We start from the raw sequence: 56,438 nt of genomic DNA on the forward strand, positions 1-56,438 counted from the left end.
GCGTCGCGACGGAAGCCGTTGAAGAATGTCTTGAGCTGCTCGTGGACCATCGTGTGGTTCTTGACCACGGCTACGAACTGGGCCTTCTGTTCGGCGGTGGGCAGTTCGCCATTGAGCAACAGGAAGCAGGTTTCCAGGTAGTCGGACTGCTCGGCCAATTGCTCGATCGGATAGCCGCGGTGCAACAGGATTCCATTGTCACCATCAATGTAGGTGATCTTCGACTCGCAAGAGGCGGTCGACATGAAGCCTGGGTCGAATGTGAAGCGGCCGGTGGCAGTGAGACCGCGTACGTCGATCACATCTGGACCCACGGTACCGGTCAGAATTGGCAGCTCGACGGGGGCTGCGCCCTCGATGATCAACTGCGCTTTTTTGTCAGCCATGTGGCCTCCTATTTATGCTTCAAATCATCAGACAGGCCCCCCACGCAGGGCCCGCATCACTATAGTGAGATAAATTCTAAAGTCAATTTGCCTAAAGTCGTGTTCCAGAAGGCTTGCAGGAGGGGGTGGAAGCACGCTGTTTCCCGCCGTTTACGCCTTTTGTTCGTTCAGCGCAATGCGCTATTGGCGGTAAGTCTGCGCGTTGTCATTAGTAACCTAACTGTCTATACTCGGCGTCCGACCGCCAGGGGCTTTTGTGCCTGTTCCAAGGGGGTCGTCACTTCCTGGGTGGTGGGTACCTGACCAGTACACTTCCCAACAACTTGCCCTGATTTTTAGGGGCTCTTCAGTGTGAAAAAAAGCCGTGAATAGCCAACGACCTGTAAATCTAGACCTAAGGACCATCAAACTCCCAGTCACTGCTTACACGTCCATCCTTCACCGCATCTCCGGTGTCATCCTCTTTGTCGGCATTGCACTCGCGCTTTACGCAATGGACAAGTCGCTGGCTTCCGAAGAAGGCTTCGGTGAGGTTAAGGCGTGGCTGACCAGTCCGCTGGCCAAGCTTGTCATCTGGGGGCTGCTGTCCGCCCTGCTGTATCACCTGGTGGCCGGTATTCGCCACCTGATCATGGACACGGGCATTGGCGAGACGCTGGAAGGCGGCAAGCTGGGCTCCAAAATCGTTATCGCAGTTTCCGTGGTGATGATCATTCTGGCAGGAGTATGGATATGGTAACCAACGTCACTAACCTGTCACGTTCGGGCCTCTATGACTGGATGGCGCAGCGTGTATCGGCGGTCGTGCTCGCGGCTTATTTCATTTTCCTGATCGGCTACCTGGTCGCCAACCCCGGCCTGACCTATGCCCAGTGGCATGAACTGTTTGCCCATAACGGGATGCGTATCTTCAGTCTGCTGTCCCTCGTTGCCCTCGGCGCTCACGCCTGGGTCGGCATGTGGACCATCGCGACCGACTACCTGACGCCAATGGCGCTGGGCAAGTCCGCGACAGCGGTACGTTTCCTGTTTCAGGCGGTATGCGGCATTGCGATGTTCGCTTACTTCGTCTGGGGTGTGCAGATTCTTTGGGGTATCTGATTCATGGCTAACATTAATACACTTTCGTTCGACGCCATCATCATCGGTGGCGGCGGTGCGGGCATGCGCGCAGCCTTGCAACTGGCTCAGGGCGGCCACAAGACCGCTGTAGTCACCAAGGTTTTCCCGACGCGCTCGCACACCGTTTCCGCCCAGGGCGGCATCACCTGCGCCATTGCTTCGGCCGACCCGAACGACGACTGGCGCTGGCACATGTACGATACCGTCAAGGGTTCCGACTACATCGGTGACCAGGACGCTATCGAATACATGTGTTCCGTAGGTCCGGAAGCCGTGTTCGAACTGGAACACATGGGCCTGCCGTTCTCCCGTACCGAACAGGGCCGCATCTACCAGCGTCCGTTCGGCGGTCAGTCCAAGGACTTCGGCAAGGGCGGTCAGGCTGCCCGTACATGCGCCGCCGCCGACCGTACCGGTCACGCGCTGCTGCACACCCTGTACCAGGCCAACCTGAAAGCCGGCACCGTATTCCTCAACGAATACTACGCAGTGGATCTGGTGAAGAACCAGGACGGCGCGTTCGTCGGCATCATCGCCATCTGCATCGAAACCGGTGAAACCTCCTACATCCGCGCCAACGCCACCGTACTGGCGACCGGCGGTGCAGGTCGTATCTACTCGTCGACCACCAACGCCCTGATAAACACCGGCGACGGCGTGGGCATGGCGCTGCGTGCAGGTGTTCCGGTTCAGGACATCGAGATGTGGCAGTTCCACCCGACCGGTATCGCCGGCGCCGGTGTACTGGTAACCGAAGGTTGCCGTGGCGAAGGTGGTTACCTGATCAACAAGCACGGCGAGCGTTTCATGGAGCGCTATGCGCCTAACGCCAAGGACCTCGCGGGCCGTGACGTTGTGGCTCGTTCCATGGTCAAGGAAATCATCGCGGGTAACGGTTGCGGTCCTGACGGCGACCACGTGATGCTCAAGCTCGATCACCTGGGCGAGGAAGTGCTGCACAGCCGCCTGCCGGGCATCATGGAGCTGTCCAAGACGTTCGCTCACGTCGACCCGGCCGTCGCGCCGATCCCTGTCGTTCCTACCTGCCACTACATGATGGGCGGCGTTGCCACCAACATCCATGGCCAGGCGATCACTCAGGACGCAACCGGCGCGGACCAGATCATCCCAGGTCTGTTTGCCGTGGGTGAAGTGGCTTGCGTATCGGTTCACGGTGCCAACCGTCTGGGCGGCAACTCGCTGCTCGACCTCGTCGTGTTCGGTCGTGCCGCAGGTCTGCACCTTGAGCAGGCGCTCAACGAAGGCATCGATTACCGTCGTGCGTCGGAAACCGACGTGGACGCTGCTCTGGCCCGCCTCAGCGGTCTGAATCAGCGTACCGAAGGCGAAGACGTCGCAACGCTGCGCAAAGAGCTGCAAAGCTGCATGCAGAACTACTTCGGTGTGTTCCGTACCGGTGAATACATGCAGAAGGGCATCGCACAACTGGCGACCCTGCGCGAGCGTATCGCCAACGTCAAGATCAACGACAAGAGCCAGGCGTTCAACACTGCCCGTATTGAAGCGCTCGAGCTGCAAAACCTGCTGGAAGTCGCCGAAGCAACTGCTATCGCTGCAGAACATCGCAAGGAATCCCGTGGCGCGCACGCCCGCGAAGATTTCGAAGACCGCGACGACGAAAACTGGCTGTGCCACACCCTGTACTTCCCGGGTGACAAGCGCGTAGCCAAGCGTGCCGTGAACTTCTCGCCGAAGACTGTTCCGACTTTTGAGCCCAAGGTTCGGACTTATTAAGGGTGACCGCCATGTTGCAAGTCAGTGTTTATCGCTACAACCCTGATCAGGACGCCGCGCCGTTCATGCAGGAATTCCAGGTCGATACCGGTGGCAAAGACCTGATGGTGCTGGATGTATTGGCACTGATCAAAGAACAGGACGAAGGTTTCTCGTATCGTCGCTCGTGCCGCGAAGGTGTCTGCGGCTCTGACGGCATGAACATCAACGGCAAGAACGGCCTGGCGTGCATCACGCCGCTGTCTGCCGTAGTCAGCAAAGGCAAGCTGGTCGTACGTCCACTGCCTGGTCTGCCGGTGATTCGTGACCTCGTGGTCGATATGAGCATCTTCTACAAGCAATACGAGAAGGTGAAGCCATTCCTGCAGAACGATACTCCGGCTCCGGCCATCGAGCGTCTGCAGTCTCCGGAAGAGCGCGAAAAGCTCGATGGTCTGTACGAGTGCATCCTGTGCGCTTGCTGCTCGACTTCCTGCCCGTCCTTCTGGTGGAACCCGGACAAGTTTCTGGGTCCGGCTGCACTGCTGCAGGCCTATCGTTTCCTGGCCGACAGCCGCGACAACAAGACCGCCGAGCGTCTGGCTGCAATGGACGATCCGTTCAGTGTCTTCCGCTGCCGCGGGATCATGAACTGCGTCAACGTTTGCCCTAAAGGCCTTAACCCAACCAAGGCTATCGGTCACGTTCGCAACATGCTTCTGCAAAGCGGCGTCTGATTCATCGCTTTACCGCTAAACCGCTGTACCTGAAAGGGCCGCGGCGCAGGCTTCAACCGGCGCCGTGGTTTTAACCTGAGCAGTGGCCCGCAAGGCTACGGCTCTTATTTTGAAGAAAAAGACCAGCAGGGGCATCCGGGCTGGTACCCGGACTATCTGCGTGATCCCTGGTGACTTGATATGGTCGCTGCACACGACTGTTTCAGCGTTGCTCTGGTGTCTTCGCCGGTGGTGTCCCCTTACCGAGGGTGACCAAGCATGCAAGAAAGCGTGATGCAGCGCATGTGGAACAGTGCCCACCTGTCAGGTGGTAACGCTGCCTATGTGGAAGAGCTCTATGAGCTCTACCTGCACGACCCTAACGCTGTGCCAGAAGAGTGGCGCACCTACTTTCAGAAGTTGCCAGCAGACGGCAGCTCTGCCACCGATGTATCGCATTCGACGATTCGCGATCATTTCGTGTTGCTGGCGAAAAACCAGCGCCGTGCTCAGCCGGTGTCCGCCGGCAGTGTGAGCAGCGAACACGAGAAGAAGCAGGTTGAAGTTCTGCGACTGATCCAGGCTTATCGGATGCGGGGCCATCAGGCTGCCCAGCTCGATCCGCTGGGTCTGTGGCAACGGCCCGCTCCCGCTGACCTGTCGATCAATCACTACGGCATGACCAATGCCGATCTGGATACGACCTTCCGTGCCGGCGACCTGTTCATCGGCAAAGAGGAAGCGAGCCTACGCGAAATCCAGGAAGCGTTGCAGCAGACATATTGTCGCACCATCGGCGCCGAGTTCACGCACATCGTGGATTCCGAACAGCGCAACTGGTTCATGCAGCGTCTGGAAAGCGTCCGTGGCCGTCCTGCGTTTTCCCCCGAAATCCAGAGCCATCTGCTTGAGCGCGTCACTGCCGCCGAGGGCCTGGAAAAGTACCTGGGCACCAAATATCCCGGCACCAAGCGCTTCGGTCTGGAAGGCGGCGAGAGCCTGATTCCGATGCTGGACGAGCTGATCCAGCGTTCGGGCTCCTACGGCACCAAGGAAATCGTTATCGGCATGGCCCACCGTGGCCGTCTGAACGTTCTGGTAAACACCTTCGGCAAGAACCCGCGCGAGCTGTTCGACGAGTTCGAAGGCAAGAAAAAAGTAGAGCTGGGCTCCGGTGACGTGAAGTATCACCAGGGTTTCTCCTCGAACGTCATGACCGCTGGTGGCGAAGTTCACCTGGCGATGGCGTTCAACCCGTCTCACCTGGAAATCGTTTCTCCGGTGGTTGAGGGTTCCGTGCGCGCGCGTCAGGATCGTCGCAACGATCCGAACGGCGACAAGGTCCTGCCGATCTCGCTGCACGGCGACGCCGCCTTCGCAGGCCAGGGCGTGGTCATGGAAACCTTCCAGATGTCGCAGACCCGTGGCTTCAAGACGGGCGGCACGATCCACATCGTGATCAACAACCAGGTAGGTTTCACCATCAGCAACCCGCGTGACTCGCGTTCCACCGAGTACGCCACCGACGTTGCCAAGATGATCCAGGCGCCGATCCTCCATGTAAATGGTGATGATCCGGAAGCCGTGGTGTTCGTCACCCAGCTGGCCATTGACTACCGCATGCAGTTCAAGCGTGACGTGGTCATCGACCTGGTCTGCTACCGCCGTCGCGGTCACAACGAAGCGGACGAGCCGAGCGGCACCCAGCCGCTGATGTATCAGCAGATCACCAAGCAGCGCACCACTCGCGAGCTGTATGCCGATCAGTTGATCAAATCCGGCGTGCTGGATGAAGCGCTCGTTCAGGCCAAGGTCGACGACTACCGCAATGCGCTGGACAACGGCCTGCATGTGGTCAAGAGCCTGGTCAAGGAGCCTAACAAGGAACTGTTCGTCGACTGGCGTCCATACCTGGGCCATGCCTGGACCGCGCGTCACGATACCCGTTTCGACCTCAAGACCCTGCAGGAGCTGTCGGCCAAGCTGATGGAGCTGCCGGAAGGCTTCGTGGTGCAGCGTCAGGTTCAGAAGATCTACGAAGACCGCCAGAAGATGCAGGCCGGTGGCTTGCCGATCAACTGGGGCTACGCCGAAACCATGGCCTACGCCACGCTGGCGTTCGAAGGTCACCCGGTTCGCATCACCGGGCAGGACGTGGGCCGCGGGACGTTCTCGCACCGTCATGCCGTGCTGCACAACCAGAAAGACGCAAGCACCTACATTCCTCTGCAGAACCTGTACGCCGGTCAGCCACGCTTCGACCTGTACGACTCGTTCCTGTCGGAAGAAGCGGTACTGGCGTTCGAATACGGTTACTCGACTACCGAGCCTAACGCTCTGGTTATCTGGGAAGCCCAGTTCGGCGACTTCGCCAACGGTGCCCAGGTCGTCGTCGACCAGTTCATCACCAGTGGCGAGCACAAGTGGGGCCGTCTGTGCGGTCTGACCATGCTGCTGCCGCACGGTTACGAAGGGCAGGGGCCGGAGCACTCGTCCGCGCGTCTGGAGCGTTACCTGCAACTGTGTGCCGAGCACAACATTCAGGTATGCGTGCCGACCACGCCTGCGCAGATCTACCACTTGCTGCGTCGTCAGGTCATTCGCCCGCTTCGCAAGCCACTGGTCGTCCTGACGCCCAAGTCGCTGCTGCGTCACAAGCTGGCCATTTCGACCCTCGAAGAACTGGCCGAAGGCTCGTTCCAGACTGTCATTCCTGAAATCGATGCACTCGATCCGGTCAAGGTAACGCGTCTGGTCCTGTGTAGCGGCAAGGTCTACTACGACCTGCTGGAAAAACGTCGTGCCGAAGGTCGTGACGACATCGCCATCGTCCGTATCGAGCAGCTGTACCCGTTCCCTGAAGATGACCTGATGGAAACGATCGCGCCTTACACCAACCTCGAACACGTGGTCTGGTGCCAGGAAGAACCGATGAACCAGGGCGCCTGGTACAGCAGTCAGCACCACCTGCGTCGCAGCATGGGCAATCACAAACGCAGCCTCGTTCTCGAGTACGCGGGTCGTGAAGCTTCTGCCGCGCCTGCCTGTGGTTACGCTTCGATGCACGCCGAGCAGCAGGAACAACTGCTGCGCGATGCCTTCACTGTTTAACGCCTTCGAGCATTAGAAACCGAATTAAGGAAATTACAGATAATGGCTATCGAGATCAAAGCCCCCTCTTTCCCGGAATCCGTTGCCGACGGCACCATTTCCAAATGGCACAAGCAACCGGGCGAGGCGGTAAAACGTGACGAGCTGCTGGTCGATATCGAAACGGACAAGGTTGTCCTGGAAGTTCTGGCCGAAGCCGATGGCGTGCTGGCATCAATCGTGAAGGGCGAGGGCGATACCGTCCTGTCCAACGAATTGATTGCAACTCTGGATGCCGGCGCCACCGCGTCGGCGGCGCCTGCTCCAGCTGCCGCCGCTGCTGCTCCGGCTGCCGCACCTGCACAAGCTGCCGCTGCTGCTGGCGACGAAGATTCGATCGCAGCTCCTGCCGCGCGCAAGCTGGCCGAAGAAAACGGCATCAACCTGGCCAGCCTCAAAGGCACCGGCAAAGACGGTCGTGTTACCAAGGAAGACGTGGTTGCCGCTGTTGAAGCCAAGAAGTCCGCGCCTGCCGCCGCTCCGGCTGCCAAGCCTGCCGCTGCTGCTTCTGCGCCTGTGTTCGCCGCTGGCGACCGCACCGAGAAGCGCGTGCCGATGACTCGCGTTCGCGCCACCGTTGCCAAGCGTCTGGTCGAAGCCCAGTCGAACATGGCAATGCTGACCACGTTCAACGAAGTCGATATGACCGAAGTCATGGCGCTGCGTTCGAAGTACAAGGACCTGTTCGAGAAGTCCCACAACGGCGTGCGCCTGGGCTTCATGTCGTTCTTCGTCAAGGCCGCCACTGAAGCGCTGAAGCGTTTCCCGGCAGTCAACGCCTCGATCGACGGCTCGGACATCGTTTACCACGGCTATGCGGATATCGGTGTTGCCGTTTCCAGCGACCGTGGTCTGGTGGTGCCGGTTCTGCGTAATGCCGAACACATGAGCCTGGCTGAAATCGAAGGCGGCATCGCCACCTTCGGCAAGAAGGCCCGTGACGGCAAGCTGTCGATCGACGAAATGACCGGCGGTACGTTCACTATCACTAACGGTGGTACTTTCGGTTCGATGATGTCGACCCCGATCGTCAACCCGCCGCAGGCAGCGATTCTGGGCATGCACAACATTCTGCAGCGTCCAATGGCGGTCAATGGCCAGGTAGTCATCCGTCCGATGATGTATCTTGCGCTGTCCTACGACCACCGCTTGATTGATGGTAAGGAAGCAGTGACTTTCCTCGTTACCATCAAGAACCTGCTGGAAGATCCGGCTCGTCTGCTGCTGGATATCTGATGGGTCAGCCACAGGCTGCAAGCCGCAACCTCCTACATAAAGCGGGGCGGCGTGCAGCTTGGGTCTGTAGGTAGCATCTAATGAAAGGGTTGCAGGTCGATTGTGTGGAAAACCGCCAATCGGCTTGCAGCTTGCAGCTTGAAGCTCGCAGCTAAAAGGAATCTTTTTTATGTCCCAGAAATTCGACGTGGTAGTGATTGGCGCAGGCCCTGGCGGTTATGTGGCCGCTATCAAGGCTGCGCAACTTGGTCTCAAGACTGCCTGCATCGAGAAATATCAGGACAAGGAGGGCAAGCTGGCCCTGGGCGGTACCTGCCTGAACGTCGGTTGCATTCCTTCCAAGGCTTTGCTTGACAGCTCCTGGAAATTCTACGAAGCCAAGAACGGCTTCGGCGTCCACGGCATCTCGACTTCCGAAGTGTCCATCGACGTACCGGCCATGGTCGGTCGCAAGTCCACCATCGTCAAAGGCCTGACCGGCGGCGTTGCCAGCCTGTTCAAGGCTAACGGCGTGACCACTCTGCAAGGCCACGGCAAGCTGCTGGCCGGCAAAAAGGTCGAGCTGACCGCCGTCGACGGCACCGTTGAAATCATCGAAGCCGACCACGTGATCCTGGCCTCCGGTTCGCGTCCGATCGACATTCCACCGGCTCCGGTCGATCAGAACGTCATCGTCGACTCCACCGGCGCGCTGGAATTCCAGAAGGTTCCACAGCGTCTGGGCGTCATCGGCGCGGGCGTTATCGGTCTGGAACTGGGTTCGGTATGGGCTCGTCTGGGTGCACAGGTCACCGTTCTGGAAGCACTGGAAAAGTTCCTGCCAGCCGCCGACGAAGCGGTTTCCAAGGAAGCCCTGAAAACCTTCACCAAGCAAGGCCTGGACATCAAGCTGGGCGCGCGCGTGACCGGCTCCAAGGTGAATGGTGAAGAAGTCGTGGTGACCTACACCGACTCCGCCGGCGAGCAGACCATCACCTTCGATCGCCTGATCGTGGCCGTGGGCCGTCGTCCGGTAACCACCGACCTGCTGGCAGCTGACAGCGGCGTGGATCTGGATGAGCGCGGCTTCATCTACGTCGACGACTACTGCACCACCAGCGTTCCGGGCGTTTACGCGATCGGCGACGTGGTTCGTGGCCTGATGCTGGCGCACAAGGCCTCGGAAGAGGGCATCATGGTCGTCGAGCGCATCAAGGGCCACAAAGCCCAGATGAACTACAACCTGATTCCTTCGGTTATCTACACCCACCCGGAAATCGCATGGGTTGGCAAAACCGAGCAGACGCTCAAGAGCGAAGGTGTTGAAGTCAATGTCGGTACCTTCCCGTTCGCAGCCAGTGGCCGTGCCATGGCAGCCAACGACACCGGTGGTTTCGTCAAGGTCATCGCCGATGCCAAGACCGACCGCGTACTGGGTGTTCACGTTATTGGTCCAAGCGCTGCCGAACTTGTTCAGCAGGGCGCGATCGCAATGGAGTTCGGTACGAGTGCGGAAGACATCGGCATGATGGTCTTCTCTCACCCGACGCTGTCCGAAGCGCTGCACGAAGCGGCACTGGCAGTGAATGGCGGCGCCATCCACATCCAGAACCGCAAGAAACGCTAAGTCGATAAGAAAAACCACGGCGGGGTGCCCGTCGTGAGCCTTGCGAGCAAGACTCACCGCGGAAAGTCCGCCGGACTCGAGCTCTCGCAAGACCCCTGCAAAGGCTTCGGCCTGCCCGGGGGTCCGGCGAGGGTAGCGGTCACAGGTGGTGCGGCACGCTCGACGTGCAGCACCGAATGCGCAGCACCTAAACGAAGACGGTAATAAGCATGAATCTTCACGAGTATCAGGGTAAGCAGCTGTTCGCTGAGTACGGCCTGCCAGTATCCAAAGGCTACGCTGTAGACACTCCGGAAGCGGCAGCAGAAGCTTGCGACAAGATTGGCGGAACCGAGTGGGTTGTAAAAGCCCAGGTTCACGCAGGTGGTCGTGGCAAAGCGGGCGGCGTGAAGCTGGTTCGCAACAAGGAAGACGCAGCGGCTTTCGCTCAGCAGTGGTTGGGCAAGCGTCTGGTGACTTACCAGACTGATGCCAATGGTCAGCCGGTCACCAAGATCCTGGTCGAGTCGTGCACCGACATCGCCAAAGAGCTGTACCTGGGCGCAGTAGTCGACCGCTCCAGCCGTCGTATCGTGTTCATGGCTTCCACCGAAGGTGGCGTGGACATCGAGAAAATCGCTCACGACACTCCTGAGAAGATTCTCAAGGCTACTATCGATCCACTGGTTGGCGCGCAGCCGTTCCAGGGTCGCGAGCTGGCTTTCCAGCTGGGCCTCAAAGGCGACCAGATCAAGCAGTTCACCAACATCTTCGTTGGCCTGGCCAAGCTGTTCCAGGACTACGACCTGGCTCTGCTGGAAGTGAACCCGCTGGTCATCAAGGCCGACGGCAACCTGCACTGCCTGGACGCCAAGATCAACATCGACAGCAACGCTGTCTACCGTCAGCCAAAGCTGAAGGCATTCCACGATCCTTCGCAGGACGATCCGCGCGAAGCTCACGCTGCCAAGTTCGAACTGAACTATGTAGCGCTGGAAGGCAACATCGGCTGCATGGTCAACGGTGCTGGCCTGGCCATGGGTACCATGGACATCGTCAACCTGCACGGCGGCAAGCCAGCCAACTTCCTTGACGTTGGCGGCGGTGCTACCAAAGAACGCGTGACCGAAGCGTTCAAGATCATTCTGTCCGACAGCAACGTCGCAGCAGTTCTGGTCAACATCTTCGGCGGCATCGTTCGTTGCGACATGATTGCCGAAGGCATCATCGGCGCCGTGAAGGAAGTAGGCGTCAAAATCCCGGTGGTTGTTCGTCTCGAAGGCAACAACGCTGAACTGGGCGCTAAAGTACTGGCAGAAAGCGGTTTGAACATCATCGCGGCTACCAGCCTGACCGACGCTGCTCAACAAGTTGTCAAAGCTGCGGAGGGCAAGTAATGAGCGTTCTGATCAATAAAGACACCAAGGTTATCTGCCAGGGTTTCACAGGTTCCCAGGGTACTTTCCACTCCGAACAAGCCATCGCCTACGGCACCAAGATGGTTGGCGGCGTAACTCCGGGCAAAGGTGGCACCACTCACCTGAACCTGCCAGTGTTCAACACTGTGAAGGAAGCTGTGGAAGCCACCGGCGCCGACGCTTCGGTCATCTACGTACCGGCTCCGTTCTGCAAGGACTCCATCCTTGAAGCGGCACTGGGCGGCATCAAGCTGATCGTCTGCATCACCGAAGGCATCCCGACCATCGACATGCTGGAAGCCAAGGTCAAGTGCGACGAGCTGGGTGTTACCCTGATCGGCCCTAACTGCCCAGGCGTGATCACTCCGGGCGAGTGCAAGATCGGCATCATGCCAGGTCACATCCACTTGCCAGGCAAGGTCGGTATCGTGTCGCGTTCCGGCACCCTGACCTACGAAGCGGTCAAGCAGACCACTGACGCCGGTTTCGGTCAGTCCACCTGCGTCGGTATCGGCGGTGACCCGATCCCGGGCTCCAACTTCATCGACATCCTGAAGCTGTTCCAGGAAGACCCGAAGACCGAAGCGATCGTCATGATCGGCGAGATCGGCGGTTCGGCTGAAGAAGAAGCAGCTGCCTACATCAAGGCAAACGTGACCAAGCCGGTTGTTTCCTACATCGCTGGTGTGACTGCTCCTCCGGGCAAGCGCATGGGCCATGCTGGCGCAATCATCTCCGGCGGCAAGGGCACTGCGGACGAGAAGTTCGCTGCACTGCAAGACGCAGGCGTGAAAACCGTGCGTTCGCTGGCAGACATCGGCAAGGCCTTGGCCGAGCTGACCGGTTGGCCGATGAAGTAAGCATCGCTTACTGATCGAGCAACCAGCAAAGGCCACCTTCGGGTGGCCTTTGTCGTTTCCAGACGGCCGCTCCTACAAAGGCGGGTATGCGATCTTGAGGTGCGCGTCGTCGCGCCGTCGCCCCTTGCTAGTGCGTTTTACCGCGCTTTTGGGTAGGCTAGCGACCCTTTGGCGCCGTCCGAAGCCCACAAGGTTTCGTAGCGCCCGCTGCCGGCCCTATGAAGGCAGGCGGATTTTTCCCTAACTCCCGGGAACACCTTCCTTCTTTAAATTCTGATTTGGTAGTGGTTTTCCTAGATGAAAGTGTTGAAAGGCCAGGACATCCTGGCGCTTGGTTTCATGACGTTCGCTCTGTTTGTCGGCGCTGGTAACATCATTTTCCCGCCCATGGTCGGCCTCGAAGCCGGGCCGAATGTCTGGGTCGCCGCTCTGGGCTTCCTGGTCACCGCGGTAGGTTTGCCGGTTATCACCGTCGTTGCGCTCGCCAAGGTAGGCGGCGCGATGGACAACCTGAGCAGCCCTATCGGCAAGATTGCCGGCGGCATCCTGGCAGCGGTGTGCTATCTGGCGGTCGGTCCATTGTTCGCCACGCCGCGCACAGCGACCGTTTCGTTCGAAGTGGGTCTGGCGCCGCTGACAGGTGAAAGCCCGATGGCGCTGTTCCTGTACAGCCTCGTGTACTTCCTGGTGGTGTTCTGGGTTTCGCTCTATCCCGGGCGCCTGCTGGATACAGTCGGCCGCTTCCTCGCGCCGCTGAAAATCATCGCGCTCGCCATACTTGGCATCGCGGCGTTCGTGCTGCCGGTGGGTGACGTCGGTCCGGCCAAGCCAGCTTACGTTGCGGCACCGTTTTCCCAGGGTTTCATCAATGGTTATCTGACCATGGATACCCTCGGCGCACTGGTGTTCGGCATCGTCATCGTCAACGCGATCCGTTCACGCGGCGTCGAGTCGCCGAAGCTGATAACGCGCTACGCAATCATCGCGGGCCTGATCGCCGGTGTCGGCCTGGCGCTGGTCTATGTCAGCCTGTTCCGTCTCGGTTCGGATAGCCATGCGGTCGCGGCCGACGCGCAGAACGGCGCCGCCGTATTGCACGCCTACGTTCAGCACACCTTCGGTGCGATGGGCAGCGGCTTTCTGGCCGTGCTGATTTCGCTGGCGTGTCTGGTGACCGCCGTGGGCCTGACCTGTGCCTGCGCCGAGTACTTCAGTCGGGTGGTTCCGCTGTCTTATAAGACGCTGGTGATCATCCTCGCCGTGTTCTCGCTGCTGATATCAAATCTGGGGCTGACCAAGCTGATCCAGTTTTCGATTCCGGTGCTCACGGCTATATACCCGCCGTGCATCGTCCTGGTCGGGCTGAGCTTCTGCAAGGAATTGTGGAACAGCCAGTCGCGGGTGGTGGCGCCGGTGATGCTGGTCGCACTGGTGTTCGGCTTGATCGATGCTCTCAAGGGGACAGGGTTCGCCGTGCACCTTCCTGCGATGCTGATTGACTTGCCGTTGAGCGAGCAGGGCCTCGCCTGGCTGGTGCCGGCTGTTGCCACGCTGGTGGTGGCGGTGCTGGTCGACCGGTTGATGGGCGAGCGTGAAGAGGCTCTGGTATAAATTCTTCCCACCTGCCGTGTATCGACAAGTTGACGCTGTTTATTAGCGTTGACTGAAACTAATAAAGCCCGCTCGAAGCGGGCTTTATTATGTGTCTGCAGACCAGTGGTGTTTTACTTGGTCTGAGTACCTTCAGCCGCAGGTGCAGGCGCCTGATTAGTGCTTTCGGTCGCGCGCTGTTGCGCAGCTTCTGCATTCTTCTGCGCGGCTTCCTGACTTTCCTTCGCCGCGTCGTTCACTTTCTCCTGAGCCTTTTCCATCGACTCCTGGGATTGCTGCGCCGCTTTGTTCGCATCTTGTTGAGTGTCTTCGGATTTCTTGTCGCAGGCCGCGAGGCCCAGCGTGGCAGAAAGCATCAAGGCATAGGCTAAAGATTTACGCATGGGGTACTTCTCCTTATTGGGTAGCTACGAGGCTAAGAGCCCTGTTGTGCAACTTAAGTTCCAGGGTCGCAAGATTATGTTGTTGTTTGCGTCCGCGGAACTTTTGCGTTTTGTAATCAGAAACCGGACCCGCCGTTGCCCTTATATAAGCATCGATATAAGTGCGTCAGGCATATGCATTCAAACCGCCGGGGCAGGGTGGCGGTGGTCCGTGCGTCAGCGTGCAGACCGACGAACGTCACCATTCGGTTCTTCGTGCCCTTGAAATTCTCTACCCAGCCCCCAACTTGATGACTACCCGCCGCCACACGGGCAAAGGCCTCGCCGTGGCGGCTTATGCCATCCAGATCGGAGTTTGATGACCATGAGTGTGGAAACTCAAAAGGAAACCCTGGGCTTCCAGACCGAGGTAAAGCAGCTGCTGCACCTCATGATCCATTCGCTGTATTCCAACAAGGAAATTTTCCTTCGTGAATTGATCTCGAACGCGTCCGACGCGGTCGACAAACTGCGTTTCGAAGCCTTGTCCAAGCCGGAGCTGCTGGAAGGCGGCGCCGAGCTGAAAATCCGTGTGAGCTTCGACAAGGACGCCAAGACCGTCACTCTCGAAGACAACGGCATCGGCATGAGCCGTGAAGATGTGATTACCCATCTGGGTACCATCGCCAAATCCGGCACCGCTGATTTCATGAAAAACCTGTCGGGTGATCAGAAGAAGGATTCGCACCTGATCGGCCAGTTCGGCGTGGGCTTCTACTCTGCCTTCATCGTTGCCGAACAGGTCGAAGTATTCAGCCGTCGCGCCGGGTTGCCGTCCAGCGAAGGCGTGCACTGGTCGTCCAAGGGCGAAGGCGAGTTCGAAGTCGCTACCCTGGACAAGGCCGAGCGCGGCACCCGCATCGTCCTGCACCTGAAAAACGGTGAGGAAGAATTCGCCGACGGTTACCGCCTGCGCAACATCATCAAGAAGTATTCCGACCACATCGCCCTGCCGATCGAGCTGCCTAAAGAACAGGCGCCCGCTGAAGGTGAAGAAGCCCAGGCTGCCGAGTGGGAAACGGTCAACCGCGCGAGCGCGCTCTGGACCCGTTCGCGCACCGACGTGAAGGACGAGGAATACCAGGAGTTCTACAAGCATGTTGCCCATGACTTCGAGAACCCGCTGAGCTGGAGCCACAACAAGGTTGAAGGCAAGCTCGAATACACCTCGCTGCTGTACGTACCGGCCCGCGCACCGTTCGACCTGTATCAGCGCGAAGCGCCGCGTGGTCTGAAGCTGTACGTCCAGCGCGTGTTCGTCATGGATCAGGCCGAGTCGTTCCTGCCGCTGTACATGCGTTTCATCAAGGGCGTGGTCGACTCCAACGACCTGTCGCTGAACGTATCCCGTGAAATCCTGCAGAAAGATCCGATCATCGACTCGATGAAGTCGGCGCTGACCAAGCGCGTCCTGGACATGCTGGAGAAACTCGCCAAGAACGAACCGGAGCAGTACAAGGGCTTCTGGAAGAACTTTGGTCAGGTGCTCAAGGAAGGTCCGGCCGAAGACTTCGCCAACAAGGAAAAGATCGCCGGTCTGCTGCGCTTCGCATCGACCTCCGATGACAGTGGCGAGCAGAGCGTGTCTCTGGCCGACTACCTGGCTCGCGCCAAGGAAGGTCAGGACAAGATCTATTACCTCACCGGCGAGTCTTACGCTCAGGTCAAGAACAGCCCGCACCTGGAAGTGTTCCGCAAGAAAGGCATCGAAGTGCTGCTGCTGACCGACCGTATCGACGAGTGGCTGATGAGCTACCTGAGCGATTTCGACGGCAAGGGCTTCGTCGATGTGGCGCGTGGTGATCTGGATCTGGGCAAACTGGATTCCGAAGAAGACAAGAAGGCTCAGGAAGAAATCGCCAAGGACAAGGAAGGCCTGATTGAACGCCTGAAAACCGCCTTGGGCGAGTCCGTCAGCGAAGTGCGGGTTTCCCATCGCCTGACCGATTCTCCAGCGATTCTGGCGATTGGCGAACAGGACCTGGGTCTGCAAATGCGTCAGATCCTGGAAGCCAGCGGCCAGAAGGTGCCGGATTCCAAGCCGATCTTCGAATTCAACCCGGCTCACCCGCTGATCGGCAAGCTGGATGCGGAGCAGAACGAAGAGCGCTTCGGCGATCTGTCCCACATCCTGTTCGATCAGGCGGCACTGGCCGCTGGCGACAGCCTCAAGGACCCGGCCGCTTATGTCCGTCGTCTGAACAAGCTGTTGGTCGAACTGTCGGTTTGATGACCGTTTGACAGAAAACCCGCTTCGGCGGGTTTTCTGATTTCAAGATTTCCCTTTTCCTTTCCGAGTCAGGAGTCAGCGATGAGCACCATTACTGTCCGCCCCGTGGTCTACCAGATCGATGGCCAACCTTTTGAAAGCCGCCTGGTGTACGACGCCGACGCGCCGGCCCCGCGCCCCGGCCTGCTGATGGCCCCTAACTGGATGGGCGTCAGTCAGGGCGCCGAGAAAATTGCAAAGGCAGTCGCCGAGCAAGGCTACGTTGTGTTGCTGGCTGACCTGTACGGCCAGACCTTGCGTCCAGGCAACAATGACGAGGCAGGCGCGGCGATGATGCCGCTGAAAAACGACCGTGCGCTGTTGCGCAAGCGCATGCAGGCAGGCCTGGATCAGTTGTTGAGTCAGGCAGGTGTGTCACTGGACGAGACGCGGATTGCGACCTTTGGTTTCTGTTTTGGCGGTTGCTGTGCGCTTGAGTTGGCGCGTACCGGTGCCGAGCTGAAAGCGGCCATCTCGTTCCATGGCACGCTGGATACGCCGAACCCGGCCGACGCAAACAATATCAAGGGCTCGGTGCTGGTCCTGCACGGCGCGTCAGACCCATTGGTGCCAAAGGAGCAGCTCCCGGCCTTCGAGGAAGAAATGAATGCCGCAGGCGTGGACTGGCAGCTGCACAGCTACGGTGGTGCATTCCACTCGTTCACCGATCCGCACGCCAACGTGCCGGGCATGATGATGTACGACGCCAAGGTGGCCAAGCGCGCCTTCAAGTCGATGCATGATCTGCTGAGCGAAGTGTTCGCATAAGCATGAGTTTCAGCGCAACGCGCAAGCTGTGGCATACCAGCCTGTAGCAGCGCGCTTGCCCGCGACCGCGACCGATGCGACGCGCTGTGTCAGGCGCACTGGATAAAGACGTTCGCGGGCAAGCGCGCTCCTACGGGTCCTTTGTCCAGTGCCGTCGCTGTTGCGGAGTATCAGGCAGGGCGCCAGATCCATGTGCAGGAGCCTCAAGGCAATTCGATCCGTCCCGTCTCGCCTGGCACTACCGGCCAGTCTTGCGCTGCCCAACGGCGTCGGGCTTCTTTGATCAGCCCGATGTCGCTCGCCACAAAATTCCAGTTCATCCTTCGCGGCCCGTCCAGGGCCGCACCGCCAATCAGAACGGCGTGGCAGTCGCTCTCGGCGCACAGGTTCACAGCTTGCCCGGGCTCCAGCACGATGAGGCTGCGTGGCTCGACGGGCTCGCCATCCACCGACGCATCGCCATCCAGCACGTACAGCGCACGCTCCTGATGTTCGGTCGGGATCAGCAGCGTCGTGGCGGTTTGCAGGTGCAGTTCGGCGTATAGCGTCGGTGACAGCACTGGCACCGGGGATATCAGGTCAAAACCGTGTCCGGCGATCATGCGAATGGCGATGCCCATAGAGTCGCGGACGGGAAGGGTGGCCGCTGGATGATGGCTGTAGTGTCCATCGCCTTGTTCGTGTTCGACCGGGGAAGCAAGCCACACCTGCAAGCCGTGGAATCGCGAGCCGCTGGCCAGTAACTCGGGGGGCGTGCGTTCTACATGGGCAATCGCCCGCCCGGCGGTCATCCAGCTCACGTCGCCGGGCCGGACGCGTTGATCGCTGCCCAGGCTGTCCTTGTGCTGCAGTTGCCCTTCGAACAGATAGGTGAGCGTCGACAGCCCAATATGGGGATGCTGGCGAACATCCATGCCGCTGCCGGACGGGAAAACGGTTTCCAGCATGTGATCGAAAAATACGAACGGGCCGACGCTGCGGCACCGCGCGGAAGGTAGCGGACGCAGAATGGGCTGTCCTTCCACATCCTCGACGCGGGGCTTGATGGTGAGCATTGCGTTGTTCTCCCTAAATGCGCCGACTTCTCGCTCGCGGCGGATCAGTTTGTAGCGGCGCGCTTGCCCGCGACATATACGACGCGCCGTATCAGGCAAACCGCGTAGGCTGTTCGCCGACACGCGCCCTTCTGCAGGCACAAAAAAGGCGCCTCGAAAGGCGCCTTCTCAGTAACTGCGGATCTGAATTACTGACCCTGCCAGCGCTTCAGTACCAGAGTGGCGTTGGTGCCACCGAAGCCGAAGCTGTTGCTCATGACCTGGTCGATCTTGGCCTCTTCACGCGTTTCGAGCAGGATCGGCATATCTCCAACCACCGGATCGAGTTCGTCGATGTTGGCGGAGCCGGCGATGAAGTTGTTTTCCATCATCAGCAAGCAGTAGATCGCTTCGTGAACGCCTGCGGCGCCCAGCGAGTGACCCGACAGGCTCTTGGTCGAACTGATGGCCGGTGCGTTGTCGCCGAACACTGCGCGCACGCCTTCCATCTCCTTGGCGTCGCCGACCGGAGTCGAGGTGCCGTGGGTGTTGAGGTAGTCGATCGGGCCTTCAACGGTGGACAGCGCCATCTGCATGCAGCGGATTGCGCCTTCGCCGCTTGGAGCCACCATGTCATAGCCGTCGGAGGTCGCGCCGTAGCCGACGATTTCCGCGTAGATCTTGGCACCGCGGGCAAGAGCGTGTTCCAGCTCTTCGACCACGACCATGCCGCCGCCGCCGGCGATGACGAAACCGTCACGCTTGGCGTCGTAAGCACGGGAGGCCTTCTCCGGCGTTTCGTTGTACTGGGTGGACAGCGCGCCCATGGCGTCGAACAGGAACGACTGGCTCCAGTGCTCTTCTTCACCGCCACCAGCAAAGACGATGTCCTGCTTGCCCAGCTGGATCTGCTCGACGGCGTTGCCGATGCAGTGTGCGCTGGTGGCGCAGGCGGAGGAGATGGAGTAGTTCACGCCCTTGATCTTGAACGGCGTCGCCAGGCAGGCCGATACGGTGCTGCCCATGGTGCGGGTCACACGGTATGGACCGACACGCTTGACGCCTTTTTCGCGCAAGGTGTCCAGAGCTTCCATCTGGTTCAGGGTCGAAGCGCCGCCGCTGCCGGCGATCAGGCCGGTACGCACGTTGGAAACCTGCTCTTCGGTCAGGCCCGAATCGGCGATGGCGTCTTTCATGGCCAGGTAAGCGTACGCAGCTGCGTGGCCGACGAAGCGGAAGATCTTGCGGTCGATCAGTTCTTCGAGGTTGAGGTCGATGGAGCCGGAAACCTGGCTGCGAAGACCCATTTCGGCATATTCCGGGTTGAAGCGGATGCCAGGGCGGTTAGCACGCAGGTTAGCGGTGACGGTGTCTTTGTCATTGCCCAAGCAGGAAACAATACCCAGACCAGTGATAACGACGCGGCGCATGCGAGTACCCTTAGAAATTTTCAGTGGAAGTGAACAGGCCGACACGCAGTCCCTCGGCACTGTAGATTTCGCGACCATCGACGCTCACGGTGCCTTCGGCGATTGCCAGGACCAGTTTGCCGCGCATGGTGCGCTTGATTTGAATGTTATAGGTGACTTTCTTGGCGGTCGGCAGAACCTGGCCGAAAAACTTCACTTCACCTGAACCCAGGGCGCGACCGCGGCCGGGATTGCCCTGCCAGCCCAGATAAAAGCCTACCAGTTGCCACATGGCATCAAGGCCCAGGCAGCCAGGCATTACCGGGTCGCCTTCGAAGTGACAAGCGAAAAACCACAGGTCCGGATTGATATCCAGTTCGGCGACCAATTCACCCTTGCCGTACTTGCCGCCTTCTTCGCTGATGTAGGTGATGCGATCAACCATCAGCATGTTAGGGGCGGGCAATTGCGCGTTACCAGGGCCAAACAGCTCGCCACGACTGCAGCGCAGCAGGTCTTCCCGGGTAAAGGCGTGTTGTTTGGTCATGCGAGCTCCTCAATGATCTTGTGCGGCTGGTTGGGGCGCCACTGGCCCAAACGCCAGTCCTGGCGGAGTGATACGCCAGGACATATCTGGCAGCCTAGTCATAGACTGTTGCGTTGTAGTGAAAGTCACAGCGCGAGGGAAAATGAATGTACACCTGTGCACTGAATTGTGTCATCCGAGCGACCGCACTGGTCGATCTGTCGGTAAAGATTGCCGCAATTTAGCATTTATCGCCAGTCACGGGTGTCCGAAACGACAACCAGCGCTGTAAAACCTGCTGCAAATCAGCATGTTTGAAGGGCTTAGCGAGGTAGTCGTCCATCCCCGCCTGTAAACAGGCGTCACGGTCGCCCTGCAATGCATTGGCGGTCAAGGCGACGATCGGTACCTCTTGAAGGCCGGGGAGCTGCCTGATCTGACGAGTGGCCTGATAACCGTCCATGACCGGCAGTCGGCAATCCATCAGGATCAGCGAATGACTGCCCAGCTGGGCCATGCTCACCGCTTGTTCGCCATTGACTGCCACTTCCACCTCGCAGCCCAGACTGTGCAGCATGGCCTGAACCACGGTGCGGTTCACGGCGTTGTCTTCGACCAGCAGCACCTTGAAAGGACGGTCGCGGTTCAGCAGATCGGCCCCCGAATGGCGCATCTCCGCGTTTGCTGGCGCGGCGAGAAGAAGCGGGATCCGCAAGGTGAACACCGAACCCGCGCCTACGTCGCTTTGTGCTTGCAGGCTTCCGCCCATGCGTTCGGCCAGCGTACGAGCGATGGGCAATCCCAGACCGGTCCCGCCGTAACGCCGGGAAATGGAGCTGTCTGCCTGCCTGAAGGCATCGAACATCGATTCAAGCCGGTCGGCGTGAATGCCGATCCCCGTGTCGCGCACCGTGCAGGTGAACCGCACCGTGTCGGCGCCGTCCATGAGCCAGTTGGCCGAGACGCGCACGCTGCCGACTTCGGTGAACTTCAGTGCGTTGCCGATCAGATTGACCAGAATCTGGCGGATGCGCGTCGGGTCGCCGAGCACCTTGAGAGCGTCCAGGCCCGGTTGCAATTCCAGTTCCAGATGCAATTTGCGCTGCAGCGCGTTGTGGCTGAACGCCTGAACAGAGGCGTTGACCAGATCGGCGAGATTGAATTCGATGCCTTCCATTTGCAGCGCGTCGCGCTCGATGCGCGAGAAGTCGAGGATGTCGTTGATGACGCGCAACAGGTGTTCGGTCGACTCAGTAGCCAACGCCGCATATTCGGCCTGCTCGTCAGTCATCCGGGTGGTTTCCATCAGCTGCAGCATGCCCAGTACACCGTTCATCGGCGTACGCAATTCATGGCTCATCATCGCCAGAAAATCGGATTTGGCGCGGTTTGCCTGCTCGGCTTCCTCCCGGGTCTGGATCAGTTGCGCCATGGAGCGTTGCTGCTCAAGGCTGGCCCTGTCGAGGTTGGCGGCCAGATTATTGATGTGCCGTGCCAGTGCTCCCAGCTCGGCATCGTCACTGACGGGCAACGGCGTGCTGTAGTCGCCCTGCTGCATGGCTTTGAGCGCTTCGCCCATGTCGCTGATCGGCTGCGCCAGGCTAAGCGCCAGACGCCGCGCGAGCAGGAAGGTAAACGTCAGGGCGCACAGCGCCAGAATGCCGGCCTTGAGCAGAATTTCCTGCTGACGGCGACTGAACGCTTCGCTGGACATGCCTACCAGCACCCGCCCCATGTAATGCTCGGCCGTGGACGTAGCAGCGTTGCCCGCACTGGCGGCGCTGCGCAGCATGCCGGCGTGTGGCGCATGGATCGGCGCCTGGAAGATTTCCATCTGACGGGAGTGGGGCTCGTCCTGCGCCGGTTGCTCTATATAGACGAGTACGTTGTTGGCGCTGTCCTGGATTTCCACGTAACGGACATTGGGCATGGACAAGGTCGCGCGCATCAGGCCGGTCAGAGCGTCCATGTCGCCCAGCACCACGCCCGGTTCCGAGGCCGGTGCCAGCTGGTTGGCGATCAGCTGGCCGGTGTGGTTGAGCTCCTGACGCAGGTCCTGGATGCGGACGAAGGTGAAGAACCCGATCAGCAGCAGCGTCAGCAGCAGGGCAGGGCCGAGGCTGATGATCTGGGTGCGGGTATGGATGTCCCAATTGCGTGGGGTCATCGGCAGCTTCCCCGACGGCGTTGACAGAAAGTTTGGTGCTGGATCATTACGTCCCTGCCCGTAGGCGGGTAATTCCGGTCATGACAGCCTCATTACCTGCAAGGCGCGCACGGTACGGATTGTTACGAATTCAGGTGGTCGGCGCATGGTAACCGAGATCGGCCGCTTTGCCAGTGAACTTGTGGCCGGTATTGCGCCATCTTTGCGGGCGCTTGAGCGATGAGTGACGTTAAGCGCTGGCCGATGCCGTGGCGCTCCGTATAATGCGGCCATCGCCAGATGATGGCTCTGGATGGATGGCTATATGACCATGCAGCAACCTGTTGCGGTTCTTGGTGGTGGCAGCTTCGGTACCGCCATTGCAAACCTGTTGGCGCAGAATGGCCGTCAGGTACGCCAGTGGATGCGCGACCCCGAACAAGCCGAGGCGATCCGCGTGCATCGCGAGAACCCTCGCTATCTCAAAGGCATCAAGGTGCGCCCGGAGGTCGAGCCGGTCACCGACCTGGCCGTGACCCTCGAAGGCAGCGAGCTGGTTTTCGTGGCCCTGCCGTCCGGCGCGTTGCGCTCCGTGCTCGCGCCGCATGTCGCGCGTCTTGAGGGCAAGATGCTGGTCAGCCTGACTAAGGGCATCGAGGCGCAAAGCTTCAAGTTGATGAGTCAGATCCTCGAAGAGATCGTTCCCGTGGCTCGCATCGGCGTGTTGTCAGGTCCGAACCTGGCCCGTGAAATCGCCGAAGATGCACTCACCGCCACGGTTGTGGCCAGCGAAGACGAAGACCTGTGTCGTCAGGTTCAGGCGGCGCTGCATGGTCGCACCTTCCGCGTATACGCCAGCACCGATCGGTTCGGCGTGGAACTTGGCGGAGCGTTGAAAAACGTCTATGCGATTATCGCCGGCATGGCGGTTGCGCTGGAAATGGGAGAGAACACCAAGAGCATGCTGATCACCCGGGCACTCGCGGAAATGACGCGATTCGCGGTCAGCCTGGGCGCCAATCCCATGACCTTTCTGGGGTTGGCCGGCGTCGGCGATCTGATCGTCACTTGCTCGTCGCCCAAGAGCCGTAACTATCAAGTGGGGCACGCGCTGGGCCAGGGCCTGACGCTGGACGAAGCAGTATCCCGCCTGGGCGAAGTGGCCGAAGGCGTGAACACGCTCAAGGTGCTCAAGGTCAAGGCTCAGGAAATGCAGGTCTACATGCCGCTGGTCGCGGGGCTGCATGCAATTCTTTTCGAAGGCCGTACGCTCAATCAGGTCATCGAAGCGCTGATGCGCGCCGAACCCAAGACGGACGTCGACTTTATATCGACCACCGGTTTCAACTGAATTCAAACGTGACAGGGAGAAGGCTTTGAACGAGTCGAGGCTGCAGAAAAACGAATCGATCCTGCTGCGCATCCTGTGGATGCTGGTGTTTCTGGTGGTCTGGCAAGTGGCGGAACTGGTGCTTGCCGGCGTCGTGCTGATCCAGCTGGTGTACCGCCTGGTATACGGCGCGCCGAGCCGGAGCCTGATGGACCTGGGCGACAGTCTCAGCCAGTTTCTGGCGCAGATCGGGCGCTTCGGCACCTTTCACAGCGATCAGAAACCCTGGCCGTTCGCCGATTGGCCGACTCCGCGCGCGCCGGAAGGCGAGAGCGCGCATTTCGTCGAGCCCGCGCCGCACCCGGTTCGCGACGAAGAGCCGCGTCTATGAAAGTCTGGATTCTGCGCCATGGTGAAGCCGAGCCCAGGGCGGCCAGCGATGCGGCGCGTGAGCTGACCACCCGTGGACGCGATCAGGTAATCGAAAGCGCTCGCCAGCTGTTGGGCAAACCATTGCAGCGGATCATCGCCAGTCCGTACGTGCGTGCCCAACAGACCGCTGAACAAGCGCGGCAAGTGCTGGACCGGGCTGAAGCAGTGGTCACCGTGCCGTGGCTGACGCCTGACAGCGATCCGCGTCGGGTGCTCTCCGAGCTCGATACCTTGAACCTCGACGAGGTGCTTCTGGTCAGTCACCAGCCTCTGGTCGGTGCGCTGATCGGCTTGCTGGTCAATGGCAGTTACCAGCATGCCGAGCCCATGAGCACCGCCAGCCTGGCCGAACTGGAAGGCGAGCATGTGCTGGCCGGCGGCATGCGGTTACTGGGCGTACATCACGTTTGATCGACCTGCACTGACAACAGCGGATTTTTGCAGACCACTTTCACGAAAAAGGAATGGATATGACAGTGTGGCGCGCTACCCCGGATATCGAAGCACTGAACGCAGCGGGCAAGAACACCATCGGCGAGGCGCTGGACATTCGCTTCGAGTCTTTCACCGAGGATTCGCTGACCGCCAGCATGGTAGTCGACCAGCGCACCCATCAGCCGTTCGGTTTGCTGCACGGTGGTGCTTCGGTGGTGCTGGCGGAGACGCTGGGGTCGATGGCCAGTTATCTGGTGGCCGATCCGGCCAAGTACTTCTGTGTCGGGCTGGAAGTCAACGCCAACCATCTGCGCGGGGTCAAAGCCGGACGCGTTACCGGCGTTGTACGCCCTGTGCATCTGGGGCGCACCACCCACGTCTGGGACATTCGCATCCATAACGATGAAGGCAAGCCCGCCTGCATCTCCCGGTTGACCGTCGCGGTCGTACCGCATGGCGAGCAACCACCCGCGCGCTGAGGCGTTGAAGCTGATGGCCCGTGGCCGGAGTGCCGCCCTCGATGGCGCTTCCGGTCATTGCCCGAAGTGCTGCCGCTACGCACAATCATGACTCGTCAGACCCCTGAGTGTGTCGGCATGCCGCAACCCATCTTCTTTGCTCACGCCAATGGTTTTCCTTCGGCCACCTACGGCAAGCTGTTCGCCGCGCTGGCCCCCGAATACGCAGTGGCGCATCTGGAGCAGCACGCCCATGATCCGCGATTTCCGGTCAACGACAACTGGCTGAATCTGGTGGATGAGCTGATCCATCACTTGCGAGACCAGACTGGTCCGGTCTGGGGCGTGGGGCATTCTCTGGGCGGGCTGCTGCATTTTCATGCCGCGCTGCGCTGCCCTGAGTTGTACCGGGGCGTGGTCATGCTCGACTCGCCGGTTCTGGGTCTGGCGGATCAGCTGTTCATTCGCGCGGCCAAGCGCTGGGGGTTCATCGACCGGATCACCCCGGCAGGACGCACACTGGGGCGGCGCGAAGCGTTCAGTGACCTTGAGGCTGCACGCATTTATTTCGCCAGCAAGACGCTGTTTCGACGCTTCGACCCCGATTGCTTCGAGGCGTACCTGCAACATGGCCTGCTGGCCGACGGCGAGCAGCTTCGCCTGCGCTTCGATCCCGCCACCGAAATCAGCATCTACCGCAGCGTGCCGCACACCAGCCCGTTGCCGACCCGCCACTTGAAAGTACCGCTGGCGATGGTTCGCGGGCGTCACAGCCGCGTGGTGATGCCGCATCACGGCTATCTGGTTCGACGCCTGCGTGACGGCGAGTACCTGTCGATGCCTGGCGGGCACATGTTTCCTCTTGAGCGCCCGCATGACACCGCGCATCTGCTCAAGTCACTGTTCACTCGCTGGGAAGCCCGGCGCACGGCCCGAGCCCATTCATGACCCACGCTGTTGAAGAAATCCGCCTGAACCTGGGACATATCGAGCTGGCGGCGCACTTGTTCGGGCCGCCGGACGGCACGCCCGTCATCGCACTACATGGCTGGCTGGACAACGCCAACAGTTTTGCGATGCTCGCGCCGCGCCTCGAAGGGCTGCGCATCGTTGCCCTGGATCTGGCCGGTCATGGTCACTCCGATCATAGACCGGCCGGAGCGGGCTATACGCTGGCCGATTACGTGTTCGACGTACTGCAGGTCGCCGAACAATTGGGCTGGGAGCGTTTCGCCTTGCTTGGTCACTCGCTGGGCGCGATTGTCGCGGTCATCCTCGCCGGTTCGCTGCCCGAACGGGTCACGCACCTGGCGCTGATCGACGGACTGGTGCCGCTTACCGCGCAGGCCGAATCGGCCGCCGAGCGGATGGGCATGGCGTTGAAGGCGCAGCAAGCGCTGTCGGGCAAGAACAAACCGGTTTATCAGGATCAGGACCGTGCCATCCAGGCGCGGATGAAGGGCGCGCTCGCGGTCAGTCGTGAAGCGGCCGAGCTGCTCGCTCAACGCGCTCTGATGCCAGTGCCTGGCGGTTACACCTGGCGCAGCGACAGCCGGTTGACGCTCCCGTCGGCGGTTCGCTTTACCCCGGAACAGGCCATGGCGTTCGTCGAGCGGATTGCATGCCCGACTCGACTGATCGTGGCGCGGAACGGCCTGCTGATCCGAAACCGCGAGCTGCTGGAGCAACTGCCCTTCGAGGTCCAGACCCTTCCCGGCGGCCATCACCTGCACCTGGACGACGTTACGGGGGCCGCCGCTGTCGCAGACTGTTTCAATCGCTTCTTCGCTGCGTCTTGACTTGCAGCCGGCAACTGCCGACGCTGGGCGGGTTGAAACAGGAGTCAATCACGATGGACCTTTGCGCTACCTTACCTCGTCGCTTCCCTGGCGGCTCCGCCCGCTTCCTTTGCCTGCACCTTTTTCTGTGAGAGCACCCATGCGTTCAACCTGTGCTCCGCTGCTGACTTTCTGCCTGTCGCTGGTCAGTATCTGCGCCGTTGCGGCTGACGCGCCGGGCAGCGCGGATCTCGACATCCTGCCGCGGGTCGCCGACTCGCAGATCGTCGACTATCGACCGGCCGCCGAGGTGGAGCGCATTTATCCGATGAGCTCTATCCGCAAGATCAGCAACCAGTTGCGCTATGACGGTCAGGCTGGCGCTCGCGGTAACCTGACCTCCATTACCTATCAGCTGCCCGCCGAACACAGTTCAGACGACGCCTTCACCGTGGCACGCGAAGCGCTGCAAAAGCAGGGCGCCGAGTTGCTGTTCTGGTGTCAGGCGCGGGATTGCGGCGAAAGCAGCCTGTGGGCCAACGAAGTTTTCGGCAACGCGCGGCTGTATGGCGCGGACGACCGACAGGCTTATCTGCTGCTGCGCCTGGCGGAACCGAAAAGCGAAACGCTGGTTGCCCTGTACGCCATCACGCGTGGCAACCGCCGCGCTTACCTGCATGTCGAGCAGTTTGAAGCCGCCGTGCCGCTGGGCGAGCTGCTGCCAACTTCCGCTACCTTGCTACGCCAGCTCAAGAGCACCGGTCGACTCGATCTGCCCCGGCTCGGCGGCGAACCGCAGGAACAGTGGGTGACACTGCTCTCGCGGGGCCTGAATCTGGACAGCACCCTGCGCGCCACGGTCTCCGGTGTCAGCGCCCAGGCCTGGCGCGATGCGTTGATCGCCAAAGGCGTGCGCGCGGCGCGCCTTGAAGCAGGCGGCAAAGACGTCAAAGGGCTGGTGCTTGAATTGATTCGCTAGGGCTGTCCGGCGCTGGCTCGAACGAACGCTGACGTCACGTGCGTTCGCCGTTATGCTTTGTCCTTCCGATTCCTGCGCAGTGAGTGACTCATGTTCAACAATGATCGACTGCTGGTGCAGATCCTGCTCCTGGCGCTGTTCGGGGCTTGCCTGTGGGTCATGGCGCCATTCTGGTCGGCGCTGGTCTGGGGCGCGGTGCTCGCCTTTGCCAGCTGGCCGCTGATGCGGCTGCTGACGCGCTGGTTCAAAGGCCGCGAATCCCTAGCGGCACTGGCGATGAGCCTGGGCTGGCTGGTGCTGGTCGCCGCGCCTCTGGTCTGGCTGGGTTTCAACCTCGCGGATCATGTGCGTGACGCCACCGGCTTCATCAAGGATGTGCAGGTCGACGGCCTGCCCGATCCACCGGCCTGGCTGGCAGGTCTTCCGTTGGTCGGCGAGCGACTGGTCGGTATCTGGAACACCATCGACCAGCAGGGCGCGGCGTTCATGACCACCGTCCGGCCCTATCTGGGCGAGGTCGGTAACTGGCTGCTGGCGCGCAGCGCGCAGATCGGCGGCGGCATCCTGGAACTGACGCTGAGCATCGTGTTCGCCTTCTTCTTCTATCGCGACGGCCCGCGCCTGGCGGCGTTTGTGCTCAGCCTGCTGGAGCGCCTGATCGGCGACCGCGCGCAGTACTATCTCGATCTGGTGGCCGGAACCGTGCAACGGGTGGTCAACGGCGTGATCGGTACGGCGGCCGCGCAGGCGGTGCTGGCGTTGATCGGCTTCCTGATCGCCGGCATTCCGGGCGCGCTGGTGCTGGGCATTCTGACGTTCGTGTTCAGCCTGATTCCGATGGGGCCGCCGCTGATCTGGCTGCCCGCCACGGCCTGGCTGGTCTGGCAGAGCGAATACGGCATGGCGATTTTCCTCGGCATCTGGGGCATGTTCGTCGTCAGCGGCGTGGATAACGTGCTCAAGCCTTACCTGATCAGCCGTGGCGGTAACCTGCCGCTGGTGATCGTGCTGCTGGGCGTGTTTGGCGGCCTGCTGGCGTTCGGTTTCATCGGGCTGTTCATCGGCCCGACCCTGCTGGCGGTGGCCTACAGCCTGCTCACCGACTGGGTCGGCAGCGAGCGGGTGCGTACGCAGCGGTAGGGGACACCTCGCGGGGCTCGAACGGCTTGGCAAGTTAGTCGTCGGCACTCATCCCGACACAAAGCCACCGTGTCGAGTCGCTGCGGTTCATTCGAGCAGAATGAGCCTTTGCTGGATCGCCTTGACCAGCGCCGCCTTCATCGAATGCACGCCGAACTTGCGACGGATATTGCCAAGGTGGAAGTTCACCGCCGCTTCCGTTCGCCCCAGAATCCGGGAAATCTCCCAGGACGATTTTCCCAACGCGGCCCAACCCAGCACCTCATGCTCTTTGGCGGTGAGCTGGACGCCCACTGCCGTCGTTTCTCCGGCGTTGTCCGTAACGCCATCCGAGAATCGTTCCACACTATTCATCACGAGCTCCTGCTCTGTGCCAACACTGCTTCACGATACCGCCTCGCGCAGGCCTTGAAACCTGTCAAAGATGACAGTGACGGTCCCGCCAGTCCGACTGCCGCGCGGTTTTTACAGCTTCTTTACGGATGACGTCACCCGTCGATCTCGTTCCTTTACGCCTTGGCTGCGGACAATGCCTCCCACGCGGCACTCGCCGTACAAGGGGGATTTCGATGAGCGTTATGGATGGTGTTTCTCTGCTGATGGGGGCGGGGCTGTTCGTCTATCTGCTGGTGGCGCTGCTACGCGCCGACCGGAACTAGGAGCGGCCATGCACAGTTACGACTATCTGTTGATTGTGGCTTTCCTGGCACTGTTGCTGGTGCCCGCGCCCTGGCTTGGGCGCTTTTACTACCGTGTCATGGAAGGCGAGCGTACCTGGCTGAGCCCGGTGCTGGGGCCGGTCGAGCGAATCTGCTACCGGATTTCCGGCGTCGACCCGCAGGTGGAGCAATCCTGGAAGCACTACGCGCTGGCCTTGCTGGCGTTCAACCTCGCGGGCTTCGTCCTGCTGTTTCTGATTCTGCTGTTTCAGGACGCGTTGCCGCTCAACCCGCAGCAGTTGCCGGGCATGGAATGGTCTCTGGCGTTCAACACCACCATGAGCTTTGTCGGCAATACCAACTGGCAGGCCTACAGCGGCGAGGCCTCGCTGAGCTATCTGAGCCAGATGGTCGGCCTGACCGTGCAGAATTTCGTCAGCGCCGCCACCGGCCTGGCGGTACTGGTCGCGCTGTGTCGGGGCATCAGCCGGCGCTCGTCGCAGAGCCTGGGCAACTTCTGGGTCGACATGACCCGCGCTACGCTCTACGGTCTGCTGCCGATCAGCCTGGGCCTTGCATTGCTGCTGGTCTGGCAAGGCGTGCCGCAGAACTTCGCGCATTATGTCGATGCGCTGACGCTGCAAGGCGCCGATCAAGGCGTGTCTCAGACCTTGCCAATGGGGCCCGCCGCCAGCCAGATCGCGATCAAGCAACTGGGCACCAATGGCGGCGGTTTCTTCGGCGTCAACTCGGCGCATCCGTTTGAAAACCCCACGGCCTGGAGCAACCTGCTGGAGCTGGTGTCGATCCTGCTGATTCCGGCGGCGCTGGTGTTCACCTTCGGTCATTACGTCAAGGACATGCGCCAGAGCCGGGCGATTCTGGGCTGCATGCTGGCGTTGCTGCTGATTGGCGGCGGCCTGTCGTTGTGGGCCGAGCATCAGCCCAACCCGGCGCTGAACCTTGTCGGCGTGGAGCAGACCGCGCCGCTGGAAGGCAAGGAAACCCGCTTCGGTACTACCGGCACCGTGCTCTGGTCGGTTGCGACGACCGCAGCGTCCAACGGCTCGGTCAACGGCATGCACGACAGCCTCAATCCGCTGACCGGCATGGTCGCGCTGGTCAACATGATGCTGGGCGAGGTGGTGTTCGGCGGGGTTGGTGTCGGCCTTAACGGCCTGCTGCTCAACGTACTGATTGCGGTATTCCTCGCCGGACTCATGATTGGCCGCACGCCGGAGTACTTGGGCAAAAAGCTGCAGGCACGCGAAGTGCAATTGCTGGTGGCGACGCTGCTGGTGATGCCGGTCGGGGTGCTGGTGCTGGGTGCGATTGCCGCCAGTCTGCCGGGCCCGGCGGGCGCGGTCAGCAACCCCGGACCGCACGGTTTCTCCCAGCTGCTTTATGCCTACACCTCTGCCACTGCCAACAACGGCTCCGCGTTCGGCGGCTTTGGTGCGAACACCATATTCCACAACCTGCTGCTGGGCCTTGCGATCTTCATCGGCCGCTTCGGCTACATCCTGCCGGTGCTGGCGTTGGCGGGCAGTCTGGCCATCAAGAAAGCCGCGCCGCAGGGTGCGATTTCCGACCAGCACAGTTTTCCAACCCATGGCCCGTTGTTCGTCACGCTGCTGACCATGACCATTTTACTGGTGGGCGGCCTGACCTTCCTGCCGGCCCTGGCCCTTGGGCCGATCGCCGAACACCTGAGCCTGGGCTTCTGAGGATTTTTCATGAATATGCCAGTCGATGTTGTAGAAAAGGCCGAATCCCAGGCTGTAGCGGAACCGGCCAGAACGGCAATCACAGCCTTGTGGCGGCCGGCGCTGATACAGGCTTTCGTCAAGCTGGACCCGCGTCAGCTCAAACGTTCGCCGGTCATGCTGGTGGTCGAGCTGACGGCGATTCTGACCACGGTTTTGTGTCTGATCCCCGATCCGCAGGTGCCCACTCTGGTGGCGGTGCAGATTGCTCTGTGGTTGTGGTTCACGGTGCTGTTTGCCAACTTCGCCGAGGCCCTGGCCGAGGGCCGCGGCAAAGCGCGCGCCGATAGCCTCAAGGCGGGCAGTGAAGGGCTCAAGGCGCGGGTCCGCATGGACAATGGCAGCTTTCGCGTGGTCAACGCCAGCGAACTGCGCAAGGGTGATGTGGTGCGCGTGGCAGCGGGTGAGATGATTCCTGGCGACGGCGAAGTCATCGAAGGCATCGCCGCGGTCAACGAAGCGGCAATCACCGGCGAATCCGCGCCGGTGATCCGTGAGTCGGGCGGTGATCGCTCAGCCGTTACCGGCAACACCCGGCTGGTGTCCGACTGGCTGCTGGTGCGCATCAGCACCAACCCGGGCGAGTCGACCCTGGACCGCATGATTGCTCTGGTCGAAGGCGCGAAACGTCAGAAGACGCCCAACGAGGTGGCGCTCGACATCCTGCTGATCGGCCTGACTCTGATCTTCCTGCTGGTGGTGATCACCTTGCAGCCATTTGCCCGTTTTGCCGGTGGCAACCTCCCGTTGGTGTTTCTGGTGGCACTCCTGGTGACGCTGATTCCGACCACCATCGGCGGGCTGCTGTCGGCCATCGGTATCGCCGGCATGGACCGTCTGGTGCGTCTCAACGTGATTGCCAAATCAGGGCGGGCTGTGGAGGCGGCCGGCGACGTGCACGTGCTGCTGCTCGACAAGACCGGCACCATCACTTTCGGCAACCGTCGGTGCGCGGCGGTCTATGCAGCGCCGGGCGTAACGCCACGCCAGCTGGGCGAGGGCGCGCTGCTGGCGTCTCTGGCCGATGACACCGCCGAAGGCAAGTCGATTGTCGAGTTCCTGCGCAACCTGCACCCGCTGAGCGAACCGCCGCTGAGCGCGGTAACGAGCGTCCCGTTCAGTGCCGACACGCGGCTGTCCGGGGTCGACTATCAGGGTCGGGTGTTCCGCAAGGGCGCGGTGGACTCACTGCTGGCGTTCATCGGCATGCAGCGCGCCGATCTGCCCGCGCCACTGGCGCGTGAAGTGGACAAGATCGCCAAGACCGGCGGCACGCCGCTTCTGGTCAGCGCCGACGGCAAGCTATTGGGCGCGATCCATCTCAAGGATGTGGTCAAGCCAGGCATCCGTGAACGTTTCGACGAATTGCGCAAGCTCGGGATCCGCACAGTGATGGTCACCGGCGACAACCCGCTGACCGCCGCCGCGATTGCTGCCGAAGCGGGCGTCGATGACGTGCTGGCCGAAGCCACGCCGGAAAAGAAACTCGAACGCATTCGTCACGAGCAGAATGAGGGCCGCCTGGTCGCCATGTGCGGCGACGGTGCCAACGATGCGCCGGCGCTGGCCCAGGCCGACGTCGGCATGGCGATGAACGACGGCACTCAAGCCGCGCGCGAAGCGGCCAACATGGTCGACCTCGACAGCGATCCGACCAAGCTGCTGGACGTGGTGCAGGTTGGCAAGGAGTTGCTGGTGACTCGCGGCGCGCTGACGACCTTTTCCATCGCCAACGACGTGGCCAAATACTTTGCGGTGTTACCGGCGCTGTTCGCGGCGATCTATCCGCAGCTCGGCTTGCTCAACATCATGCAGCTGGCCAGCCCGCAGAGCGCGATTCTGTCGGCGATCATTTTCAACGCGCTGATCATCGTCGTGCTGATCCCGCTGGCGCTGCGCGGTGTGCGCGTGCAGGCGGCCAGTGCCGCTCAACTGTTGCGGCGCAACCTGCTGATCTACGGTCTGGGCGGGATTGCCGTGCCGTTTCTGGGCATCAAGCTGATCGACATGCTGCTGGTTGTGCTGGGCCTGGCCTGAACGCGCTGATCGTGCTGCATGCCGGTCGGCGTGCAGCCTTACCTGATTGAGGATGTGCAGATGTTCAATGTGATACGTCCGGCCATGAGCCTGATTCTGCTGATGAGCCTGATTACCGGCGTGGCTTATCCACTGGTTGTCACCGGCGTGGCGCAGGTGGCGTTTGCCGACCAGGCCAATGGCAGCCTGCTGCGCGATGACCAGGGCCGGGTTCGTGGCTCGGCGCTGATTGCCCAGCCGTTCAGTGGCGAGCAATGGTTCCAGCCACGGCCCTCGGCGGGTGCTTTCGCTACCGTCGCCAGTGGCGCGAGCAACCTGGCGCCGAGCAATCCTGCGCTGGCGACCCGGATTGCCGAAGAAGCCGCGAGGCTGGCGGTCCCGGGCCAGGGCGATGTGCCGCTGGCGCTGCTGACCACTTCGGGTAGCGGCCTCGATCCGCACCTGTCCCCCGAAGCGGCCAACTGGCAGGTCGCCCGCGTGGCGGCGGCGCGGCAGCTGCCGCAGGATCAGGTTCAGGCGCTGGTGGAAGCCAACACCCGGCGTCCATTGATCGGTCCGCCGGTGGTCAACGTGATGACCTTGAATATGAGCCTGAATCAGGTACCGTCTGCGCCACGTAACGCGCAGCTATGACCCGTAGGATCGCGCTTGCCCGTGATCGGCTGCGTAGTAGTCGCGGATTCTGCGAGCGCTCCGCACTCGATCGCGGGCAAGCGCGCTCCTACGGATAGTTACAGAAACCCCAATCGAGGTAGTCAACAATTTGAGCGATTCCGGTCGAGCTGACGCATTGCTGGCCCAACTGCCCCGTGACGGCAGAGGGCGGCTGAAAGTATTTCTCGGCGCTGCGCCGGGCGTGGGCAAGACCTACGCCATGCTGCAGGCTGCCCACGCCCAACTGCGTCTGGGTGTCAGGGTTGTCGCAGGCGTGGTGGAGACCCATGGCCGCGCTGAAACCGAAGTGATGCTCAGCGGTCTGCCGCAGCAGCCCCTCGTTCGCACGGAATACCGTGGCATCACGCTTGAGGAAATGGACCTCGACGGCTTGCTGGCGCTGCATCCGGCGCTCGTGCTGGTCGATGAACTGGCCCACAGCAACGCGCCCGGCAGTCGCCACGCAAAACGCTGGCAGGATATTCAGGAACTGCTGGCGGCCGGTATCGATGTCTACACCACGGTCAACGTTCAGCATCTGGAAAGCCTCAACGACCAGGTGCGCGGCATCACCGGCGTTCAGGTGCGCGAAACCCTGCCCGACTGGGTGCTGCAGGAGGCGTTCGATCTGGTGCTGATCGACTTGCCACCCCGCGAACTGCTGGAGCGGCTGCGCGACGGCAAGGTTTACGTGCCTGAGCAGGCGCGTGCGGCAATCGACGCATTCTTCACCCAGACCAACCTCACCGCGCTGCGTGAACTGGCGATGCAGACCGCGGCCGCGCAAGTGGACAACGATCTGGCGCAGGGCTATCGACGGCTGGGCCAGGCGGCGCCGGCGGTGCGTGGTCGGCTGCTGGTGGGGATCGATGGCGATGCGAATGCCGATCATCTGGTTCGCCACGCCAGCCGGGTCGCGCAACGTCGTCATCTGCCCTGGAGCGCGGTGCATGTCGATGACGGGCAGACGCTCGACGAGCAGGCCCGCACGCGCTTGCAAACCGCGCAGCAACTGGCCGAGCGGCTGGGCGGCGAAGTGGTGTCGCTGCGTGCGGGCGAGGTCGCCCGCACGCTGCTGCAACATGCTGCCGAGCGCCGCGCCAGTCTGGTGATGGTCGGCCAGTCGCGGCGCCGCTGGTGGCGGCATCTGCTTGGCGGCGGAGTCGGAGCGCGTCTGCTGCGCGAAGGCCACGGCCTGGAAATCAGCGTGCTCGACGACAGCGAGCGCACCCCGGAAAAACCTCTCGCCAGGCCGATTCGTAAACTGGTGTGGTTCGACTACGGGCTGGCGGTGATCGCCACGTTGCTGGCCAGCGCGCTGGCCTGGGGCGTTGCCGGCCTGCTGGCACTGCCGAACATATCGCTGATCTTTCTCGCCGCCGTGCTGCTGGTCGCCGTGCGCAGCAGCATCGGCCCGGCGCTGGTCTGCGCGGCGCTGTCGTTTCTGGCCTATGACTTTCTATTCATCCCGCCGAATTTTTCCCTGAGCATCCAGCGTGAGGAAGACGTACTGACGCTGCTGTTCTTTCTGCTGATGTCGGCGCTGACCGGGAAACTGGCTGCCCGCCAGCGTCAGCAACTGCAGGCGCTGCGCGATACTCAGGAGCAGACCAGCGAACTGCTCGATCTGTCGCGCAGGATGACCGCGGCCACTGACCGTCAGGCGGTGTTCAACGCCGCCGAGCAACACTTCAGCGGCTGGCGGGCGTTACAGGTGTGTCTGGTCGGCCGCGACGAGCAAGGCGGGTGGAAGGTCGAGAGCGGCGCGCCGGCGCAGTTTTCCGAAGCCGAGCGCGCCGCTGCCGACTGGGCCTGGCAGCACGACCAGGCGGCGGGCACCGGTACCGGCACGCTGCCGTCGGGACGCTGGTGGTGGTGGCCGATTTCGGCCGAAGAAGGCCCGTTGGCGTTGTTGGGCGTCTGCCCCAGAGAAGGCAATGTGTTTACCGCGCAGCACCGGCGATTGCTGGCGGCGCTGGCGCAACCGCTCGCACAGGCGCTGGCTCGCGCGCAATTGGCCGAGGAGCTGGAAGCTGCGCGCCTGCATGGCGAAACCGAGCAGTTGCGCAGCGCTCTGCTTGCCTCGGTGTCCCACGACTTGCGCACCCCTTTGACGGCCATGCGCGGCAGCATCGACAGTCTGCTGGCGCTGGGCGAGGCCATACCGCTTGCGGATCGGCGCGAACTGCTTGAGGGCACGCGGGACGAAGCCGAGCGGCTGGACCGCTACATCCAGAATCTGCTGGACATGACTCGCCTGGGACATGGCGCACTGAAGCTTGCCCGCGACTGGGTTTCGCCGGCGGACATTGTCGGCAGCGCATTGAATCGGCTGCGTACGGTGGTCGCGCCGTTACAGGTCAGCACGCAAGTGCCGGCCTCGTTGCCGTTGCTGTATGTGCATGCCGCACTGATCGAACAGGCGTTGGTCAATGTGCTGGAGAACGCGGCACGTTTTTCACCGCCTGACGGGCGCCTGCAGATTGAAGCCGGAATCGAGGCTGGCGAGCTGTTTCTTGCGGTGAGCGACGAAGGGCCGGGCATTCCGGCGCCCGAGCGGGCAAAGATATTCGACATGTTCTACACCGCCGCCCGTGGCGACCGAGGCGGGCAGGGCACCGGGCTGGGGCTGGCGATCTGTCAGGGCATGGTCGGTGCGCACGGCGGTCGGGTCAGCGTTGATGAGGGCATCGAGGGTCGCGGCACCCGCATTACTCTGCATTTGCCTCTTCAGAATCAACCGGCGAGCGAAGCGCAGGAACAAACGTGACGCAGTTCCGGGTTAATCTTGCACACTTTTGCTTAAACACACTTTCCCTTCGAAACCCGAACCCCGACCCCACAATGGCGCAGCGCAGATGAGTCAGACCTCCACCATTCTGGTGATCGACGATGAACCGCAGATACGCAAGTTTTTACGCATCAGCCTGGCTTCCCAAGGCTACAAGGTATTGGAAGCCGCCACCGGCATGGACGGCCTGAGCATGGCGGCCTTGAGCAAACCCGACCTGCTGGTGCTCGACCTCGGCCTGCCGGACATGGATGGCCAGCAGGTATTGAGCGAGTTTCGCGAATGGTCGGCGGTGCCGGTGCTGGTGCTCTCGGTACGCGCCAGTGAATCGCAGAAAGTCACGGCGCTGGACGCCGGCGCCAACGATTACGTAACCAAGCCGTTCGGCATCCAGGAGTTTCTCGCGCGGGTGCGTGCTCTGCTGCGTCAGGCATCGAGTGCTGACCAGCCCGAGGCGGTATTCGAATGCGGGCCGTTGACGGTCGATCTGGCTTACCGACGAGTGCTGCTCGACGACACGGAGATCGCGCTGACCCGCAAGGAATACGCAGTGCTGGCGCAACTGGCGCGGCATCCGGGGCGGGTCATCACCCAGCAGCAACTGCTCAAGGATATCTGGGGCCCGACCCACACCGAAGACACGCATTACCTGCGCATCGTTGTCGGGCATCTGCGCCAGAAACTCGGTGACGATCCGACCGCGCCGCGATACATCGCGACCGAAGCGGGGGTTGGGTATCGGCTGTTGGAAGAGCAGCGATGATAAAACCGCAGGAGACAGTGGTTTCGACGATGTAAACGTCCGCGCCATCACGGCACTTTTGCTGCAAGATACCGTCAAACCCGCATCTTCTTTCCCCCCTGAGGTAACACCCCATGAAAGCCTGGATCTGTCTGCCCTTGATCGCCCTGGTTCTCGCAGGCTGTGCCGGCAAGACCGGATACCGTGAGAGCTGCGCCACACAACTCGATGGCGCCTGGCATGAACTGGATCTGGCCAAGGCCGAAGGCTTCGCCGGTACGGTCAGCTACTCCAAGGCCCTGTCGCTGCTGACCGGTGCCAAGACCCAACAGCAATTCGAAGCATTCGAGGGTTGCACCCAGAAAGCCGAGAAAGCCCGCTTCTACATCCGCGAATCCCGCGCGGGGCGTTGAAGGCTTGTGCAGACGCCGCTAGCCCTGGCGGCGTCTGCGGCATCTGCTCCCGCTACTACCACCGCCACCCCACCACCTCGCCGCACCGGCAGTTCCCCCCAAAACTAGCGAAAACGCCTACGCTGGTCGTAGAGTGTTCGCACACTCGACATCATTTGCAGTCCCAGTAGACATGTAGCAGTTGCCGGAGGGGCTTTGCGATGAGCAGAAAACTCGATGCGTGCCTGAGCGCCATCAATGAGGTGGTGCTGGGCAAGGATATGCAGGTGCGTCTGGCCATGACGTGTCTGATCGGCGGCGGCCATTTGTTGATCGAAGATTTGCCCGGCATGGGCAAAACCACCTTGAGCCACGCCCTGGCGAAAATCCTCGGGCTGAGCTATCAGCGTATCCAATTCACGTCGGACTTGTTGCCGGGCGACATACTGGGCACTTCGGTGTTTGATCGCGACACCGGCCAGTTCACCTTCCATCCGGGCCCGATCTTCGCCGAGCTGGTGCTGGCTGACGAGATCAATCGCGCCACCCCCAAAAGCCAGAGCGCGCTGCTGGAAGCCATGGAAGAGGGGCAGGTGACGATCGAAGGCGCTACTCGCCTGTTGCCGGATCCGTTTTTCGTGATCGCTACCCAGAATCCGTTCAGTTCCGGCGGCACGTTCGCGCTACCCGAGTCGCAGCTGGACCGTTTTCTGATGCGCATTTCAATGGGCTATCCGGCGCGCGCCGCCGAGAAGGCCTTGCTGCTCGGCGAATCAAGGCGTGAGCTGATGCCGCGCCTGCAACCGGTGATCGACCATGCCGAGTTGCGCGCCCTGCAGGCCCAGGCGCGGGACGTCAGGGTCAGTGATGCGCTGGTGGATTACGTGTTGCGTCTGGTGGACGCAACACGCAGCCAGCCCAACTTCGCCTACGGGCTTTCGCCCCGCGCCAGCCTGGCGATTATTGCGGCGGCGCGGGGCTGGGCAATGTTGCTCGGTCGCGATTACGCGATTCCCGAGGACGTCCAGGCCGTGTTGCCATCCGTGATCGGCCACCGTTTGCGCGAGCGCACCGATCCGACCGGTCACGGCGGCGCGGCGCTGGTCCAGTGGCTGTTGCGTGAGGTGCCAGCGCTTTGATCCAGCAGCTCAAGCCGTTCTGGCAGCGCTGGCTGGCGCGTAGGATTCCGCCGGCCTCGCGTATCCAGCTCGACCACCGACGTATCTTTATCCTGCCTACCCGCACCGGCCTTATGTATGCGCTGATGCTGGTGCTGATGCTGCTGGCGGCAATCAACTACCAGAACAGCCTGGCCTATGGTCTGGCCTTCCTGCTGCTGTCGGTCGGCATCCTGGCGATCCTGCACACCTACCGCAACGTCAGCGGTCTGGTCCTGAGCGCCGGCGTTGCCCGCTCGGTGTTCGTGGGCGAAGCGGTGCAGCTGCGTTTGCGGCTGGAGAGTGCCGGCGATGCGCATCAGGCGCTGGGGTTGGGTTGGGACGCCGCGCATCTGCAGAAATTCGACGTCGGCGCCGACGGCCTGACAGATGTCGAACTGACCTTGCCCGCGCAGACGCGCGGCTGGTTGCGCGCGCCTCGCCTGCGGGTCGAGAGCGTATATCCGCTGGGAATTCTGCGTGCGTGGAGCTGGCTGGATCTGGAGCAGAGCGCCTTGATTTATCCGCGCCCGCTGGCCGGTGCGATGCCGATGCTCAAGGGCTTCCAGCCGCACGCCGAGGATGCCGGCGTGGCGACTCAAAGCGCTGGAGTCGACGATTATCAAGGGCTGCGCGCGTACCAGTCCGGGGATAACCGCCGACGTCTGCACTGGAAAGCCTATTCACGAGGCCAGGGCCTGCTGGTCAAGGATTTCACCGACCTGAGCGGCCACGATTTGTGCCTGGATTTCATGGCCTTGGGCGGCGACATCGAAGAGCGTTTGTCGAGGTTGTGTTACTGGGTTCTGGAACTGTCCCAGCGTCGTCAGCCGTTTGCGCTGCGCCTGCCGGGCTTTCTGTCATCGGTCGACAGTAGCGAAGCGCACCGAGAAGCCTGCCTGCGCGCGCTGGCGCTCTACGGGCATCGCTCATGAGTAAGGATGCCGCCTCCACCGGCAAGCCTGAGACCGAGGTCGCCGCGCATCAGCCCATTCCGCGCGACACACTGACCTGGCTGTTACTGGCGCAGGCGCTGGTCATCGTGCCGTTCCTGAGCCATTTGCCGGTGTCGATCATCGCGCTGTGGCTGGGCTGCACGGTCTGGCGCGTGCAAGTGTTCCGCATGCGGGCACGCATGCCGGGCACCTGGGTGAAGTCGGGTCTGTTGGTCGGCACCGCAGGCGGGGTTTATCTGGCGCGCGGCAGTCTGGTCGGGCTGGATGCTGGCGCGGCATTGTTGATCGCGGCGTTCGTGCTCAAGATGCTGGAAATGCAGGTTCGACGCGACGCGCTGGTGCTCATTTTTCTCGGCTTTTTCTGCGTGGTGGTCGGCTACCTCTTCGAGGACAGCCTGCTCTGGGCGCTGTTCAGCATTCTGCCGATCGGGACGCTGTTGGCGGCGTTGATCGGCTTGCAGCAGTCCGATCTGACGCGTCGGGCGTCCGGCACCTTGAAGCTGGCGTTCAAGCTGCTGCTTCAAGCGGTACCGCTGATGCTGCTGCTGTTTCTGTTTTTCCCCAGGCTCGACCCGCTCTGGTCGCTGCCGCAGCCCAGCAACAAAGGCATAACCGGCCTGTCGGACAGTATGGCGCCCGGTGACATGGCCGAATTGAGCAAGTCGCCGGCGCTGGTGTTTCGCGCCAGTTTCGACGGCCCGATCCCGCCTCGCCAGCAACTGTACTGGCGGGGCCTTACCCTTGAGCAGTTCGATGGTCGTCGCTGGTCCCAGTCGGCGCGCGCCCAGTCGGTCCAGATTGCGCAATGGAGCAAGCGTGGCGACTCGATCAGTTACAGCGTCGTGATGGAGCCCAGCGGGCGGCCGTGGCTGCCGAGCCTGGATGTGGCCGAGACGCCGCTGAGCGACGTGCGCCAGATGAGCGACTTCCGGCTCCAGCGGCGTCGGCCGGTCGATCAGTCGCTGATGTACGCCGTGACTTCCTGGCCCGACGCGCTGCGTGACGGGCAATTAACCGAGCAGATTCAGCGTCAGGACCTGCAGCTTCCGGCCAAGGGCAATCCGCAGGCCCGTGAATGGGCGGCACAGCTGATTCGACGCTACCCGCAACCGGATGCGCTGGTCGGCGCGATACTCGATCATTTCAGTGACGAGCCGTATCACTACACGCTCAAGCCCTCGCCGCTGGGCGTCGACAGCATTGATGAGTTTCTGTTTGTCAGCCGCCGCGGTTTCTGCGTGCATTACGCCGGCGCGATGACTTTCGTGCTGCGCGCCGCCGGGATTCCCGCCCGCGTGGTGGCGGGTTATCAGGGCGGGGAGCTCAACCCGCAGGGCCAGTATCTGACGGTGCGCCAGTTCGACGCCCATGCCTGGGTCGAGTACTGGCAGCCTGGAGCAGGCTGGCGCAGCGCGGACCCCACTGCCGCTGTTGCCCCGCAACGTATCGAGCAGGGCCTTGAGCAGGCGCTGGCAGCCGACGAAGCCTTTCTTCAGGACGCTCCGATGTCGGCGCTGCATTACCGCAATGTCGCGTGGGTCAACGCGCTGCGCCTGAGCTGGGACAACCTCAATTACGGCTGGCAGCGCTGGGTGCTGGGCTATCAGGGCCAGCAGCAGCTGCAAGTGCTGAGTCGCTGGTTTTCCGGGTTCGAGGTGCCGGTGTTCATCGGCGCCGCCGTGCTGCTGCTCGGCCTGCTTGCGGCGTGGATCTTCAAACCCTGGCAACGCGAGAGTGACTCGCAACTTCGTGTATTCAATGCATTTGAACGATTGCTGGCGCGTCATGGTCTGCGTCGTATGCCGGGCGAGGGCGCACAAGCGTTCTGTCATCGCGCGGTCCTGTTCTTTCCGCAGCATGCCGATGCCATAGAAGACTTCGTGGAGGAGTTCCAGGCACAGCGGTATGCGGGACATACGGTTTCGGTCGCGCATTTGCGCCGTCGGCTGCGGTACTTGCGGCGGCGCTTGCCGTGGCGTTTGTCCGCGGTAAAGGACAGACATTCCTAGACCATTTTTCAGGGGGTAATGCATGTCTTCGATGGTGGATCATCTGGTCGCCGAACTGCTGACGCTAGATGTCAGGCTCATGGGGTGCCAGGCAAGGCTGGCAGTGTCGACCGACAGTGAAGCGTTGCATGATTTGCGCACCACTGTACGGCGGTTGCGCAGTGTCATGCGGCCGTTGCGCGAGCTTCCCGGGGCCGAGGCGCTGGAGCAGGCGGCCAAGGCGGTAGGCCAGTTGACCACGCCGCTGCGCGACATGCAGGTGCTGGCAGCATTTCTTGACAAGCAGGGCCTGCATGACGCGGCCGGCAGGCGCAACGAACACTTGGCGCAGGCCTGCCCCAATGTGGCGACCAGCGCTGAGCTGCGTCGATTGATGACCCTGCTCGATCAGTTTCCGGCCATGCTCCGGGTCCAGGAGCGTCAGGGACTGCTGCGCGGGCTGCGCAAGGCCATCGAAAAGCGGATGGATAAGCAATGGCGCAAGCTGCGCCAGGCCATGGCCGAGCCGGGCCACGACCGTCATGAGCTGCGGCTGTTGATCAAGCGCGTGCGCTATGCCGCCGAGGCCTATCCCGAACTCAGTCATCAGCCGAAGAACATGCAGCGCAGCCTGAAGGCGGCGCAGGGCGAACTGGGCAACTGGCACGATCATTTGCAATGGCTGGCCAAGGCCGGTGAGCAGGCCGACCTTGCGCCCTGCATTTCGGGTTGGCAGATCGGCATCGTGCGTGCCGAGCGCAAGGCCGAACAGGCGCTCAAGCGTCTCGCCAAGGTGTGCTTCTGAGCACCGGTTACACAACGGGCGGGTAGATTAGTGCCTTCTTGCGACGCGCCGCGCATTTCGCCGCAACAATGGCCGGTATGGGGCGTGTCAGAGCGATTGGAGGTGGATAAGCTCACAGCACATTCGATCCCGCCAGGCCGGAGTGACCATGAACTTTTCAGAGCTGCTTAATGCTGTTCACGACAACCCGCTTAGCGTCACCATACCGGCCAGTTGGTCCCAGGGCCGGGCCAGTTTTGGCGGCCTGATGGCAGCCTTGCAATACGAGGCAATGCGCAGCCACGTGCCAGCACAACGCCCGGTGCGTTCGCTGGCGATTACCTTTGTCGGGCCCGCCGAGCTGGACGTGCCGGTGGCGTTCGAGGTCGACGTGTTGCGCGAAGGCAAGGCGGTGAGCCAGGTGCTGGGACGGGCGACGCAGAACGGGCAGGTGATGATGCTCATGCAGGGCAGCTTTGGCGCGCCTCGCGAATCGGTCGTTTCGGTCGCCGCCGAGTCGGCGCCGCCGCTCAGGCCGGTTGAAGAGTGCCAGGAACTGCCCTTCATCAGCGGCATGATGCCCGAGTACCTGAGGTTCATGGAAATACGCTGGGCGCTGGGTGGCTTGCCGTTCAGCAATACACCGTCGCTGGCCATTGGCGGATACGCCAGGTTTCGCGGCCAGCAGAGCGCGGAGCCTTTGAGCGAGGCTTACATACTGGCGCTGGTGGATACCTGGCCCCCGGCATTGCTGCCCTGGCTGCGCAAACCAACGCCCGCCAGTTCGCTGACGTGGACCATCGAGTTCATTCAGCCTCAGCCGGCGCTGACCACGCAGGACTGGTGCAGCTATCAGGCAGTCATCGAGCACGCGCGCGACGGCTATGGACACACCGCGGCCACGCTGTGGACACGGGGCGGTGAACTGGTTGCGATCAGCCGTCAGACGGTCACGGTATTCGGATGAGAAGGGTGGTCAGCGTTTGTGGCGTTCTTTCCAGGCGCGCCACCATGCGCCGCTCAGCACGAAACGCGGGAAGGTCACGAACTGCTCGACGAGCAAACTTTTGACCGCATTGCCACGGTCGCCGGAGGGTTCGCTCGACTGCTGTTCCAGCCTATGGCCGTGGCGCTGGAAGCCCAGCGCCGCCACCAGTCCGATCACGCCGATGGCGATCGACGTAAAGCTCAGGGAAAACAGGCCGTCGAGGATCAGTAACGCGGCGAGGATAAACATCGGTACCGCGATCAGGTGCAAGACCAGATTGGCCGGGTGCCGATGGTTGTCGGCGTAAGTTCGCCACTGCCAGGTGTGGAGATTGGGATGTCGCTTGCCCATACTGCTGTCCTCTTCAACGCGCGTATCGATGCCTGAAGAATAGGCCCGACTCGGGGCGTCCGCGAGTCAAGCCTGACTATTGGCGCGATAGCCGTTTACAGCTTGAGCTGGCCGATGGCCCGGCTCAGTTCCCCCGCCAGCGCTGCCAGCTCATCGCTGGTATTGGCCGAGTCGATGGTCTGGCTGACCGTGCTTTCCGTCACGTCGCGGATGCTGACCACGGCGCGGTTCATTTCTTCGGCAACCTGGCTCTGCTGCTGGGCGGCGACCGCGATCTGCGTGTTGCTCTCGCGCATCTGGCCTACCGCCTGCGCAATCGCGGCCAGAGCCTGACCCGCTTCCTGCGCCTGCTGCACGCACTCGTCGGCCTTGTAGGAGCTGTCCTGCATGAAATCCACCGCATCGCGGGTGCCGGTCTGCAGCGCTGACACCATGGTGGTGATTTCATCGGTCGAAACCTGCACCCGCTTGGCCAGATTACGCACTTCGTCCGCGACCACCGCAAAACCGCGACCCATTTCCCCGGCTCTCGCGGCCTCGATGGCAGCGTTCAGCGCCAGCAGATTGGTCTGCTCGGCGATGCTGTGAATCACGTTGACCACTCCGTTGATCTTCTGACTGTCCACCGCCATGCGCTGAATCATCTCGGCGGTCTGCTGCACGCCGCCGGACAGACCGGCAATGGACAGCTGCACCCGGTCAACAACAGCCTTGCCACTGCCGGCCAGCGCGTCGGCAGTTTGCGACTGATCGCGGGTTGTCGCGGCGTGCCGGGCGATATGGTGCACGGTGGTGGTCATCTCGTTGATAGCCGTGGCGACCTGGTCGGTCTCGCTCTGCTGGCCAAGCATGCCGTGTCGCACGCCACTCATGCCCGCAGCCAGGTGTGCGGCACCCTGGTCCAGACGCGTCGCGGTCTGCGCGACGGTGCCCACCACACGCTGATAACCCGCCTGCATGGCGTTGAACGCGCGGGCCATCTGCCCGACTTCGTCCTCGCTGGCATTGGGCACCCGGACGGAAAGATCACCGCTGCGCTCGACATGCTGCATCACGTCCTTGAGTGCGTTGAGCTGAGTGAGCAGAAAGCGAATCAGCAATTGCGACGCACAGAGCATGGCGATCATCAGCACCAGCACCGCAACTGCGTATTGGGCGAAGCGATGTGCAAACAGGGCGGCGAAGTCCGGCGCGAAGGCCAGCACAGCGATGCGTTGTCCCTCTGCGCGGGTCACCACCTGCGCGCCGGCGAGCACGCGGTCATCGATCCGTCTGTCCATATCCACCCAGTCCTCAGCGCCGGTCAGTTCCGGCAGTGGCTGGTTCTGCAGGGTGGGCGTCTGGCCTGCTCTGTAGATCAGCAGTTGTGTGTTCGCGGGCAATGGCTGGTCGGCAGGCCAGGCCGAAATGATCGACGCCTGGTTCCGGGCAGCGTCGCGAGCTGTTTGCTGGCGGCCCTGCTGTTCAAGCTGCAGGGCATACAGAACCAACAGCAGGGTGGTGATGAACGCGACCGCGTTGACGGCCCAGAATTTGTACTTGAGCGAGAGGTTACTGATCCATGAGCCCATGAGTGGTCTTCTTTAATGATTGCGCACGCGCGCGGCAAGGTGCCACTACGATGCCTCAGTCATTGAAGAATGGATTGATACCGGTCAAGGGAAGCTCAGATTTCCTCGGCCTGATCGTCGGGGATCGGCAGCCCGAAAAACGCACGCGCGCAGGCAGTGGTATGAGCGGCCAGATCGGCTTCGCTTTCGTGGCGATGCAGTGCCACCTCACGCAGCACTTCGGTCAGGTACGCCGGTTCGTTGCGGCCGTTTTTCGGCTTGGGGCGCAGGCTGCGCGGCAGCAGATACGGTGCGTCGCTTTCGAGCATCAGCCGCCCGCGAGGGATGTTGTGCACCAGCGGATGCAGGTGAGTGCCACGGCGCTCGTCGCAGATCCAGCCGGTGATGCCGATGTGCAGATCCATGTCCAGATAACCGAACAACGCGCGCTGCTCGCCGGTGAAGCAATGCACGACCGCGGCAGGCAGCCGGTCGCGGTAGTCGCGCACAATTTCCAGCAGTCGCTGGCTGGCATCACGTTCGTGGAGGAAAACCGGCAACTGCAGTTCGACCGCGAGAGCCAGGTGCGCTTCCAGAACCTTCTCCTGTTGCGGGCGGGGAGAGAAGTCGCGATTGAAGTCCAGACCGCATTCGCCCACCGCGCGCACGCGGTTTTCCTTGAGCAGAGCGCGCAGCTGTTGTTCGGTTTCGCCAGTCCAGTCGCTCGCCGAATGAGGGTGGATGCCGGCGGTGCTGAACAGCCGCTGACCGGTTTCGTCCAGCTCATGGCACAGTTGCAGCGCCTGTTCGCTGCCCTCGACGCTGGTGCCGGTTACCACCAGTTGCGCCACGCCCGCAGCGTAGGCTCGGTCGAGGACCGCTTGTCGTTGCGCGGCGAAGCTTGCGTTGGTCAGATTGACGCCGATGTCGATGAGTTGCATGGTGCTACCTCCAGCCGAAGGCCGCCGAGCATAACAGAGCCTGGGGCGGAACAAGAAAACCCAATACGTTCAACGAGTTGAATTCCATATTCGGTGAATTCAGCGCCGATCGACGCGGCGACCGCTGTCGATCAACCCGTACTTTTACCTGTCCGGTGTTTCCTGTGGAGGAGCGAATGTCCCGAACCGCACTTGCCTGCCTTGTCTGTTTGCTGGCCCCTTTATCCGCCACCGCGTTAGCTGCCACCGCGCCTATGGCCGGGCCAGAAGCGGTCCAGCACACGACCCAGGTCCGTGACCTTGATGCGATCCGCGACAAGCAAGTGCTGCGCGTGCTGGTCAACCAGAGCCGCAACAGCTCCGGCGGAGTGGAAGGCCAGGAGATCGGCGTCGAATACCAGCGGCTGCAAGCGTTCGAGCACTACCTCAATGCCCAGGCCGGCGCCGGCCGCAAGCTGACTTTCAAGATCATCCCCAAAGCCAAGAATCAGCTGCTGACCGCGCTTGAGAGAGGCGAGGGGGATCTGGTGGCTCCGGGTGAACTGCTCGACGCCACCCAGAGCGAAGACGTTCAGGCCAGCGAACCGATTGTTCGAGACGTGGCGCTGGTGCTGGTCGGTGTGCGTGGTCAGCGCAGCCTCCGTCATCTTGAGCAGCTGTCCGGCCGGACCTTGAGCCTGCCGACCGGCAGCGCCGCGGACGAAGCCCTGCACAAGCTCAACAGGCGCCTCGAACTGCGCAAGCTGCCACCGGCGAAAATAGAATGGGTCGACCCCAGCCTCGCGGTCGAAGACGTGCTGGAGATGGTCCAGGCCGGCATCTACCCGCTGACTCTGGTGGAACAGCCCATTGCCGAGCGCTGGGCGCGGGTCATGCCGCGGCTGCGTCTGGACCGTGGTCTGGTCGTCAAGACCGAAGGTGACATCAGTTGGTTTGTACGCAGCGACGCCACGCAGCTGCGCGCCAGTGTCGACGGTTTTCTCGATGGCTACAAGCCGGTGGATGGCCGGGATGATGCATTCGCGAAGGCCTACAAAAACATGTATCAGGTCAATAATCCGCTGGTGCGCGGCAACATGGATAAGCTTGAACAGCTGCGGCCCACGCTCCAGCGCCATGCTGATGCGCAGGGCATCGACTGGCTCGACCTGGCGGCGCTTGCGTTCAAGGAATCGAAGCTGAACCCCGGCGCCAAGGGCAGCGGCGGCGCGACGGGGCTGCTGCAGATTACGCCGTCGGCCGCCAGACGGGTCGGGGTCGCTAATATTCAAAACACTGAAAACAACGTTCAAGCCGCAGCGCGGTACATGGCGCTGATCCAGCGCAAGTTCTTCTCCAGCGCCAGAGTCAACGAACGCGAGCGCATGGCCTTTGTGCTCGCGGCCTACAACCTGGGGCCCGAGCGAGTTCAGCGCATGCGCAAGGAAGCCAGAAAGCGCGGGCTCAATCCGAACCAATGGTTTTTCCAGACGGAGCGGATCGCCATGGAGCAGGGTGGGGCGAACGTCGTCACTTTCGTCAACAGTGTGAACAAGTACTACCTGGCTTTCGACCGGCATCGCGACAGGCTGGAAAAGGACAATGAGGACTACGCCATCCGGAAGTGATCGGATTATTCGATTGGTATGCTGCGTTTTTTGCCATTTTCATATTGGCTGATTTGATTATGATGGCGCCACTTACTTAATCAATGACGGAACGCTCCACCATGAACACATCGATCAAAGCACTGCTCTCCACCCGCGCCGGGTACGGCCTGACCGTTCTGCGCGCCATCGTGGGCATTATCTTCATTGCCCACGGCAGCCAGAAACTGTTCGGCGCGTTCGGCGGTTACGGTCTGGAAGGTACTGGCCAGTACATGGAGAGCATTGGTCTGACCCCGGGTTATCTGATGGCCCTGCTGTCCGGCAGCGCGGAATTCTTCGGCGGTGTCGCCGTATTGATCGGCCTGCTGGCCCGGCCTGCCGCAGCGGTGCTGATCCTGCTGCTGGCGGTGGCGATCTTCTCGGTGCATATCAGCAACGGTCTGTTCATGTCCAACAACGGCTACGAGTTTGCGCTGGCGTTACTCGGCGGCAGCATCGCGGTGCTGATCGAAGGCGCGGGCAAGCTCTCGGTGGATCGCGTCATCGCCAAGTGACAGGACACTCGATCCCGCAAAGGCCCGCCAAGTGCGGGCCTTTTCACACGCGGCTTTCGTGTCAATGACATTTGACAAGCCGTCCGTCGCTTCTCTAGGATGCGTGCTCAAGCGCCGATTTAACAACTACTTGCGGGGCGCCGGGCAGGGCCAGACTCTGTCGAAATACCGCTAAAACGTTGGTTCGGTGTTGCCTCTCACCGCTGCCCAGCGGAGCACATGAGGCTGAGACAATCATCCATGAACAACCTGCGCCCCCTTCTTCGCCTGTCCCCGATCAGCACGGTCATGTCCCGAAAGAACCCCAGGATTCTGCTCGGCGGTACCCATCAGCCAACGCTGCTGCGTTACCTCGACGGCTGGCCCCGTCGTCGTAGCGGCCCTTGCGCGTTTCTGATCAAGTTTGTCGATAACGAGCAGTCGCTGGCGCAGTACCGCGATGATGAATTCGACCTGGCGGTCATTCAGTCACCCGCTCCAGAGCAGGTTGAAGAGGTCATTCGCAATTTGACGCGCGTCGCTCGCCAGGGCCTGATCACGCTAGGCTGACCGCATCGGTCTCGCAGAAGGCATTATGCTGGCCCACATTGGCCGAACACGTTGACACAATCCCTGCCTTATCAAAGGATTAGGTGATTTTGCATGCGTGTCCTGTTCAATGCCGTGGTCTGCGTGGCGCTGGTGGTTCTTTCGTCTATGGCGCACGCGCGTAGCGCCACCGAGCAACGTTATGTGTGTAACTGGGGCGCGGATATTGCCAAGGGCGCACAGGCTTCGAAGTTGTCCGGCGTCACGCGCTATGGGGCGCGCCAGCGCTTGCAGGCTCGCAAGTTCGCCAAGAGCTGGATGCGCCCCATGGCACTGGGCATCACCGAGCAGACCTATGACAGCCCGTCGAGGCTGAAGCCCGATAGCGTCAGGAAGATTTACTACGACGGTTGCATCAAACACGAGCTGGCACGTCGCTAGCCGTTGGCGGATTGGAGCGCAGGGTTAAGCAATATGTCGAGTACCAAGATCATCACCCAGGAAGGCTTCGACGCGCTCAAGAAAGAGCTGGATTATCTATGGCGCGAGAAGCGCCCCGACACCACTCAGAAAGTCACCTGGGCCGCGTCCCTTGGGGACCGCAGCGAGAACGCCGACTACCAGTACAACAAGAAGCTGCTGCGCGAAATCGACCGGCGCGTCCGCTACCTGCGCAAGCGCCTCGAAGACATGCGCGTGGTAGCTTACTCGCCCGAGCAGGAGGGGCGTGTGTTCTTTGGCGCCTGGGTCGAGATCGAGAACGAGGATGGCGAAACCAAGCGCTTTCGTATCGTCGGCTACGACGAAATCTACGGCCGCAACGACTACATCTCCATCGACTCACCCATGGCCCGCGCGCTGCTAAAGAAGGAAGTGGGCGACGAAGTGATCGTCCACACTCCTGGCGGCGAAGTGCTGTGGTTCGTGAACAGCATTACCTACGAAAAATGATGCTCCATAGGTAATGCGCCTGTACCGGCCTTTCGCGGGCAGGCTCGCTTCTGCCCGCAGGGCGTGGGAGCCGATCACGCTGTCCTTTCATCCCTCGCGCAATACCGTCAACGGGCTGGTGTTCAGTGCTCGCCGGGTACCGAATACGCCAGCGCCGCCGACCAGCAAGGCCCCGATTACCGGCAACAGAAGCAACCACGGATGCGGTGTCCACGCCAGCGAGAAAGCGTAGCGATACAGGACGAAGCTCACCAGCTCGCAACCCAGTGCTGCCAGCAATCCGCTGGCCGCGCCGAGCAGACCGAACTCGATCCGCCGCGACTTGATCAGCAGCGCTCGTTCAGCGCCAAGCGCACGCAACAGCGCACCCTGGCGGATGCGTTCGTCAAGCGTGGCCTGCAGACCCGAAAAGAGCACCGCGATACCCGCCGCCAGCACGAACAGCAACACGAACTGCACCGCCAGCGTCACCTGATCCAGAATGCTGCGCACCTGCGCCAGCAGCGCTTCGACGCCCAGAATGCTGATCGCCGGGAAAGCCCTGGACAGCTCGACGATCTGCCGGTCCTGACCTGCCGGCAAATAGAAGCTGGTCAGGTAAGTGGTTGGCAGATCAGCCAGAGTGCCCGGCTGGAAGATCATGAAAAAGTTGGGCTGGAAGGTGTCCCAATTGACGTCTCGCAGACTGGTGACCACCGCCTCACGGGTCATGCCGCCAACGATGAACCCGAGACGGTCGCCCAGCTTGATCTGCAGACTCTCGGCCAGCTCGGTTTCGATGGAAACACCGGGTGCAGCGTCTGCTGGCTGTTGCGCGCCGGGAGCCTGCCACCACTGCCCGGCAGTCAGGGTGTTGCCTTCGGGAAGGTCGGCGGCCCAGGTCAGACTCAGGTCACGACGTGTCGCATTTTCGCCGCGCGAATCCTTAACCACGAACTGACCCACCGGCTCACCGTTAATGCTGGTCAGGCGACCGGGCACTACGGGGTAGAGCGGGGCGGCGTGAGTGGAAATCCGGCTCAGGGTCTGCGCGAAGTTTTCCTTGTCCGAAGGCAGCACATTGAGCACGAAATAGTTCGGCGCGTCCTTGGGCAGCTGGTTCTGCCAGGTGTCGAGCAACTCGCCCCGCAGCAGCGCGATCAAGCCCATCGACAGCAGGATCAGGCCGAAGGCCAATGACTGTCCGGCAGCGGCCAGCGGGTAGCGCAGCAATTGACCCAGGCCCAGACGCCACGGCAGGGAAGCGCCGGACAACAGACGGCGCAGGCTGTTGAGGCCTGCCAGCAACAGGCTGCCGAGCAACAGCGCCGCAACCACACCGCCGCCCAGCAGGGCGAAGGTCAGCATCAGATCCAGGCTCAGACGCCACATGATCAGGCCGAGTGCAAACAGGGCTGCGCCGTATACCAGCCATGAACTGGCGGGAATCGGCAGCATGTCACGGCGCAGCACGCGCAATGGCGGCACCCGACCCAGAGCGGCCAGCGGCGGCAGTGCGAAGCCGGCGAGCGCTACCAGTCCGGTGCCCATGCCGGCCAGAGCCGGAAGCAGGCCGCCAGGCGGAACGGTAGCGGGCAGCAAGTTCTGCAACAGAGCGAACAGGCCCAGCTGCGCGACCCAGCCCAGCGCCGCGCCGCTCAGGCTGGCGAGCAGCCCGATGATCGCCAGTTGCAGGCTGAACAGCGTCAGCGCCTCGCCGCGAGAAAGGCCAAGGCAGCGCAGCAAAGCGCTGGCATCGTAGCGCCGGGCGGCGAAGCGCGCCGCTGACAGGGCCACCGCCACACCGGCCAGCAGCACAGCAACCAGACTCGCCATGTTCAGGTAACGTTCGGCCTTGCCCAGCGCGCCGCCAATCTGTTGGCTGCCATCGCGGGCGTCTTTGATTTCCTGATGCGGTTCAAGCCCCGGCTCGACACTCTTGCGATACGAGGCAAGGATTTCGGGCGATCCGCTCCACATTTCCCGGTAAGTGACCCGGCTGCCGGGCTGCACCACGTTGGTGGCGGCCAGGTCCTGCTGGTTGATCATCACCCGGGGCGTCAGGCTGTAGAAGTTGCCGGCGCGGTCCGGCTCGTAGGTCAGCACGCGGGTCAGCTTGAGGGTTTTGGCGCCGACGTCGATGTCGTCGCCGACCTTGAGGTCCACCGCCGCGAACAACCGGGCCTCCGCCCAGGCGTCACCGGGTTTCGGTCCGCTGCCAGCCTGCTCGGTCTGATACAGGTCGGGCGCGCTTTTCAGCTCGCCACGTAGCGGGTAGGCGTCGTCTACGGCCTTGACGCTGGCCAGCTGGATGCCTTTGTCGGTAGCGATCACGCTGGAAAAGATTACGATGCGCGCGTGGTCGAGCTTGAGTTGTTCTCCCGCCTCGACCTGTTCGGCACGCGCAGGGCTTGAGCCTTCTAGAATCAGATCAGCGCCGAGAAACTCAGTGGCGCGCAGCATCATGGCGCCGTTCAGGCGTGCTCCGAAGTACCCGATGGCGGTGCTCGCGGCGACGGCTACCAGCAGGGCGAAGAACAGTACGCGCAATTCACCGGCGCGGGCGTCGCGCATTAATTGGCGACCCGCCAGGCTCAGCAGTCGAAGGAAGGGCAGGCGTGCCATCAAGGCTCCAGAGGGGCAACCAGTCGGCCCCCTTCAAGACGAATCAGACGGCGGCAGCGGTGGGCCAGGCGCTCGTCGTGGGTCACCAGAACCAACGTGGTCTGACGTTCCTTGTTCAGCTCGAACAACAGATCGCTGATGCGCTCGCCGGTGTGGCTGTCCAGATTGCCCGTGGGCTCGTCGGCGAACAGCACGTCGGGGTCGGCGGCGAATGCGCGCGCAATGGCGACGCGTTGCTGTTCGCCACCAGACAACTGACGCGGCGTGTGGGTCAGGCGTTTGCCCAGGCCCACGCGTTCGAGCAGGGTGCGGGCCCGTTCGCGAGCGTCCTTGCGGCCCTCCAGCTCCATTGGCAGCATCACGTTTTCCAGAGCGTTGAGGCTGTCGAGCAACTGGAACGACTGGAACACGAAGCCGACATGTTCTGCCCGCACCCTGGCGCGCTGGTCTTCATCGAGCTGGCTGAGGTTGCGCCCCGACAAAGTGACAGCACCTGCACTGGGCAAGTCGAGGCCGGCGAGCAGGCCCAGCAGCGTGGATTTGCCGGAACCTGAAGCGCCGACGATGGCCAAAGTGTCGCCCTTGTTCAGTTCCAGGGAGAGTTCGTGCAGGATAGTCAGGTCACCTTCGGTGCTGGGGACTACTTTACTGAGGCTTTGGGCACTGAGAATACTTTCACTCATGGAGAATCCGATGCGTGCGTGGTTTTTAAGTGCTGGCCTGGGGTTGCTGCTGCTGTCACAGGGCGCAGTGGCGGGCACGGTGTTGATCGTTGGGGATAGTATCAGCGCGGCTTTCGGGCTGGATACCCGTGTGGGTTGGGTCAGCAAGCTGCACGAGCGTCTGCGAAAGGAAGGATACGACGACAAGGTGGTCAATGCGTCCATCAGCGGCGACACCAGCGCCGGAGGCCAGGCGCGGCTGCCCGCGCTGCTTGCAGAGCATAAGCCGGAGCTGGTGATCCTCGAATTGGGCGGTAATGATGGCCTGCGCGGACAGCAGCCGGCCCAATTGCAACAAAACCTTTCTTCGATGATCGACGCTGCCCGTGGGGCCGGTGCCAAGGTGCTTTTGTTGGGTATGCGCATTCCGCCCAACTACGGGCCGCGCTACACCAAGGCCTTCGAGGAGGTCTACAGCACCTTGGCCGAAGAGAAACAGGTGCCGTGGGTACCGTTTTTCCTGGAAGGGGTGGGCGGCGTGCCGGAGCTGATGCAACCCGACGGGCTTCACCCGGCTGCGGCGGCACAGGACAAGTTGCTGGAAAATGTCTGGCCGGCCCTGAAACCGCTGCTTTGAGGCTTTTCCGGGCGGGGGCTTTCGGATAAGGTGGCGCCCCCGATCTGGAGCCCCCCATGCCGCGTCCCGCCTGGTCCCTTTACGCCTATCAATTACTCGAGCCTGACGAACAGCTCGACCTGTTCGCTTGCCAGGAAATCCGGGTGCATGTGATCGCGCGTCAACTGGAACTGGGCGGCTCGGTCGACCGTACGTTGTGCGGGACGCTGCTGCCGGCGCAACCGCAACTGACCTCGGTCGAACCGCAGGCGATGCGCGACGAGCGTCTGTGTCCATTGTGCAAGGCGATCCTCGACGCCCAGCGACGCGGCATGAACCCGATCTGGCCGGAGCTGTAGGGTCGATCTCCCCGATCATGCGGCGGCGGTGTACACTTCGAATCTTTCCCATTTCCCCGCTTACCCGAAGGATTTCCCAGGATGTTGTCGCGCCTTCCAGCCGTTACCCGCTGTCTGTCGCTTGCTGCTTTGTGTGCGGCGGGCTCTGTCAATGCTCTGGAATTCCCGTTGCCGCCACCGGGTGAGGACATCATCGGCGAGGTGCAGGTGGTCAAGGCGAAATACGAAGACACCTTCGCCGACCTCGGCACCCAGTACGACCTGGGCTATCTGGAAATGATCGCTGCCAACCCCGGCGTCGACCCCTGGCTGCCCGGTGCGGGCAAGGACATCGTGCTGCCGACCCGTTTCATCCTTCCGCCGGGTCCGCGGGAAGGGATCGTCATCAACCTGTCCGAATACCGCATGTACTACTACCCCAAGGGTCAGAACGTCGTACACACCTATCCGCTGGGCGTCGGGCGCGAAGGCTGGGGATCGCCCATCGGCGTGACAAAGATCACCGCCAAGACGCCGAATCCGACCTGGACTCCGCCAGCGTCGATCAAGGCCGAGCACGCCGCTGACGGCGACCCGCTGCCCAACGTCGTACCCGCCGGCCCGGACAACCCGCTGGGGCCGTTCAAGTTCGGCCTGGGCCTGTCCGGGTACCTGATTCATGGCTCGAACAAAAAGTTCGGGATCGGCATGCGCACCAGCCATGGCTGTTTCCGCATGTACAACAACAACGTCCTTGAGCTGGCCGACATGGCACCGGTGGGCACCACCGTGCGTATCATCAGCGAGCCTTACAAGTTCGGCATCAGTGGCGGCAAGGTGTACCTCGAAGCCCACACCCCGCTGGACGATCTGGGCAACCCGTCGGTGGTCGACAAGCACACTGCGGTCATCAATGCGCTGCTCAAGCGTGAAGATCTGGCCAACAACCTGCGTATGAACTGGGATCTGGTGCGTGACGTGGTGGCGGCCGAAGACGGCATGCCGGTGGAGATCGCGGTGCCGGCTGCGGCTACCACGGCGAGCGATGCGCCGGTGATGTTTCAGTAAGACTTTTTTGCGACGGCTTGGCGGACAAACGGATCGCCGCCCGCCGGATCGCCGTCCGAAGGACGACCGTGCGGCTGCTCCTGCGCTATCTTGCAGGCGGCGCAAAACGCGACTTGTGCAGGCCGAGCGGAGGCGTTGCGCTGGGGGAAACGAGCCATGGATGGCGAGTTAGCGCCGTAGGGCCAGGGACGGCCCATCGGCGCGGCCCCCGTAGCAGCGCCGGAGGGAGGGAACCCCGAAGGGGCCGGAACCAGGAGCAAATGGTTTTCCCCCCTTTTGCCAAAACAAAAGGGGGTCGCCGTAAAGGCGAAACCGGTAGTGGCCGTTATGCAGCATTCGGATCTGCATTCAGTCTTGTATGCGCTGTTACTGGCTAAGCGTCGGGCTTGAGATCGCTTTGCGCCTTTACGGCGCGTCACTTTGGTTTTCGGCCAAAGTAACCAAAGCCACTGCTCCGGGTTGGGCCCCTTCGGGGTCCCCTCCTTCCGGCGTCGCTCCACCGGGCCGCGCCGATGGGCCGTCCCTGGCCCTGCGGCGCTGGCTCGGCGTCCTGCCTCGCTCCCCGGCTCCGCGACACCTCCACTCGGCCTGCACCAACGTCGCGATTGGCGGTGTCCGGGCTGACGATGTGAGGGCTCATTTTGCAGGAGTGACCGGGCTCATCAGAGGGTAATGAAAGACAGTTGGCTCCCATGGGGATGTCAGGTGCCTTTAGCTGCGTTTCCAGCAGGCAAAAAAAAGCCGACCCGCACAAGCGGATCGGCTTAGATAATCCCGGGGGATTACTTGCGGCTAGCCTTGTCCAACATGCGCAGAGCGCGCTCGTTG

52 protein-coding genes and 2 pseudogenes (2 of these 54 cut by a window edge) are annotated in these 56,438 nt (G+C 61.8%); 40 read left to right on the plus strand and 14 right to left on the minus strand.

Translation table 11 applies throughout. The annotated features are described in order from the left end of the window. Positions 1-386, minus strand: partial view of a citrate synthase gene (gene gltA, locus J3P77_RS08655; protein ID WP_434681103.1) — the beginning only. The gene continues 904 nt to the left of window position 1, outside the view; the window shows 386 of its 1,290 coding nt (coding positions 1-386); its start codon is at positions 384-386; its stop codon lies off the left edge, out of view. A 364-nt stretch (positions 387-750) separates the two neighbouring features. Between gltA and sdhC the strand changes: the two genes are divergently transcribed. From sdhC to brnQ, 10 genes are all read left to right on the plus strand, one after another. Further along, positions 751-1,125 carry a succinate dehydrogenase, cytochrome b556 subunit gene (gene sdhC / locus J3P77_RS08660; protein WP_434681105.1) on the plus strand — a complete coding sequence of 125 codons (375 nt, stop codon included), beginning with the start codon at positions 751-753 and terminating at the stop codon, positions 1,123-1,125. Beyond that, positions 1,119-1,487, plus strand: coding sequence for a succinate dehydrogenase, hydrophobic membrane anchor protein (sdhD, locus tag J3P77_RS08665; protein ID WP_434681107.1), 369 nt, complete (start codon positions 1,119-1,121; stop codon positions 1,485-1,487). The genes sdhC and sdhD overlap by 7 nt, the downstream gene beginning before the upstream one ends. Before the next feature lie 3 nt (positions 1,488-1,490). After that, complete coding sequence (sdhA, locus tag J3P77_RS08670) at positions 1,491-3,263, plus strand: succinate dehydrogenase flavoprotein subunit (protein WP_434681109.1); 1,773 nt, start codon at positions 1,491-1,493, stop codon at positions 3,261-3,263. Between the two features lie 11 nt (positions 3,264-3,274). After that, complete coding sequence (locus J3P77_RS08675) at positions 3,275-3,979, plus strand: succinate dehydrogenase iron-sulfur subunit (RefSeq protein ID WP_434681111.1); 705 nt, start codon at positions 3,275-3,277, stop codon at positions 3,977-3,979. Positions 3,980-4,237: 258 nt separating this feature from the next. After that, on the plus strand, positions 4,238-7,069 hold the full coding sequence (locus tag J3P77_RS08680; RefSeq protein WP_434681113.1) for a 2-oxoglutarate dehydrogenase E1 component: 2,832 nt from the start codon (positions 4,238-4,240) through the stop codon (positions 7,067-7,069). A 42-nt stretch (positions 7,070-7,111) separates the two neighbouring features. Beyond that, a complete protein-coding gene (odhB, locus tag J3P77_RS08685; protein WP_434681115.1) occupies positions 7,112-8,344 on the plus strand; it encodes a 2-oxoglutarate dehydrogenase complex dihydrolipoyllysine-residue succinyltransferase in 1,233 nt (410 codons plus the stop codon). A 169-nt stretch (positions 8,345-8,513) separates the two neighbouring features. Next, entirely contained in the window at positions 8,514-9,950 is a 1,437-nt protein-coding gene (lpdA, locus tag J3P77_RS08690) for a dihydrolipoyl dehydrogenase (RefSeq protein ID WP_434681117.1), read from the plus strand. Positions 9,951-10,159: 209 nt separating this feature from the next. Further along, on the plus strand, positions 10,160-11,326 hold the full coding sequence (sucC, locus tag J3P77_RS08695) for an ADP-forming succinate--CoA ligase subunit beta (RefSeq protein WP_434681119.1): 1,167 nt from the start codon (positions 10,160-10,162) through the stop codon (positions 11,324-11,326). Beyond that, positions 11,326-12,207, plus strand: coding sequence for a succinate--CoA ligase subunit alpha (sucD, locus tag J3P77_RS08700; protein ID WP_434681121.1), 882 nt, complete (start codon positions 11,326-11,328; stop codon positions 12,205-12,207). The genes sucC and sucD overlap by 1 nt, the downstream gene beginning before the upstream one ends. 297 nt (positions 12,208-12,504) lie before the next feature. Continuing rightward, complete coding sequence (brnQ, locus tag J3P77_RS08705; protein WP_434681123.1) at positions 12,505-13,818, plus strand: branched-chain amino acid transport system II carrier protein; 1,314 nt, start codon at positions 12,505-12,507, stop codon at positions 13,816-13,818. 113 nt (positions 13,819-13,931) lie between these two features. On the opposite strand, the gene J3P77_RS08710 is transcribed toward brnQ, so the two are convergent. After that, a complete protein-coding gene (locus tag J3P77_RS08710) occupies positions 13,932-14,201 on the minus strand; it encodes a hypothetical protein (protein WP_434681125.1) in 270 nt (89 codons plus the stop codon). Positions 14,202-14,565: 364 nt separating this feature from the next. Here J3P77_RS08710 and htpG point away from each other — a divergent pair, with 364 nt between their 5' ends. Further along, entirely contained in the window at positions 14,566-16,470 is a 1,905-nt protein-coding gene (htpG, locus tag J3P77_RS08715; RefSeq protein WP_434681127.1) for a molecular chaperone HtpG, read from the plus strand. Between the two features lie 81 nt (positions 16,471-16,551). Beyond that, positions 16,552-17,277: a dienelactone hydrolase family protein gene (locus tag J3P77_RS08720; protein ID WP_434681129.1), complete on the plus strand. Its 726-nt coding sequence runs from the start codon at positions 16,552-16,554 to the stop codon at positions 17,275-17,277. A 203-nt stretch (positions 17,278-17,480) separates the two neighbouring features. On the opposite strand, the gene J3P77_RS08725 is transcribed toward J3P77_RS08720, so the two are convergent. From J3P77_RS08725 to J3P77_RS08745, 5 genes and pseudogenes are all read right to left on the minus strand, one after another. After that, on the minus strand, positions 17,481-18,332 hold the full coding sequence (locus J3P77_RS08725) for a pirin family protein (RefSeq protein WP_434681131.1): 852 nt from the start codon (positions 18,330-18,332) through the stop codon (positions 17,481-17,483). 188 nt (positions 18,333-18,520) lie between these two features. Continuing rightward, positions 18,521-19,741, minus strand: coding sequence for a beta-ketoacyl-ACP synthase I (gene fabB, locus J3P77_RS08730; RefSeq protein WP_434681133.1), 1,221 nt, complete (start codon positions 19,739-19,741; stop codon positions 18,521-18,523). 10 nt (positions 19,742-19,751) lie between these two features. Next, on the minus strand, positions 19,752-20,267 hold the full coding sequence (gene fabA / locus J3P77_RS08735; protein WP_125830753.1) for a 3-hydroxyacyl-[acyl-carrier-protein] dehydratase FabA: 516 nt from the start codon (positions 20,265-20,267) through the stop codon (positions 19,752-19,754). 220 nt (positions 20,268-20,487) lie between these two features. Next, positions 20,488-20,871, minus strand: a pseudogene (locus J3P77_RS08740) (response regulator); the annotation flags it as partial. 74 nt (positions 20,872-20,945) lie between these two features. Beyond that, a pseudogene (locus J3P77_RS08745) lies at positions 20,946-22,413 on the minus strand (ATP-binding protein); the annotation flags it as partial. A gap of 304 nt (positions 22,414-22,717) precedes the next feature. Here J3P77_RS08745 and J3P77_RS08750 point away from each other — a divergent pair. The 8 genes from J3P77_RS08750 (at position 22,718) to J3P77_RS08785 (ending at position 28,944) form a co-directional block, all read left to right on the plus strand. Further along, positions 22,718-23,743 (plus strand): NAD(P)H-dependent glycerol-3-phosphate dehydrogenase, encoded by a 1,026-nt coding sequence (locus J3P77_RS08750; protein ID WP_434681136.1) that lies wholly within the window; start codon positions 22,718-22,720, stop codon positions 23,741-23,743. A 79-nt stretch (positions 23,744-23,822) separates the two neighbouring features. Beyond that, positions 23,823-24,113: a DUF4389 domain-containing protein gene (locus J3P77_RS08755; protein WP_434681929.1), complete on the plus strand. Its 291-nt coding sequence runs from the start codon at positions 23,823-23,825 to the stop codon at positions 24,111-24,113. Continuing rightward, entirely contained in the window at positions 24,110-24,565 is a 456-nt protein-coding gene (gene sixA, locus J3P77_RS08760; protein WP_434681138.1) for a phosphohistidine phosphatase SixA, read from the plus strand. The genes J3P77_RS08755 and sixA overlap by 4 nt, the downstream gene beginning before the upstream one ends. 59 nt (positions 24,566-24,624) lie before the next feature. Further along, on the plus strand, positions 24,625-25,068 hold the full coding sequence (locus J3P77_RS08765) for a hotdog fold thioesterase (protein ID WP_434681140.1): 444 nt from the start codon (positions 24,625-24,627) through the stop codon (positions 25,066-25,068). A gap of 117 nt (positions 25,069-25,185) precedes the next feature. Then, positions 25,186-25,995 carry an alpha/beta fold hydrolase gene (locus J3P77_RS08770; protein WP_434681930.1) on the plus strand — a complete coding sequence of 270 codons (810 nt, stop codon included), beginning with the start codon at positions 25,186-25,188 and terminating at the stop codon, positions 25,993-25,995. Further along, positions 25,992-26,846 (plus strand): alpha/beta fold hydrolase, encoded by an 855-nt coding sequence (locus tag J3P77_RS08775; protein WP_434681142.1) that lies wholly within the window; start codon positions 25,992-25,994, stop codon positions 26,844-26,846. Before J3P77_RS08770 ends, J3P77_RS08775 begins: the two co-directional genes overlap by 4 nt. Before the next feature lie 139 nt (positions 26,847-26,985). Beyond that, on the plus strand, positions 26,986-27,804 hold the full coding sequence (locus J3P77_RS08780; RefSeq protein ID WP_434681143.1) for a DUF4892 domain-containing protein: 819 nt from the start codon (positions 26,986-26,988) through the stop codon (positions 27,802-27,804). Positions 27,805-27,894: 90 nt separating this feature from the next. Beyond that, complete coding sequence (locus J3P77_RS08785) at positions 27,895-28,944, plus strand: AI-2E family transporter (RefSeq protein WP_434681146.1); 1,050 nt, start codon at positions 27,895-27,897, stop codon at positions 28,942-28,944. Positions 28,945-29,031: 87 nt separating this feature from the next. On the opposite strand, the gene J3P77_RS08790 is transcribed toward J3P77_RS08785, so the two are convergent. After that, a complete protein-coding gene (locus tag J3P77_RS08790) occupies positions 29,032-29,298 on the minus strand; it encodes a response regulator transcription factor (protein ID WP_434681147.1) in 267 nt (88 codons plus the stop codon). 215 nt (positions 29,299-29,513) lie between these two features. Between J3P77_RS08790 and kdpF the strand changes: the two genes are divergently transcribed. From kdpF to J3P77_RS08850, 12 genes are all read left to right on the plus strand, one after another. Beyond that, on the plus strand, positions 29,514-29,603 hold the full coding sequence (kdpF, locus tag J3P77_RS08795; RefSeq protein ID WP_434681149.1) for a K(+)-transporting ATPase subunit F: 90 nt from the start codon (positions 29,514-29,516) through the stop codon (positions 29,601-29,603). A gap of 8 nt (positions 29,604-29,611) precedes the next feature. Next, positions 29,612-31,330 carry a potassium-transporting ATPase subunit KdpA gene (kdpA, locus tag J3P77_RS08800; protein WP_434681150.1) on the plus strand — a complete coding sequence of 573 codons (1,719 nt, stop codon included), beginning with the start codon at positions 29,612-29,614 and terminating at the stop codon, positions 31,328-31,330. 9 nt (positions 31,331-31,339) lie between these two features. Next, the gene (kdpB, locus tag J3P77_RS08805; protein ID WP_434681151.1) at positions 31,340-33,406 is read left to right on the plus strand and encodes a potassium-transporting ATPase subunit KdpB; all 2,067 of its coding nucleotides are present in this window, start codon (positions 31,340-31,342) and stop codon (positions 33,404-33,406) included. 60 nt (positions 33,407-33,466) lie between these two features. Continuing rightward, positions 33,467-34,039: a potassium-transporting ATPase subunit KdpC gene (gene kdpC / locus J3P77_RS08810; RefSeq protein WP_434681152.1), complete on the plus strand. Its 573-nt coding sequence runs from the start codon at positions 33,467-33,469 to the stop codon at positions 34,037-34,039. A gap of 130 nt (positions 34,040-34,169) precedes the next feature. After that, a complete protein-coding gene (locus J3P77_RS08815; RefSeq protein WP_434681154.1) occupies positions 34,170-36,830 on the plus strand; it encodes a DUF4118 domain-containing protein in 2,661 nt (886 codons plus the stop codon). Between the two features lie 88 nt (positions 36,831-36,918). Continuing rightward, entirely contained in the window at positions 36,919-37,614 is a 696-nt protein-coding gene (locus J3P77_RS08820) for a response regulator (protein ID WP_434681155.1), read from the plus strand. 113 nt (positions 37,615-37,727) lie between these two features. Then, complete coding sequence (locus tag J3P77_RS08825) at positions 37,728-38,006, plus strand: hypothetical protein (protein ID WP_434681157.1); 279 nt, start codon at positions 37,728-37,730, stop codon at positions 38,004-38,006. A 200-nt stretch (positions 38,007-38,206) separates the two neighbouring features. Beyond that, positions 38,207-39,124 carry an AAA family ATPase gene (locus J3P77_RS08830; RefSeq protein ID WP_434681159.1) on the plus strand — a complete coding sequence of 306 codons (918 nt, stop codon included), beginning with the start codon at positions 38,207-38,209 and terminating at the stop codon, positions 39,122-39,124. Further along, complete coding sequence (locus J3P77_RS08835) at positions 39,121-40,077, plus strand: DUF58 domain-containing protein (protein ID WP_434681160.1); 957 nt, start codon at positions 39,121-39,123, stop codon at positions 40,075-40,077. The genes J3P77_RS08830 and J3P77_RS08835 overlap by 4 nt, the downstream gene beginning before the upstream one ends. Next, on the plus strand, positions 40,074-42,107 hold the full coding sequence (locus J3P77_RS08840) for a transglutaminase TgpA family protein (protein ID WP_434681162.1): 2,034 nt from the start codon (positions 40,074-40,076) through the stop codon (positions 42,105-42,107). The genes J3P77_RS08835 and J3P77_RS08840 overlap by 4 nt, the downstream gene beginning before the upstream one ends. 31 nt (positions 42,108-42,138) lie before the next feature. Beyond that, on the plus strand, positions 42,139-42,891 hold the full coding sequence (locus J3P77_RS08845) for a CHAD domain-containing protein (protein ID WP_434681931.1): 753 nt from the start codon (positions 42,139-42,141) through the stop codon (positions 42,889-42,891). Between the two features lie 148 nt (positions 42,892-43,039). Continuing rightward, the gene (locus J3P77_RS08850; protein ID WP_434681164.1) at positions 43,040-43,837 is read left to right on the plus strand and encodes an acyl-CoA thioesterase; all 798 of its coding nucleotides are present in this window, start codon (positions 43,040-43,042) and stop codon (positions 43,835-43,837) included. Between the two features lie 9 nt (positions 43,838-43,846). On the opposite strand, the gene J3P77_RS08855 is transcribed toward J3P77_RS08850, so the two are convergent. From J3P77_RS08855 to J3P77_RS08865, 3 genes are all read right to left on the minus strand, one after another. After that, positions 43,847-44,209 carry an Mpo1-like protein gene (locus J3P77_RS08855; RefSeq protein ID WP_434681165.1) on the minus strand — a complete coding sequence of 121 codons (363 nt, stop codon included), beginning with the start codon at positions 44,207-44,209 and terminating at the stop codon, positions 43,847-43,849. A gap of 95 nt (positions 44,210-44,304) precedes the next feature. Next, positions 44,305-45,780, minus strand: coding sequence for a methyl-accepting chemotaxis protein (locus J3P77_RS08860; protein ID WP_434681167.1), 1,476 nt, complete (start codon positions 45,778-45,780; stop codon positions 44,305-44,307). Between the two features lie 95 nt (positions 45,781-45,875). After that, positions 45,876-46,700, minus strand: coding sequence for a TatD family hydrolase (locus tag J3P77_RS08865; protein ID WP_434681168.1), 825 nt, complete (start codon positions 46,698-46,700; stop codon positions 45,876-45,878). A 176-nt stretch (positions 46,701-46,876) separates the two neighbouring features. Here J3P77_RS08865 and J3P77_RS08870 point away from each other — a divergent pair, with 176 nt between their 5' ends. From J3P77_RS08870 to greB, 5 genes are all read left to right on the plus strand, one after another. Beyond that, the gene (locus J3P77_RS08870) at positions 46,877-48,307 is read left to right on the plus strand and encodes a transglycosylase SLT domain-containing protein (RefSeq protein ID WP_434681170.1); all 1,431 of its coding nucleotides are present in this window, start codon (positions 46,877-46,879) and stop codon (positions 48,305-48,307) included. A gap of 101 nt (positions 48,308-48,408) precedes the next feature. Next, on the plus strand, positions 48,409-48,843 hold the full coding sequence (locus J3P77_RS08875) for a DoxX family protein (protein ID WP_434681172.1): 435 nt from the start codon (positions 48,409-48,411) through the stop codon (positions 48,841-48,843). Between the two features lie 240 nt (positions 48,844-49,083). Next, a complete protein-coding gene (locus J3P77_RS08880; protein WP_434681174.1) occupies positions 49,084-49,392 on the plus strand; it encodes a class I SAM-dependent methyltransferase in 309 nt (102 codons plus the stop codon). Between the two features lie 147 nt (positions 49,393-49,539). Continuing rightward, positions 49,540-49,812: a hypothetical protein gene (locus J3P77_RS08885; protein ID WP_434681932.1), complete on the plus strand. Its 273-nt coding sequence runs from the start codon at positions 49,540-49,542 to the stop codon at positions 49,810-49,812. A gap of 33 nt (positions 49,813-49,845) precedes the next feature. Beyond that, entirely contained in the window at positions 49,846-50,322 is a 477-nt protein-coding gene (gene greB, locus J3P77_RS08890) for a transcription elongation factor GreB (RefSeq protein WP_434681176.1), read from the plus strand. An 87-nt stretch (positions 50,323-50,409) separates the two neighbouring features. Here greB and J3P77_RS08895 read toward each other — a convergent pair whose 3' ends face one another. Both J3P77_RS08895 and J3P77_RS08900 read right to left on the minus strand, forming a co-directional pair. Continuing rightward, complete coding sequence (locus tag J3P77_RS08895) at positions 50,410-52,926, minus strand: ABC transporter permease (RefSeq protein WP_434681177.1); 2,517 nt, start codon at positions 52,924-52,926, stop codon at positions 50,410-50,412. Next, positions 52,926-53,609 carry an ABC transporter ATP-binding protein gene (locus J3P77_RS08900; protein WP_434681179.1) on the minus strand — a complete coding sequence of 228 codons (684 nt, stop codon included), beginning with the start codon at positions 53,607-53,609 and terminating at the stop codon, positions 52,926-52,928. The genes J3P77_RS08895 and J3P77_RS08900 overlap by 1 nt, the downstream gene beginning before the upstream one ends. 10 nt (positions 53,610-53,619) lie before the next feature. Here J3P77_RS08900 and J3P77_RS08905 point away from each other — a divergent pair, with 10 nt between their 5' ends. From J3P77_RS08905 to J3P77_RS08915, 3 genes are all read left to right on the plus strand, one after another. Next, entirely contained in the window at positions 53,620-54,225 is a 606-nt protein-coding gene (locus tag J3P77_RS08905) for an arylesterase (protein ID WP_434681934.1), read from the plus strand. 56 nt (positions 54,226-54,281) lie between these two features. Next, entirely contained in the window at positions 54,282-54,563 is a 282-nt protein-coding gene (locus tag J3P77_RS08910; RefSeq protein ID WP_434681180.1) for a hypothetical protein, read from the plus strand. A gap of 81 nt (positions 54,564-54,644) precedes the next feature. After that, positions 54,645-55,610: a L,D-transpeptidase family protein gene (locus J3P77_RS08915; RefSeq protein ID WP_434681181.1), complete on the plus strand. Its 966-nt coding sequence runs from the start codon at positions 54,645-54,647 to the stop codon at positions 55,608-55,610. A gap of 782 nt (positions 55,611-56,392) precedes the next feature. On the opposite strand, the gene oprI is transcribed toward J3P77_RS08915, so the two are convergent. After that, positions 56,393-56,438, minus strand: partial view of an outer membrane lipoprotei OprI gene (gene oprI / locus J3P77_RS08920; protein WP_002553018.1) — the final stretch only. 206 nt of this gene lie beyond the right edge of the window; only the last 46 of its 252 coding nucleotides appear in the window; the start codon falls outside the window, past its right edge — the gene reads right to left on this strand; the stop codon is at positions 56,393-56,395.

It is taken from the genome of Pseudomonas sp. R1-18 (assembly GCF_051132095.1).
Classification (GTDB): Bacteria; Pseudomonadota; Gammaproteobacteria; order Pseudomonadales; family Pseudomonadaceae; genus Aquipseudomonas.

Excerpts from the sequence above, each read along its gene's own strand:
- sucD (WP_434681121.1), top strand. The coding sequence starts at position 11,326 with ATGAGCGTTCTGATCAATAAAGACACCAAGGTTATCTGCCAGGGTTTC.
- J3P77_RS08825 (WP_434681157.1), top strand. The coding sequence starts at position 37,728 with ATGAAAGCCTGGATCTGTCTGCCCTTGATCGCCCTGGTTCTCGCAGGC.
- J3P77_RS08865 (WP_434681168.1), bottom strand. The coding sequence starts at position 46,700 with ATGCAACTCATCGACATCGGCGTCAATCTGACCAACGCAAGCTTCGCC.
- J3P77_RS08905 (WP_434681934.1), top strand. The coding sequence starts at position 53,620 with ATGCGTGCGTGGTTTTTAAGTGCTGGCCTGGGGTTGCTGCTGCTGTCA.
- J3P77_RS08765 (WP_434681140.1), top strand. The coding sequence starts at position 24,625 with ATGACAGTGTGGCGCGCTACCCCGGATATCGAAGCACTGAACGCAGCG.
- J3P77_RS08840 (WP_434681162.1), top strand. The coding sequence starts at position 40,074 with ATGAGTAAGGATGCCGCCTCCACCGGCAAGCCTGAGACCGAGGTCGCC.
- J3P77_RS08845 (WP_434681931.1), top strand. The coding sequence starts at position 42,139 with ATGGTGGATCATCTGGTCGCCGAACTGCTGACGCTAGATGTCAGGCTC.
- J3P77_RS08780 (WP_434681143.1), top strand. The coding sequence starts at position 26,986 with ATGCGTTCAACCTGTGCTCCGCTGCTGACTTTCTGCCTGTCGCTGGTC.
- fabB (WP_434681133.1), bottom strand. The coding sequence starts at position 19,741 with ATGCGCCGCGTCGTTATCACTGGTCTGGGTATTGTTTCCTGCTTGGGC.
- sdhA (WP_434681109.1), top strand. The coding sequence starts at position 1,491 with ATGGCTAACATTAATACACTTTCGTTCGACGCCATCATCATCGGTGGC.
- sixA (WP_434681138.1), top strand. The coding sequence starts at position 24,110 with ATGAAAGTCTGGATTCTGCGCCATGGTGAAGCCGAGCCCAGGGCGGCC.
- brnQ (WP_434681123.1), top strand. The coding sequence starts at position 12,505 with ATGAAAGTGTTGAAAGGCCAGGACATCCTGGCGCTTGGTTTCATGACG.
- J3P77_RS08785 (WP_434681146.1), top strand. The coding sequence starts at position 27,895 with ATGTTCAACAATGATCGACTGCTGGTGCAGATCCTGCTCCTGGCGCTG.
- J3P77_RS08775 (WP_434681142.1), top strand. The coding sequence starts at position 25,992 with ATGACCCACGCTGTTGAAGAAATCCGCCTGAACCTGGGACATATCGAG.
- J3P77_RS08755 (WP_434681929.1), top strand. The coding sequence starts at position 23,823 with ATGCTGGTGTTTCTGGTGGTCTGGCAAGTGGCGGAACTGGTGCTTGCC.
- J3P77_RS08855 (WP_434681165.1), bottom strand. The coding sequence starts at position 44,209 with ATGGGCAAGCGACATCCCAATCTCCACACCTGGCAGTGGCGAACTTAC.
- kdpC (WP_434681152.1), top strand. The coding sequence starts at position 33,467 with ATGTTCAATGTGATACGTCCGGCCATGAGCCTGATTCTGCTGATGAGC.
- htpG (WP_434681127.1), top strand. The coding sequence starts at position 14,566 with ATGAGTGTGGAAACTCAAAAGGAAACCCTGGGCTTCCAGACCGAGGTA.
- J3P77_RS08770 (WP_434681930.1), top strand. The coding sequence starts at position 25,186 with ATGCCGCAACCCATCTTCTTTGCTCACGCCAATGGTTTTCCTTCGGCC.
- J3P77_RS08790 (WP_434681147.1), bottom strand. The coding sequence starts at position 29,298 with ATGAATAGTGTGGAACGATTCTCGGATGGCGTTACGGACAACGCCGGA.
- J3P77_RS08725 (WP_434681131.1), bottom strand. The coding sequence starts at position 18,332 with ATGCTCACCATCAAGCCCCGCGTCGAGGATGTGGAAGGACAGCCCATT.
- J3P77_RS08675 (WP_434681111.1), top strand. The coding sequence starts at position 3,275 with ATGTTGCAAGTCAGTGTTTATCGCTACAACCCTGATCAGGACGCCGCG.
- J3P77_RS08820 (WP_434681155.1), top strand. The coding sequence starts at position 36,919 with ATGAGTCAGACCTCCACCATTCTGGTGATCGACGATGAACCGCAGATA.
- J3P77_RS08750 (WP_434681136.1), top strand. The coding sequence starts at position 22,718 with ATGACCATGCAGCAACCTGTTGCGGTTCTTGGTGGTGGCAGCTTCGGT.
- kdpB (WP_434681151.1), top strand. The coding sequence starts at position 31,340 with ATGAATATGCCAGTCGATGTTGTAGAAAAGGCCGAATCCCAGGCTGTA.
- J3P77_RS08830 (WP_434681159.1), top strand. The coding sequence starts at position 38,207 with ATGAGCAGAAAACTCGATGCGTGCCTGAGCGCCATCAATGAGGTGGTG.
- J3P77_RS08860 (WP_434681167.1), bottom strand. The coding sequence starts at position 45,780 with ATGGGCTCATGGATCAGTAACCTCTCGCTCAAGTACAAATTCTGGGCC.
- J3P77_RS08915 (WP_434681181.1), top strand. The coding sequence starts at position 54,645 with ATGTTGTCGCGCCTTCCAGCCGTTACCCGCTGTCTGTCGCTTGCTGCT.
- lpdA (WP_434681117.1), top strand. The coding sequence starts at position 8,514 with ATGTCCCAGAAATTCGACGTGGTAGTGATTGGCGCAGGCCCTGGCGGT.
- J3P77_RS08880 (WP_434681174.1), top strand. The coding sequence starts at position 49,084 with ATGAACAACCTGCGCCCCCTTCTTCGCCTGTCCCCGATCAGCACGGTC.
- J3P77_RS08895 (WP_434681177.1), bottom strand. The coding sequence starts at position 52,926 with ATGGCACGCCTGCCCTTCCTTCGACTGCTGAGCCTGGCGGGTCGCCAA.
- fabA (WP_125830753.1), bottom strand. The coding sequence starts at position 20,267 with ATGACCAAACAACACGCCTTTACCCGGGAAGACCTGCTGCGCTGCAGT.
- kdpA (WP_434681150.1), top strand. The coding sequence starts at position 29,612 with ATGCACAGTTACGACTATCTGTTGATTGTGGCTTTCCTGGCACTGTTG.
- J3P77_RS08720 (WP_434681129.1), top strand. The coding sequence starts at position 16,552 with ATGAGCACCATTACTGTCCGCCCCGTGGTCTACCAGATCGATGGCCAA.
- odhB (WP_434681115.1), top strand. The coding sequence starts at position 7,112 with ATGGCTATCGAGATCAAAGCCCCCTCTTTCCCGGAATCCGTTGCCGAC.
- J3P77_RS08680 (WP_434681113.1), top strand. The coding sequence starts at position 4,238 with ATGCAAGAAAGCGTGATGCAGCGCATGTGGAACAGTGCCCACCTGTCA.
- J3P77_RS08870 (WP_434681170.1), top strand. The coding sequence starts at position 46,877 with ATGTCCCGAACCGCACTTGCCTGCCTTGTCTGTTTGCTGGCCCCTTTA.
- J3P77_RS08710 (WP_434681125.1), bottom strand. The coding sequence starts at position 14,201 with ATGCGTAAATCTTTAGCCTATGCCTTGATGCTTTCTGCCACGCTGGGC.
- J3P77_RS08910 (WP_434681180.1), top strand. The coding sequence starts at position 54,282 with ATGCCGCGTCCCGCCTGGTCCCTTTACGCCTATCAATTACTCGAGCCT.
- kdpF (WP_434681149.1), top strand. The coding sequence starts at position 29,514 with ATGAGCGTTATGGATGGTGTTTCTCTGCTGATGGGGGCGGGGCTGTTC.
- J3P77_RS08875 (WP_434681172.1), top strand. The coding sequence starts at position 48,409 with ATGAACACATCGATCAAAGCACTGCTCTCCACCCGCGCCGGGTACGGC.
- J3P77_RS08900 (WP_434681179.1), bottom strand. The coding sequence starts at position 53,609 with ATGAGTGAAAGTATTCTCAGTGCCCAAAGCCTCAGTAAAGTAGTCCCC.
- sucC (WP_434681119.1), top strand. The coding sequence starts at position 10,160 with ATGAATCTTCACGAGTATCAGGGTAAGCAGCTGTTCGCTGAGTACGGC.
- sdhD (WP_434681107.1), top strand. The coding sequence starts at position 1,119 with ATGGTAACCAACGTCACTAACCTGTCACGTTCGGGCCTCTATGACTGG.
- J3P77_RS08850 (WP_434681164.1), top strand. The coding sequence starts at position 43,040 with ATGAACTTTTCAGAGCTGCTTAATGCTGTTCACGACAACCCGCTTAGC.
- greB (WP_434681176.1), top strand. The coding sequence starts at position 49,846 with ATGTCGAGTACCAAGATCATCACCCAGGAAGGCTTCGACGCGCTCAAG.
- J3P77_RS08885 (WP_434681932.1), top strand. The coding sequence starts at position 49,540 with ATGGCGCACGCGCGTAGCGCCACCGAGCAACGTTATGTGTGTAACTGG.